Consider the following 57671-nt stretch of genomic DNA (forward strand, 5'->3'; position numbering starts at 1 on the left):
TCGGGTTGGTGGGCGGGCCAGCGATCCCGCGGTGAGCGTTCGGCCCTGGGCGTCGGTGACGACGAGGTGGTGGGCGGGTCCGGTGAGGGTGATGATCTCCCGGTGATGGAGGCGGTGGTGGTGGGGGCACACCAACGCGAGGTTGCTGACTACTCGTTAATATACCCTCCCTTGTGAGTTTAGCCGGGTTTAGCCGGACTGGAGGGGATTTCAACGGGGAAACCCGCTGACCTACGAAATCCGAGATCTGTCGGCAGCCAGCTGACCCAACAGAGGTGGGACCGCCCTAGGTACCGATGCGGCACAACGTCTCTGGCATGTTATGTCTTTCTCTGCTGTTGGGTGCTTCAGCAACGCAGTCGGTCGGGAGCTGCCAGGATCGGGGTGTTTTTCGCTGCCCAGCCCGCTGCGGTGGGGGACCCTGGCGCCATGGCGATGAACCGCTCTGCGACGTCGCGCAGCTTGCTGTTGGTGACCTGGGACACCTCGCGCAGCATCGCGAACGCGGCCTGCGCTCCGATCTGGTGGCGAGCCATCAGTATGCCCATGGCAATACCGATCTCGCGGTTGCTGCGTAGTGCGGCACCCCAGGATCGTTCGGTCGCTATCACGGCGACGGCGCGCTCGACCAGCAGCGCGGCGATCGTGGCGTCAGCAGAGGTGGGGTGGTGGGTATGCCAGGCGTGCACCACGATCCCAGCGTAATGCGGCTGCGCGCCCACCTCGGTGAGCCGAATCACCGTACGCGTCGAGAAATGTGGGGTCTGCGCCGATACGTCCGACTCGACGAGGGGGTAGCTGATCCGGTAGGCGTCCTTATGCTCCTCAACGACGTCGACGGTGCAGGTATCGCTGAAGGAACCGACGCTGAGCTCGGCCAAGCTGGCGAACACCACCGCCGGTTCAACCGAAGAGGTCAGGCCCGTCAGCCGCAGCGCAATGGCGCGGTCGGGCGATGCCGCGACCGAATCAGGCGCAGCCAAGAAGTCACGATTGGTGCGGGTGATGGTGCTCCCAGGTGAGGATTCACGGAATACGCCAGCTGATGAAGCGGTCGCTCACGGCGACAGGCAGTGAGTGCGGTGTCGCCGGTGCAGGCTGGCTATTTCCTAACCGCCTCCAACCTAACCAAGCTCAACGGAGCCGTCCAGCCGGGAGCACCGCGGCCGGATCAGCTGGTGGGGGTACTGCGGTGTCGGGTCATCGCGGAGCCGAGGTCGGCGAGCATGCTGCCACGAATGTCGGGATCTCCAGAGATCACGATGCCCGCGACCTCGGAGAGGTGCTGATGGTGGCCTCGGGCGTAGTCACGCAGCCGGGCGAACGCGGTGGCCATGCTCAGTCCATGGACCTCGGCGAGCACCCCCTTGGCCATGTCCAGCACACCACGGCTGTTCACCGCGGCCTGCAGTCGCGGCGTCACAGCGTTGCTGACGGTGGTGTCGTGCCGAAGGATCGCGATGGTGGCGACGTGGGCCAGCGCCTGCGCCAGGTTCAGGTCCTCGGGGTTCAGTGCCCCCGGGGCGGCGCCGAACAACCCCAACGTGCCCAACACCTCGTCGCGCAGCCGCAGGGGGATGGCGTGCACCGAGGCGAAGCCCGATTCGGTGGCCGCGGCCACGAACCGCGGCCACCTCGCCGACTCGGCCGCGAGGTCGGCGACACTGATGGCGCCGCCGCCGCGGTAGCAGTCCAGACACGGCCCCTCCTCGCGTTGCAGCTGGAAGATCTCCAGCTCGTGAGCTTCCTCGGAGGTCGCGGCGAAGAGGTGCAGCACACCGCGGGCGTCGGCGAGCAGCAGACCGGCCGCCGTGATGTCCAAGAGCCGCGCGCAGTCCTCGGTCAACCGGGTCACCAGGTCCAGCACGTCGTAGTCCTCGACGAGGCTGTCGGCGAAGCTGATGAAAGACGCGACGATGTCGCGTTCCCGGCTGTGCGGCATCACGATTCGTCGTTCCGATCGTCATCGAGGCGCAGCCGGCGCCCGATGATCTCCCAGGCGACCTCGCTGGCGGTCATGTCGTGGGCGAACGCGTAACCGCGTAGCCGCACCAACGCCTCGGGCGGACCCACCCCCAGTTGAGCGATCAGCATGCCCGTGGCCTGGTACACCTCCGTGCGAGATAGCGACGACAACGCGTCCCAGGCGGCACTGCCATCGTCGTCGACGGCGGCGTCCATGTCGCCGCTCATCACGTCCAGCAACGGCAGTGCCGCGAATTGGGCCGCGATCAGGCTGTTGGTCAATTCGGCGGCGTCCAAGTCGCCGGTGCCGGTCCGATACAGATCCAGCGCGCCGACCGGGATGCCCGACACCGACACCGGCAACGCGAACACTGCCCGCACCCCACGCCCCATCGCCGCCGCCGCGAACGCCGGCCACCGCGCCTGAGCGTCATCTAGATCACCGACCAGTACCGGCGCCTTGCTGCGGACTGCGTCCAGGCACGGGCCCTCCCCGAAGGTGAACTGCAACTCGTCGAGTTCGTGGCTCAACGGGCTGCTCGCGCCCAGCGAACCGCGCAGGGACTCGTCGTGAATCACCGATAGCGCAGCCCCGTCGACGGCCAGTAGGTCCACGCACGCCCCGCACAGCCGCGATGCGAGGTCACTGCCCCCGCGCCCGGCCAGGGCGGCGTTCAAGCCGTCCCGTACCCGCTGTGCACCGCTCATCGGCGAGCGCGCCCCACGAAGCGGGCGCGACGCCTGGTGACCGTCATCATCCATCCATCAAACCACTCTGATCGTGTCGGGCCTACGCATAGCGAGCTGTGCGTCCTGCCGGTCAGGTGTCGCCGTCGGTGCGGCGGGCGCGGGCGCGCCGCGTGGCCCCGTCCACGACGCCGCGGGCGATGTCGGCGAGCTTGGTGTGTTCCTTCTGGCTGATCGCGCGCAGTGCGGCGAATGCTTCGGCGTCGGTGCCGCCGCTGCGGCTGATGATGATGCCGATGGCCTGATCGATGACTGCCCGGCTGACCAGGGCGGTCTGCAGTTGCTCGATTTGGCGTTGCGCCGCGTTGAGCAGCTTGGCGTTGTGCACCGCGACGGAGGCGGCTTCGGCGAACGATTCACCGAGTTGCGCGGCGTGCTCGTCGAAGGCGTCCTTAGCGCTGGCGTACACGTTGATCGCCCCCACCACCCGATCGGGCAGCAGCAAGGGCAACGACAACGCGCTATGCACCCCGAGGCGTCCCGCCCGCGGGCCGAAACGGGGCCACAAGGTTTCCCCACCCAGATTTCCGGACCTGAACGTGCGCCGCTCTGCGGCGGCACTGACACACGGGCCCTCACCCAGACCGTATTGGATGTCGTCAATCTGGTGGACGAACGGCGCCGAGGCCACCACCGTGGCCGAGCGACCATCCTCGTGCATCGTCACCCCGGCTCCATCGGCGCCGGGGGTCGCCCGGACCGCGAACTTCGCCACCCGGATCAGAAGGTCGTTCAGCGGCAGGCTGCCCGCCACCAACAGTGACATCCCAGCGAGCCCGCCCGCCAGATCGTCCTCGTCGTCGGCGACGTCCCGTCCGGTCGACGCCGCGTCAATCGAAGAACCCGCGCGATCGCCCTCACCGGGACCGGACACCCGCATTTCGCCACCGTCCATCGTGGACATCACTCTATAGTCGTCACTGGCCTCACCGCCATGCCAGCCTTCGCCATCTGACGATTCCATGACGGCGCCGTCCGGAGGATGCCCGTGCATCTGCCCTCAGTGCAGCCAAGATGGCCACCTCAGCGGTGGCCGAGCCGGGTAGACGACCCCGGTCCGGGGGGCTACGTTGAGGACGGCTTGGACATAGCCAGCCCGCACCAGTGACACCGCCCCTCCGCCGCGGTCCGTGTCGCGGTGAGCACATCCGCTCGCAGCCGGGCTTACTTGGTCAGACCCCCGCCAGGGAGCACCATGACCACCATCACGACCCCCTACGGCCCGTCCGAGAGCCGCATGTTGGCCAACGCACCGGTCGACCGGATCGGCTGCCCACCCCACCCTCGGGCCTCGCCGCCGATGCCGCAGACGAGACCACCCACCGCCGCAGGGATCGGGTGCAGCGCAGCCACAGTCGCTGTGCACCCATCCCGATGGCGCGGTGCCGATTACGAACAGGTCTTGATCGTGCCGATCACCGGGAGCCTCGACGCCGCGACGGCGCCAGACTTCGCTTCGTGGTTGCGCCCGCTAGCCTCCCAAGGATACCGCCTCGTCCTGGACCTGTCGGGGCTGACGTTCCTCGGGTGCGCCGGACTGACATTGTTCGTCCAGCTCCACCAGGACGCCGCCGCCTCAACGGGATCACTGCAGTTGGTTGAAGTTCCCTCCCACCCGCTGCGGATACTGCAGCTGACCGGACTGCACACCGTCCTACGCGTTCATGCTGACTGCGCGCCGTTGCCGGCCAGGTCGCAAGTGATGTCCAGGAATCCAACAACCACAACCCCACCCGGGCCGGTACCACCGCCCGCCCGGCCGCTGATCGGCGTCGTTGAGCAGGAACGAACCTGGCGCACGGTACTGGACAGCGATCGCCAAATCGGAATGGCCCTAGGCATTCTCATGACACGGCACCACCTCGATGAGAATGCGGCGTTCGCGATGCTGCGCGAGCAGTCCTGGCGCACCAATACCAAACTGCGCGTTGTGGCGCACCGGCTGGTTGCGAACGCTGCCGGATCGGCCATTGCTCACGCCGGAGCTGCCGCGGTCGTGAACCCGCACGGATCAGAATGACTCCGACGCCGGGCTATCGACATCGATTAGTCGGACCCCCACCTTCGGTCGCGGACGTTCCTCGTTGATCGCCTCTTTACGGACGTAAGGTCATCGAGATGACGACCTCTGGACCGCCGCCGGGTGACACCTCCCCACCTCGGGAGCCGACGGCGGCGGGTGACCCAGCCGCACATCCGGAGCCAGAACCCGACGGCGATGGTGAGGAGCATCTCGGCGGCTACGGCTTCCCGGCCGGGGCGTGGCGGACGCTGGAGAAGCATCCGCCGCCGGGGTTGTCGAAGATCCGGTGGCGCAGCCCGCTGCGGGGGCCGTGGCTAACGTCGGTGTTCGGGTCGGTGCTGTTGGTGGTGTTGCCGGTCGTGATCCTGACCGGGTTGCTGTCCTACATCGCCTACGGTCCGAAGTTCGGCCAAGCCATCCCCGCCGAGGTGGGGTGGCTGAAGCTGCCGTCCTTCGATTGGCCGACCCGGCCGTCGTGGTTGTACCGGCTGAATCAGGGTCTGCACGTCGGTCTGGGGTTGATCATCATTCCGGTGGTGCTGGCCAAGCTGTGGTCGGTGATCCCGCGGCTGTTCATCTGGCCGCCGGCCCGCTCGATCGCCGCGGTGCTGGAACGGATCTCGCTGCTAATGCTGGTCGGCGGGATCCTGTTCGAGATCGTCACCGGTCTGCTGAACATCCAGTACGACTACATCTTCGGGTTCAGCTTCTACACCGCCCACTACTTCGGGGCGTGGGTGTTCATCGCCGGGTTCCTCGCCCACGTCTGCCTCAAACTGCCGAAGATGTGGCGCAGCCTGCGTTCTCGGTCGCTGCGCAGCGTCCTGGCGACCTCGCGGGCCGACACCCAACCCGAACCGATGGACGAGGACCGCCTCGTCGCCGCCGACCCCGATCCGCCCACCCTGAGCCGCCGCGGCGCGCTGGCCGTCGTCGGCGGCGGTTCGCTGCTGATCGCGGTCCTGACCGCCGGACAGACCCTCGGTGGGTTCACCCGGCCCGCCGCGCTGCTGCTGCCCCGCGGCCGCAGCTACGGCAACGGACCCACCGACTTTCAGATCAACCGCACCGCCGTCGCGGCCGGCATCGACCCGGCCACCACCGGTGATGGGTGGCGACTGCAACTGTCGGGTGGCCCGAACCCAGTGATGCTGGACCGGGCCGCGCTGGCCGCGATGCCGCAACACACCGCGGTGCTGCCGATCGCCTGCGTCGAGGGGTGGTCCACGGTGCAGACCTGGACCGGGGTCCGGCTCGCCGATCTGGCCGCCGCAGCCGGTCGCCCCCGACCCGGCTCGGCGATGGTGTCCTCGCTGGAGAAAGCCGGAGCATTCAATCACGCCGTCCTGCAAAGAAATCAGGTCACCGATCCCGATGCGTTACTGGCGTTGAAGGTCAACGGGGCGGACCTGTCAGTAGATCACGGCTACCCGGCCCGCGTCATCGTCCCAGCGCTGCCCGGTGTGCACAACACCAAATGGGTGGCCGCCATCGACTTCCGGGACACCTGACATGCCGACACCGGTTCAGCGGGCGCACCGGCTCTACGGCGCACGCCTGGGGCATCTCATCGTTGTGCTGGGGTCTTTGGCGCTCGCCGGTTATACCGTCGCGGTCCTCGGGGTGAGCCAGCTCGTCAACCCCATGGTGTGGTGGCAGTCCATCGCAGTGTGGTTCGCCGTGGCGGTGATCGGGCACGACCTGATCCTCTTCCCGCTGTACGCGCTCGCCGACCGGCTGTTGTCACGAACGCCGAGGCCCTCCGTCGAGCACTCTGAGGCAACTGGGTCCGTGCCCGGGCCCGTACCGCTGATCAACTATCTGCGGATGCCGACGCTGGCCGCGGGTCTGCTGCTGGTGATGTTCCTGCCCGGCATCATCGAGCAGGGCGGCCCGGCCTTCACCGCCGCCACCGGACTCACCCAAGCACCCTATTTGACCCGGTGGATTCTTCTCACCGCGGCCTTCTACCTGATCAGTGCCCTCTGCTACGGCGCGAAAACACTGTTGCGGCATCACGATTCGGCACCCGCTGCGCCGGTAGAATCGGCGCCCGCCGGGTGACGCCCCGTGGTTCGCCCACACGACTCGTCGATGTCCGCGTGCGTGCAGCGGGGCGGTTCTGGGTGGCCACCGGGTGCCCTCTCCTGGGTTAGACGGTCAGTACCGCGATGATCCGGGAGTGGATGTCGACGATCTCGGCGACGTTGAGTCCTGCGGTGTTGGCGATGACACGAAGTTCGCCGGGACCGACACGCGACCAGGGAAACCAGTGCCCCACTTGGTGTTCGGTCTCCCAGCGCAGCATTTCCCGACCTGGCAACGGTGAGCGGGAATCGATTTCGGCGATGACGCTACCGCCAGGGGCGAGCAGGTCTGCGACGCGCCTCAAGATCTTAACGGGGTCGCCGCCGATGCCGATGTTGCCGTCGGCGAGCAGGATGTGGTCCCAGCAGCCCTCCGCAGGCAACGGCCCGAAAACGTCTGCGCGCAGCGCGGTGCCGCCGCGGGCACGGGTCAAGTCCACCGCGGCCTGTGAGGTGTCCACCCCGAGTGCCGCGTGTCCGCGGCGCTGCAGAGCAGCGGTGAATCGTCCGGGGCCACACCCCACGTCCAGAGTGGGACGCTCGGAGCAGTGCGCGAGGATGTGATCGTCGGCGACCTGGTCTGCGGTGGTGGTGTTAGGTCCGGCGAACCACCGTGTCATGGGCAGGTCTCGGACCTGTCCGTGGTGATTGCGCGCCCAGCAGTCAGCCCCGCGTGCCGCTGCCCGATAGATCAGGTCCACCGTGGGGGCGCTGGCGGTGCCCTCGGCAGTGGCGACTACCGATGACGGCCAGGGCCGCAGGGAATGACTGGTGGGGCACCCGGCTCCGTCGCGCCGCGGGGCGGTCAGCTCGTCATCACCGCGGCGGTCCGTGCCACGCAGTGTCACGCGGAGTCGCATTTCCGCACAGCGCTCACCCCAGGAGAGGCGCAGCGACGAAGCTCAGCGTCACCTGGTCGGAGACGGACGGGGGTGGTGAGATCGGAGTGTGGACGATACGTCGCCGCGGGCAATACCGGGTCGTGGGCCGGGAGCACTCGTTCTCCTAGATGATCCGCAGTGTCGGACACAGATGTGCCGCAGGTGCCCGGCGCTTCGTCCCGGCGGCACCGACGTCGAGAGTCAGTACCACCGGGATCTGAAGCAAGACGGAGGGGTGGCGGACGGATGGGCGAGGGGGGCTGCGTCAGCCGCCGGTCTTGAGGTCGCCGTTGGCGCCGGCGGGGAAGAATCCGCCGGCGCTGGCACCCTTTTTCAGGTAGACGATGTCGAGGACCTCGCCGGGGGTGCGGCCGAACGCGATGCCGTTGCCGTCGGCGGGAATGAGGTTGGGGCCGCTGATGCCCTGGTCCTTGCCGCCGCCGAGGCTGCCGCGGGCGTTGGAGATCGCATCGGCGGAGGTTTGCAAACCCATGTTGTACAGGGAGGTGCGGATGATGCCGGCGTGGTAGGCCTCCACGGCGAGGATCCCGGCGGCCGCGTCGAGGAACGTCTTGCTCGAGATCAGGGGGGCGGCGCCTTTGTAGGCGGTGACGCCGACATCTTCGAAGACGAAGGCGCCGAGCAGAAAGTTCTGGTCGTTGGCGTAGACGTCGAACGTTTCCCCGGGCTGGATCAGCCCGGCGGCCTGGGCGGCGGCGGTGAAGCTGGCGTCGATGTCGATGGCTGGGCGGGCGACGGCCGCCGACCCGAGGGCACTGCGCAGGTACGCGACGTGTTCGCGTTCGTCGTCGGCGATCTCCTGGGCGTAGCCGCGGATGACGGGATCGGAGAACGGGACCGCGCGGCCACCGGAAACGGGGCCGGGTGTGCCGACACCGCCGACGAGGTTGTCGGGTAGGCCTTGGCCGTAGACCGCGCGCTGATAGAACTCGGCCTCGAGGTATTCGAGGTTGAGCGCAAAGTTCAGGATGGCGCCATCGGAGATGGCAGGTGCGGCGGAGGCGGTTCCGGCGCTGGTCATCGCCATCGCACCCGCGCCCAGGGTGCTCAGACCGGCGGCTCGCAGGAACCGGCGCCGCTCGAGAGGGTTTTCCGAACTGTGGTTGATCGCGTTCCTGATGAAGGCCTTCTCGAACATGGACTCGCCCTTTCACGGTGCGCAAGCCGCGGCCGCGGCGGGTCAATGGATTGTCAATACCCACGCGACCTTCACATAAACCTTCGACGTCCGCCTAGCAAACTCTAAATCCGTCACCGCGCAAAAACACATTGCCGAGCCCCGGTCGCCCGGCAGGCATCGCAGCACACAGTGCAGGGCTCCGGCAAGCAAGGCCAGTGCTCCGGGGCGACACCCTGCGCTGCCGTGCAGGGCAATCGCCCCGAATCGAGGCCTACCGCCTCCGGTGATGGTTTATAATGCGACACACGATCAGCCGCGCTCCCCGCCTCGCTTCGGGCGGCGCTGGGAGTCTTCGTGAACCACTCATGCCCCACGCCCGTTCAGTGTCCGCAAACGAGGTCTATCGCGCCGGAGCATCGGGATGGTCCAACAGCGGGCCATGACTAGCAATCGTTTGTCGTGAAGGGTTCGTCGTGCACGCTCGCTCGCTGGTATCGCGCTCTCGCCGGGGTGGCACTGCACCCCGGTGTGGGGTCGGGGGCCGCCCGATTTCTAGCCTGCGCGCAAACGGTTACGGGCTGATTCTGGACAGGGTGCTGCTCGTGGTGGCAGTCGGTGTCCGGGTGTGTGGCCGCCGATGCAACTGAGGTCACTGCGGCGGGTTGGCGCAGCGGCGCCGCAGGGGGTGTCCCTGCCAATGGTTCATCCACCGGCCCCTGCAGCGGGCGATGGTCCCGACACCGCTCTAGGGCCAGCTGCACGCCGCGACTGCGGGGTCAGCCGTGACGTGCGGTGGGCGTTGGCCGCTGCTGCGGTGGTGACGGCGGCGTTCGTAGTCGCCAGTCTCCGTCTTGGGTGGATGACACCGGTGGCCACCGACAGCGCCGGGGTGTTTCACGACTTCGGTGGTTCGGGGGCGCCGCTGTTCGCGTGGTGGCAGCCGCACATCGGGTGGGGAACCCCGATGGCGGTCACGGTGGGCGCCTGGGTGATCGTCGCTGGTCCACGTGTCGCCCGGTCGGTGTCGTGGCGGTTACTGCCCGCGTTGTCGTGGGCCGCGTCGGTGGCGTGGATCGTGTCGCTGGCGATGATCGACGGCTGGACCCGCGGCATCACCAGCCGGTTGACCTCGCGCGATGAGTATCTCTACGAGATCCCCCGCGTCAAAAGCCTGGGACCGTTCCTGTCGGAATTCACCCGTCACATCGTGGATGGCCAGGCCGAGTCGTGGACCACGCAGACCTCCGGGCATCCCCCGGGCGCCCTGCTGGTGTTCCTCGCGCTGGACCGTGTTGGGCTGGGCGGCCCGACGTGGGCCGCCGTGGTGTGCATCGTGGTCGGCGCCAGCGCGACGGCGGCCATCCTGGTGGCCCTGGCCGCGTTGACCAACCCTGAGACCGCCCGGCGGTGCGCCCCGTTTCTGGTGCTGACCCCTGCGGCGGTGTGGATCGGGGTGTCGGGCGACGGATTGTTCGCCGGGGTCGCCGCGTGGGAATTGGTCTGGGTGGCGCTGGCAGCCACCCGCACCGGCGTCAGCCGTCACGGTTACGCGCTGGCGGCCGGCGTCACCCTCGGTGCGTGCCTCTACCTCAGCTACGGACTGGTGCTCTTGGCGGTTCCGATGGTCGCGATCCTGATCACCACGCGCACGCTCCGCCCACTGCCTGGAGTTCTGATCGGAATCAGTGCGGTCGTCGCCGTGTTCACCGTGTCCGGGTTCTGGTGGCTCGACGGCTACGAGCTGGTGAAAGTCCGCTATTGGCAGGGCATCGCCCAAAGGCGACCGTTCGCCTACTGGGGGTGGGCGAACTGGGCGTCGCTGATTTGCGCTGTCGGGCTGGCGGTCCCGGCGTCGCTGAACCGGGTCCTGACGGCCGCGCGGCTGCGCGCCCGAGACCCGATCACCTGCCTCGTCGTCGGAATGCTCGCTGCACTGGTGCTCGCTGATCTGAGCCAGATGAGTAAAGCCGAGACCGAACGCATCTGGCTTCCGTTCGCGGTGTGGCTGACCGTCGCCGCCGCCACCCTGCCGCTACGGACTCAGCGGTGGTGGCTACTCGTCCAGGCGCTAGCCGCGTTGGCCATCAACAGCCTGCTGCTGACCAACTGGTAGGCCCGGGACGTGGTTGACGGCATTTCCATCAGAGCGGTGATCGTTTAGGCCGACGCGGAGGTCGATGTGCCGAGGACGACCAGACCCACGAACTGGCCCACCTGCGAAGCACAGTGCACTCGATAACAGTAAAGAAAGTTCTCACAGCGCGGGTGTGAGCACTGGCGTCGTGGTCGTCCTGGGTGGCTGATCTGGTGTAGGCCGTGGTGGCGGACGGGAGCGCCAGCGGACGGGAGCCGCCACGGCGTGTGCTGGTCGGGCTGGGGCAGGGTCTGCTCGGTAGTCTGGCGTTCATGGATGGCGTGCTGAAGGTGCGGGCTCGGCGGCTGGCTGAGGTGCGGCTCGCGTCGTTGGCGACTCGGTTGGCGCATGTCCGCGGCGTGGCGGGTGCGGCTGAGCGACTGGTGGAGCGGATCGGTCCTTTGGAGTCGGAGTCGGTGGTGGCGGCGGCGTGGCTGCACGATGTCGGCTATTCGCCGTCGGTGCGGTCGACGGGATGTCACGCGATCGACGGTGCCATGTTCGTGCGCGCGGAGGGTTTCCCGGCACTGGTGGTGTCGCTGGTGGCCTATCACACCGGGGCGGTGTTCGAAGCGCGTGAACGTGGGTTGTCCGCGGAGTTGGCTGACTTCGCGGTGCCGCCGGAGTTCTTGCTGGATGTGTTGACGTGTGCGGACATGACGACCGGACCGGACGGCGCGCCGGTGGCTGCTGATGATCGGCTCGGCGAGATCTTGTCGCGGTACGGCGAGGACGATCCGGTTCATCGGGCGATCACGTTGTCGGGGCCGTTGTTGTTGGCTGCGGTCGCTCGGGTTGACGCGCTGACCGGCTGAGAAGACGACGGTAGCGCCTGCTCTGCTAGCCGAGGTAGGGGGCGGCGCGGTGCTCAAGGTAGTGCTGGATGCGTAGCCGCATGGACGGGTGCATGGTCAGCGCGGGAATGTCGTCGGGACTGGTCCAGGCGATGTCCGTGCTTTCGGAGTCGATGAGAAGGGTGCCCCCGACCAGTCTGGTCGTGAAGCACAGCGAAAACTGTTGCCGGACTTCTCCGTCGGTGTAGGCCATCACGTGGTGTGGGTTGGTGTAGACGCCGATGAGGCCGGTGACTTCGACGTCGAGTCCGGTTTCCTCTTTCACTTCGCGTACGGCGCAGTCGACGATCGATTCGCCCAGGTCCATCCCGCCTCCGGGCAATGCCCACAGGTCGTTGTCGCGGCGTCTGATCAGCACGATCCGAGCCTGGTCGTCGATCACGACGGCGGTGGTCGACGGCACGACACTGTTGGCCGGTGGCGCGTCGGGATCGTTGTAGTGGTCAGTGCGGGCCATCTGTCGTCCTTCCACTAGCTGAGTTGGGGGTGTGTGTTCGGATGGGTTGTGCTGTGTCCCAGGCTCGTTGGAAGGCGAGCAGGTGGTCGTGCCACAACTCGGGTGCATCATCGGCTCGGATGACGAGGGCGGGATTGTCGCTGGCGGGGGCACCGTAGAGGTGCGGGTTGGCGATGAGGGTGCCGTCGGCGCGGAACATCGAGGTGTACAGCGGCGTGGTGTGGGTGCGGATCTCCAGTCCCGTCGTGCCTGACAGTGGTTGCAGGCGTGCCAATGTCATGCGGCAGCGCCCGGCCAGGTTGGAGCCGATCTCCTCTTCCTCGCCGCGTTGCGCGACGGCCTCGGAGTCGGGGTCACCGATGACGAACCGGATCGACACGCCGCGTTCGGTGGCCGCGGTGAGCAACTTGTGGAAGCGCGGTATCGCGTCGAAGAGGAACGTGCCGCCGTAGACCAGGATGTCGATCTGCTCGCGGGCGGCGCCGAAGAGTTCGGTCCACACGGTGACCGGAACATCAGCGCGACTGGCGTACACGCTGACCGCGACGGTGCCCGCGCTGGGCGGGGTCAGCATCGGGAACAGGTCGGGCCACAGCTCGGCTGGCTCACACTGCAGGGCCTCGGCGACGCGGCGCGCATTCTCCGGATACGGGACGGATGTGCCGGACAACCACCGTTCAACGGTCTTCGCGTCGACCCCCACGCTGTCGGCGAGCGCCTGCACGCTGATCCCGTGCTGGGTCATGCGCTGACGAAGAGCGCGGTGGGGCGATGGCGAACCCGAGTCCTTCCCGACCACCCGATTGCCCCCTTACTGCCTGTGACATCCCGCTCACCGTAGATGTCGATGCGCTGTCCGAAGTGTGGCACGCAGATGTCTGAAGATGCCACCAAGATGCGGTTCCGATGCCCTGGATGTCCGGCTGAAGTGGTCATTACGGCCCGATTAGCGGCCGGACACATCGAGCAAAGGGATTGCGACACATGAGGCTTCGGATCGACACCAACGGGGTGCAGTTCTTCTGCACCCGCGCCGCCGAGCAGCGGACCGTGCACGAAACCGGTGCACCACGCATCGACAAGGAGACCGGGGCGGTGCTCTTTCAGGTCCAGGTGATGGCCCTCGACAGTGCCGGCGGTGAGGTCCTGGCCGTCACCGTCGCCGGTGAACCGGCGGTGCGGGTAGGCGAACCCATCACCGTGGAGGGGCTGATCGCGATCCCGTGGTCCCAAGGCGACCGCTCCGGGGTGGCGTTCCGGTCCACCTCCATCCGGGCGGCCGGGGCGTCGGCCGCCGGACTCGGTGTCGGTTCACCCGCGAGTACCGGTAGCCCAGAGGGAACCGGCCGGCCGACCGCGCCGGGCACCAAACCGACCCCCTGACCCCCGTCGTTGGCGCCTGCCGCGAAGGCCACCGTTGTCGCGGCAGGCACCGACGAAACACCCATGCGTAAACCCCCGTTCACCACATCCTGGACGCGTTCCGCGCGGACGTCTTCGGAGAGGACGACACCACCGTGGCATCGAACCGCAAGAGCAGCAACGGAACCGAGCACGACGACTGGCTCGGCGACCTCCTCGTCGGCGCCGTCGGGCTCGCCGGGATCGGGCTGTGGCGGTTCGCGCTGCGATGGCCCGACCTGGCCGCCGTCATCGCCGTGACCGTGGTGACTGCCGCGCTCGCCGATCTGCGGTGGGCCTGCGTCGTCGGGGGTCTTGCCGCAGTGCTGGTGTGGGGGTGGCGGCTGGGCTGGCCGGACTCCTACCAGGACTGCGTCGGGCGGCCCGTCGCCGACTACCGCCGCGCCTATCTGGTGTACCGGCGGCGCTGGCGCACCATTTGCGAGCATCACGGCCTGAGCATCAGCCCGCGCGGGGACCGCGGCGCTGACCCGGTGCTGCCGACGCTGCGCGAGGTCCGCATCGGCGCGTGCGTCGACATCCTGGTGGTGCGGCTGCTGGTCGGGCAATCGGCCAAGACGTGGGAATCCACCGCTGACGGTTTGGCAGCAGCGTTCGGCGCCCACACCGTCGTCATCACCGCCGGACCAGTGGATGCGGGGCGGGGCCGCGACATCGTGGTGCGGGTACGCCACCACGACGCTCTGGTGGCACCGATCCCGTTGCCCCGACCCCGGCCCGACACCCGACCCACGTTGGCTCCGGTGGCGGTGGGGGTGACCGAGGACGCCACACCGTGGACGCTGCCCGTCACGGGACGTCACATCTTGATCGGCGGGGCGACCGGCGCCGGGAAGGGCAGCGTCATGTGGTCGCTGGTCGCGGGCTTGGGACCGGCGATCCGCTCCGGGTTCGTGGTGGTGCGGTGCATCGATCCCAAGGGCGGGATGGAATTCGGGGCGGCGGCACCGCTGTTTGAACGGTTCGCCCACGACCAGGACCACATCCTGTCGGTCCTGCGCGACACCGCCGCCACGATGCTGGCGCGGGCGAACCGGCTGCGCGGCACCACCCGCCAGCACCGGCCCAGCCGGGCCGAACCCCACATCGTGGTGCTCATCGACGAGCTGGCCACCCTCACCGCCTACGTCACCGACCGCAAACAACGCAACGAGGTCGACCAACTCCTAGGTCTACTGCTGTCCCAAGGACGTGCGGTCGGGGTGTGCGTGATCGCCGCCGTGCAAGACCCATCCAAAGACGTGATCAGTCTGCGCCAACTGTTCCCGATCCGGGTCGGCCTGCGGATGACCGAATCCACCCAAACCGCGATGATCCTGTCGAGTGCCGCGCACCATCAGGGCGCACGGTGCGAAGACATCCCCGATCACACCCCCGGGGTCGGCTACGTGCTCACCGAAGGCACCACCACCGTGGCGCGGGTCCGGGCTTACCTAGTGACCGACGCCGACATCAACTACCTGACAACACACTTCACGCCGTTGCCTCGCCCCCACGGCGACCCGGCCGGACAGAAGTAGCCGTGGCGATCACGGCGAGGACGCTCCCTTTCCTGGGCTCGACCAGTGGCGACATGGCCCTGAACTCTGACATGTTTCCGGGCGTTCCCTCGACCGTCGATCACGCCCATGTGCTCGCGCAAATGGTGCGCCGGGCAGCCTCACCCGGGTTCGAACGCTGGTGGCACCGCGCCAAGACGGCGGGATTCTGCGCCAACCCAGTCCAGCTGACCGGCAGCGACCACCACGGCGCGATCAGGGTGTGGACGCGATGCAACAACCGCCGCGCGGTGGTGTGCCCGTCGTGTTCCGATCTCTACGCCCGCGACACCTGGCAACTCGTGCACGCCGGCATCACCGGCGGCCACCACACGATCGCCGCCACCGTCGCCGACCACCCCCAGGTCTTCGTCACGTTGACCGCCCCCAGCTACGGTCCGGTACACACCGCCCCTCGGGGAGCCGGGCACCGGGGCGCACGCTGCCATGAGTACCCCCGCAGCGGTGAGACGCGCTGTCCACACGGTAGCCCGTTGTCCTGCAACCAAACACACGGTGCCGACGATCCGCTGGTTGGGCAACCGCTGTGCGAGCGCTGCTACGACTACACCGGCCACGTGCTCTTCAGCTGGCACCTGCCCGAACTGTGGCGCCGCTTCACCATCACCGTGCGCCGCGCGCTGCGCCGCAGCTTGCAGGACGCCGGAGTCACCCCCGATGCCGTGCGCATCAGCTTCGTCAAGGTCACCGAAATGCAGCGCCGCGCCATCCCACACCTGCACGCCGTGATCCGCCTCGACGGACCCACCGAACCCGGACAGTCGCCCCTGCCGCCCACCGCCGGCGTCGCGGCTCCCGAGCTGGCCGGCCTGGTGCTGGACGCCGCGCGCAATGTCACCCTGACCGTCGCCAACCCCGAGGCCGCGACCGACACCGGCGACCGGACGCTGCGATTCGGCACCCAGATCGACGCCCAACCGCTCACCACCGCCGGACCCGCGGACCACGACGACCTCACGCGCGGAGTCCGGTCGGGCCGCACGATAGCCGGATACCTAGCCAAATACGTCACGAAATCGGTCGCCGAATTCGGTGTCGCCGTCCGCCGAATCTCTCCGCTGGCCATCCCCACCCTCGAGGTCACGCCGCACGTGCGGGCCATCCTGAGCACCATCACCGTCCTCGCCGAGCACGGATTCCCCGACATGATCCGGTGGTTGCACACCCTGGGCTACCGCGGGCACATCACCACCAAGTCCCGCCAGTTCTCCACCACCATGGGCGCGCTGCGCGCCCACCGCGCCGCCTGGACGCACCAACAATCACTCAAACACTCTGTTGGAGAGCACTATTCGAAGCCCGGGGCCAGGCAATCCTCCGGTGACGTCGAGTGGACGTTCGAACCATCGGCAGGGCATCGAACCCTCGGCGACCTGGCCCTGCTCACCTCGGCCGCCCACCGTGCCATCGAAGGCCGCCACACCGCCCGGGATGCCCGGCGGGCCCACCACCCGCCTGAACCATCGGACGGCCTGCCGTGACCTCCGTCTACACCGAGGAAACCGCTGTCCCGCAGTGCGCCTCACCGCAGTCCGCGTCATCCGCTCGGCCCTACGGCCACGAGGAATTCCTCGCCTGGCTCACCGCGTCGTGTCAGAGCCAACACGTGCCGCTCACCATCAACGACCCTGCCGTCATCGCGCACGTCGTCGCACTTCTCGGGGCGCCCAGTCCCGAACGCCGTTCCTGCGGCAGTCCCGAAGGTTTCAGACGTGCCGCGGTGACGGCTACAGCCAGTTCTAGTCGGCGTCGGTGACGTGATCGGCGCCGGCGGCTGCCAGCAGGGCGTCGCGGGCTGGGTAGAGCAGGTCTTCGGCTGCCTTGAAATCCAGCGCGGCATCGGCGAGCAGAGCTCGGCCGGCGGGATGACCATGCGCCGCAAGTGTTTGTGCAGCGGTTCTCACGGCCTCGGCGTAGCCCATGAGCGCAACGGTGTAGCGGGCAGTCGCCATCGGAGTCGCGCCGCCGGGACTTTGGAGGTGGCTGGCCATCAGGCCCTGCCAGTCCTCGATCGTGGCGCGGTCGAAGTAGTACAGCGCGTTGAGTATCCAGCCTTGCCAGCGCGGCGGCCGGTGCGCCGAAGAGCGGAACGGAAGCGGAGGAGTCACCATGGCGTCAAGCGTAGGACCATGGACGGACACCTCAGCCGATTCCCGTTTGAACCCAACGGGCGGACGTGACCACCCGGGTCACACCACCGACGACGCACGCCGACAGACTCGGCACACAGCTACCCACCAAGCTCGATGTCTTTGGCGCCACGTAGGTCGATCGGGTGCGCTGACCTCATTCCTGGCATTCATCCGGGTAGTGGCCGCAGTGTGCGGTTCGGGGATGGCTGTCCAGGTTCGACCCCTGGGCGACCGCGTAGCGGCATGGCCTTGACAGCCATCGGCGAACCGTTCACCACGATGGGCCGGCACGGAAGGGACACCAGGGTGACTCACCACGCGTTTGTGCGTTTCGTCAAGTGATTTGGCCCCACCGTCGTCATGAATTTTGGCCCCACCTGGTCTAGCTGGCGCGCTTGGCTCGGGTGGAGGTCTTGCTGGTGCGTAGTCGGTAGGACTTGGTGCCGGTCTCGATGATGTGGGCGTTGAAGGTGACGCGGTCGACGATGGCGGCGACCAGTCGGGGGTCGGGAGACACTGTGCCCCATTCGCTGAAGGGCAGGTTGGTGGCGATCGCGACCGAGGCCCGTTCTTCGCGTTCGGTGATGATTTGAAACAGCAATTCCGCTCCGCGAGGGTCGATTTGGACGTATCCGAGCTCGTCGAGGCAGAGCAGGTCCAGGCGCCCGTAGCGGGCCACGACACGGGAGAGGACCCGCTCGTCGGCGGCTTCGACGAGCTCGTTGACCAGCTGCGCGGTGGTGACGTAGCGGACCCGGCGCCCCTGCTCGCACGCCGCCAACCCCAACCCGATCAGCAGGTGGGACTTGCCGGTCCCGGAGTCACCGAGCAGCACGACCGGTTCGCCGGCATCCATGTAGTGCCCGGCGGCCAACTGTCCGATGGTGGCGGGTGCGATGCCGGGGACGGCGTCGATGTTGAACTCCGCCAACCGTTTCAGCCTCGGGAATTTGGCGTCGTTGATTCGCCGGGTGCGGCGCCGCTCGGTGCGGTCGTCGACCTCGGCGGCCAGGACTTCGGCGAGGTAACGCAGATGGGTGTGGCGTTCCCGGTCGGCGATCTCGGCCAGGCGGACCGCTTCGGCGCGCACGGTGGGCAGGTGCAACTCGCGGGCCGCGGCGCCGATGGAGGCTTGGGCGGCGGCGTCGACGGTCGTCGTCTTGCTGGCCGTGGTGGTCATGAGTCGCTTCCGGTGAGCAGGTCGTCGTAATCGGTCAGCGAGGGTGGTGGCCGGTCGTAGCGGGCCAGACCGTCGATCGTGGCCACCGGTGCCAGCGGGGCACTGGTGTGGCGTCGGACGTCGATGAGGACCGTCTCGGGATCCAAACATCCCGAGGCGACGGCCCGGTCCATCGCGGCGATCAGCGCGGCGGCGGTCATGGTGCGGTGTGCCAGCAGGATGGCGATCAGGGCGCGGGTTCCCTTGGCGTCGCCGCGGGCGGATCGAGCTGCATCCCAATAGCTTTGATGCGATGCGGTGAACACCCCGCGGGCCTTGGCTTGGGCCAGTGCGGTCGCGCCGGGCAGCGCCCCGGGTTTGGTCTTGAGGACCTCGAGGTAGTGATCCAGGCACAGCACCTCGACGTAGCGTCCGACCGCTCGTTCGTGGTGGGCCACCAGTCGGGGTCCGTCGTAGACCTCGACGGTCCTCGCGGCCAACCGCACCGGGAGGCGTCGCCCGGCGTAGCGGGCGGGGACGGAGTAGAAGCATTGCCGCACAGACACTCTGGCCCGGTTGTCGACCCGGGCGTTCAGCAGTCGGGCGCAGTCGAACGGCTCCGCCGGTAGCTCCATCAGAGTGGTGGACTCCAGTGCGAACGCTCTCCCGATGGTGATCGGGCGACCGGTGATCACCCGATCGTCGTCGAGGAGGTCAGCAGCGCCGATGACCTCGTTGAGTTCTGCCAGCGAGGCGACCTTCGGAACGGGGACCAGGTGGCGCCGCCGGAAGCGGCCGATCTCACCCTCCACGCCGCCCTTCTCGTGGGCACCCTCGATGCCGGGGCGGCAGAAGAACGAGTCGAATCCGTAGTGGGAGCGCAGCGCGGTGAACCGTTGGGATTCGGTGCGGTCCCGGCCCTTGAGGACCCGGATGACGGCGGGTTTGAGGTTGTCGTACCGGATCCGGCCGGGCACACCGCCGAAGTATTCGAAGGCCAGCACGTGACCCTCCAGGAACGCTTCCTGGGCTTGGGTGCCGAACGCGACGTGAAACGCTTTGCCCGAGTGCGACAGTCGCATCACGAACATCCAGCACTTCACCACCAACCCGGCGATCGTGGCGTAGAACTCACCGAAGTCGACCTCGGCCTCAGCGCCGGCCAAATGTGTCTGCGGAATCGACACCTCCTGCTGGAGCAGCCCCAACTCCAGCCGGCGGCGTGCGACATGACGCGACACCGTCACCTCCGAGCACGTGGCCTGATGCTCAGCGACCAAACGCTGCCAGACCCGGCGAGCGGTGTGGCGTTGCTTGCGCGGAGCGTCCTCGTCGGCGATGAGCCAGCCGTCGATCAGCGTCGCCCACTCGTCGATCGCCGGCCGGGGACGTACCGGATAGACCTTCCGCGGCGGCGGGACCGCGTCATCGAGGGCTTGGCGGACCGTTCGTCGGTGCGTCTTGTGTCGATCGGCGAGCTCGCGAATCGACACCTCACCAACACGGTGGTCTCTCCTGATGTTCTCGAACAGTTCCACGCGTGACCGCATCCTGACCGACCTCCCTGACGACGGCCGGGGACGGCGGGCGACAGGAACGATCTGAACGAGGGTGGGGCCAACATTGGTGACGACACACCGCACCCCACCCGAGACGAATGCTCACCACCCCGATGGGGCCAGAATTCGTGAAGAACGATGGCCAAAGTGGGGCCAAGTCAGGTGACCACACTCACGTTTGCTGCGGACGGACAGTCGATGTGCTTCTCGGAGGCACGCTCAACGCCGAGGACGTGGACGGGCACGGCGACCCGCGGTTACATGCGCCAGCTGGGTTGGACGCGGTTGATGTCCAGGCTGCGCGATCCGGGGGTACCGGGGGCGATGACGGCGTGGTCGAGGATGGATTTGATGATGGCGTGCTGGCGGTCCAGACCGAGGTCGGGGTCATCCCATCGGTCGCGCAGCTGCGCGCCGGTGCCAGCCAGCTCGTACAGGCCGCCGGTGTCGGTGGCGGTGGCGATCTGGCGCCGCGTATCACCGATACGGGCGGTGATCGGGTCCCGCGCGGTGATCCACTCTCGGGCCGACACCGCACCCTCGGCATACAGGGACGCCAGCTCGTCGAGGCGGGCGGTGTCGGCGTCCAACCGGGCCGACAGGGCAGCGACATCGGCGTCAACGGTGGATCTGCCGGACAGTGCGTCGGCGAGCTGCGGGGAATCCAGCCGGGCCAGCACGGCGTCGGTCAGCAGGTCTTCGACGGGTTGGGCGACAACGGTCAACCGTCCGCAGCCACCGTGGTCAGGGCCTTTGAGGCAGACGTAACGGCGCACCCTGTTCGTTGGATTGGTATGCCGGGCTTGGGAGTACAGCCGATTGCCGCACCGCCCGCAGCGCAACATCCCCGACAGCAGGTAGGTGCGCGGTGCCCGCGTCTTGGTCACGGTGCGCGCCGCCATCCGGGCCAGCACCCGATCCCGTTGCGCCGGAGTGATGATCGCTGGCCACACCGCCGGGCCGATCACCTGCCCGTGATGCTCACGCAGCCCGGCGATCCGGCCCGAGCCGAGGATCTGGCGGACAGCGGTGGTCTGCCACGACGTGGCGATCGCCGGCGCAACCTTGGTGTCGTTGAGCCAGATCGTCAACCCGCGCAACGATTCCCCAGCAAGATAGCGCTCCACCATCTCCCGCACGACCGCGGCCTCATCCTGGCGCACGGTGATCTTGTCGTCGTCGTAGCCGAACGGCCGCGCCGAGCCATGCGGCAACCCTTTCTCGGCGTTCTGCAACAACTTCCGGCGGACCCGGGCGGATTTGCGGCCGGATTCCTTGGCGGCGAATGCGGCGAAGATGCGGGCCATGAACAACCCGTCGTCGTTGCCCAAATCGATGTCCGCGGTCACCGTCGCCACATCGCGCACCCCGGCGCGTTCGCACAGCGTGACGAAATCTTCCAATTCCACCGGGCGGCGGTGCAGCCGGTCCAGGTTGTAGACGATCACGCCGTCCCGATCGCCGGAGGCCAGATCGGCGAGCATCCGCTCATACTGGCGTCGCGGTTTCCCCGAATACGCGGACACGTCGTTGTCGACGTACTCCGCACCGACCGGCCAGCCGCGGTCCGCGGCGAGTTTGCGGCAGTCCTCCAGCTGCCGTGTCACCCCCAACGACTTACCGTCCACGTCGGCCGAAATTCGGGCGTAGATCGCCGCGGAGGTCACTCCGACCCGCTGAACAGCCGTTTCCCGTTTCGCCATGAGGGTAGTTTAGCAACACTTTAGCTTGGCCAGCTCGGTGAGCCCGCCGTCTTCCCAGTGCCGAAGGTGGTGGGCGTGCAGACCGCGGGTGGCCCCGCAGCCGGGGACCACGCAGCAGCGGTCACGGTGCTCCAACGCCCGACGCAGCCGGCGGCTGATCAGCCGGGTCTCCCGGCCCGCCCCGATCGGCTGGCCGTGGCGTTGGAACCAGACCTCGCAGGTGGCGTCACAGGTCAGGTAGCGGCGGTCGGCGTCAGACAGCAGCGGACCCAGATGCAGCGCCGCGATGCGCTGCTCGACGTCCAGATGGACCACCACGGTGGTGCGCTGCCCGTGCGGGCGCCGCGCCACGTCGGCGTCCCACCCCGCCTCGACCAGGCTCAGGAACCCGTCGATGGTGCTCGGCACCGGCGGGCACTGCCCACCGCCGCCGTCGGGGTGGTCGCGTTTCCACTGGGCGATCAGGGCGTCGGTGTGGGAGTTCACCGCCGCGTCGAACGTCGCCGCCTCGGCGTGGGGCAGGGTGATCCGAAACGTGGTGGATTCCTCGTCCTCGGTCTTGCTGAACGACCGCGGCGGTTCGGGGCGAGGCTCGGGCTCGGCATCCGGGTCGGGGTCGGGGTCGGGGTCGGGTTCGGGGCGGGGTTCCCACTTGACCGCGTTGCGGAGCTGGCTGACCGTGGCACTGGCCGCCAACTCCGCGTAGTGGGCATCCGAACCCGCGCCGGCACGCCCGGCGATGACACCGACCTGATCCAGCGACAGCCGGCCCTCTCTCATGTCGGCCGCGCAGCGGGGGAACTCCTCGAGCCGGTGCGCAACCGTGGCGATGGTCTCCGCGTTCGCCGGGGACACGCCGGTCTTCCACGCCACCAACGCCGGAATCGAGCGGCACCCGGTGGCACCCCACAACTCGTCACGGTCGATCTCGGCCACCACCTCCACGATCCGGCCATCGATCGCATTGCGCTGACCGGCCAACTCCGCCAACTCCTCGAACAACACCTCCAACCGCTCACAGGGAGCGAGAGAGGTTGCCGTCGAAGACATGACGTCATCATCACAGAGGGGTACGACAAGTCCCTGTCGCGAGGTCTACCGCAATGCCGAACGTTCCTTGAACCGGCCGCCGACCGCGCGCTAGCGTGTTCGTCGGAGCCACGCGGCGCGAAGTGGGCGGGAGGGGCGATTCGATGAAGGTGCACCACCTCAACTGCGGAACCATGGACTCTCCCGGTGCGCCGATCGTTTGCCACGTGCTCCTCGTGGAGACCGCGAACGGTCTCGTGCTCGTTGACTCCGGGTTCGGGCTGCTGGACTGCGCAGATCCAGGCCGGATCGGCCCGGCCCGGCGCCTGATTCGGCCGCGCTTCGACGCTGCGGAAACGGCCGCCCATCAGGTAACGGCGCTCGGCTTTCGCCGCGAGGACGTCCGCCACATCGTCACCACCCACTTCGACATCGACCACATCGGCGGCATCGCCGACTTTCCCGAGGCTCAGATTCACGTGACCGCGGCCGAAGTGTTCGGCGCAATGACGGCACCGACCCGGATGGAGAAGTTTCGCTTCCGGTCGGCGCAGTGGGCGCATGGCCCCAAGATCGTCGAGCACGACCCCAACGGCGAGAAGTGGCGCGGGTTCGCGGCCGCCAAGGAACTCGACGCGATCTCCCCCGGCATCGTGCTTGTCTCGCTGCCCGGCCATACCCGCGGACACGCCTGCGTCGCCGTCGACGCGGGCCACCGCTGGGTGCTGCACTGCGGTGACGCCTTCTATTACGAGGGCACCCTCGACGGCCGGTCGCCCGTGCCACTAGGCCTCAAGATGTCCGAACTGATGGTTGCCTTCGACCTGAAGGCCGTGCGCGACAACCACGCTCGCCTCGCCGAGCTGTACGCCCGTCGGGACCCCAATCTGTTGATCGTCTCGGCGCACGATCCGAAGCTGCTGGCCGACGCGATGGCCGCCAACGAGTAGACGACCATTCGTGGGTGCTCAGCTGCTTCCCCAGGTGTTCCACCACGTGACGGTCGCCGACGGCGGCCGGACGGCCGGCTTGAAGTTCGTGCCGATGGTGTACGCCACGGGGAGCAATGCTGCCTGCGTCACTGAATCGGGAATGCCGAGAATGTCTGCTACGGCTCGCTCTCTGGCCAGGTGCAGCGTCGTCCACACCGAACCGAGGCCCCGCGATCGCAGTGCCAGCTGGAAGCTCCACGCTGCCGGGATGATCGATGCCCACGCCGAGGCCGACACCACCAGTGGCGCATCGTCGAAACGACGGGTAAGGCAAGGAATTACGTGCACAGGAACTTCGGCCAGTATCGAGGTGAGCGCGTGCGCGCTCTCGTAGACGCGACGCGTCTGCGGATCGGAGGCGTTCGCTGCAGCGGTCGCCATGTAATCACCCGCGAGGCTGCGGTAGACCTCGGCGATCGCGGCCCGCTTGTCGGCATCCGTCACCACCATCCAGCGCCAGGTCTGCTCGTTACTCGCCGTCGGCGCCTGCAAGGCCAGGTCCAGACAGTCGAGAATGACCTGTCGACCCACGGGACGTTCGAGATCGAGCCTGCGACGCACCGCGCGGGTCGTCGAGAGCAGTTCGTCAATATCCATGTCTCACTCCATCATTCGATCCTGTCGCCAACCGACCCAAAAAACCGTTTCCACCGTCGACGCTGAACACGGTCCCTGAGACGCTATAGCTGCTAAAATGGCAAATCAAGATGGGCGCCTGCGGCGCAGCACCGCGTCGCTCTCCACGTTCGCTGCCGGAATCGAATGACTGCGATCGGAATTGGGCCCGAGGTTCGACGCAGGTTGTCAGCACGTCGCACGGCCGAGATCGTCGCCGAGGAACTCCGGCGGCAGATTCTCGACGGCGAACTCGCCGACGGTGATCTGTTGCCCCGACAAGACATCCTGGTCGACAGGTTCAAGGTCAGCCTGGTGTCCCTGAGGGAGGCATTGCGGATCCTCGAGACCGAAGGCCTGATATCCGTGCGCCGCGGCAATCGCGGCGGAGCGGTGGTGCACGCCCCGGCGAACTCCTCGGCCGCCTACATGCTTGGCCTCGTGTTGCAGAGCGACTCCGTGCGGTTGACCGATCTCGGTCGGGCGCTGCAGGAACTGGAACCGTCCTGTGCCGCGATGGCGGCCACGAGGCAGGACCGCGCGACCACGCTGGTGCCGGTCCTCGTCGCGCTCAACGACCTCGCCGAGCAGCATCTCGACGACGGGTCGCGCTTCACCGACATCGGGCGACAGTTCCACCACGAGATAGCCATGGGATGCGGCAACCACACGATGGCCGCGGTGATGGGCAGCCTCGAGGCGCTCTGGTCCAGCCATGAGCGGCAGTGGGCGGAAAAGACTGCGGCACAAGGCGAGTACCCGTCGCTGGGGGCGCGTCGGACCGTCCACGCCGCGCACGTGAAACTCACCGCAGCCATCGAGGCCGGGGACGTTGAGCGCGCACGTCGGCTCGCCGCGCGGCATGCTGCCGACACCCAGACCTATGTCGTCGCCGACGATCCCGACCAACGGGTTCACGCGCTGCCGGCTCAGGTGATGTCGCGGACTCGCCGTTCTTGACGCATCGACACCCGTGTTGCCTCTTCCCTCCGAAGGAGCCGTGATGACACCCGACCTCGCCGAGTCGGCACCCACGCCGTCGACCGTCGACGACGGCATCCCCTTCGGCGAACGGCTTCGCCAATTGGCTCTCGCCAAGCCGAATCTGATTGCGCTGACGATGGTCTCCGAGACCGGCGTCGACCGCAGCTTCACGCTCGAGGCGGTGGATCGGGGTGCGAATCAATGGGCCCGCATGCTCGCCGGGCGGGGAGCTCACCTCGGCGCGCTGGTCGGCATCGCCATCCCCAACTCCGTCGAGTTCATCCTCGCGGCACTGGGCTGTTGGAAGATCGGCGCGGTTCCCGTCCCGATGCGGTGGGACCTGCCCGACTGGGAGCGCACCCGACTCCTGCAGACTCTCGGCGCGGCGGTCGTCCTCGATGGCGACAACCGCGAGGAACTCGTCGCCGATGCCATGTCGCGCACCCATGCGCCGCTGCCCGAGGCGGTGTCCCCAATGCAGAACGGGATCTGCAGCAGTGGTTCCACGGGCCTGCCGAAGATCATCCTCAACACCCGGCCCGCGGAATGGACGGCGGCGCTCAGTGAGCCCTTCGCGGCGCATTGGGCGCCGGTGCCGCGGCCTCAGACCATCCTCGTGCCCGGTCCGATGTATCACACCAACGGGTTCAATCCGCTGCTATACCTGTTGGGCGGAGACCGACTGGTGGTGCTCGAGAAGTTCAGCGCAACAGCTGTTCTCGACGCAATCGAGTGCCATCGCGTGACGAACTTCACCGCCACGCCGACGATGCTCGCGCGGATCGCCGCCGTCCCCGGCGCATCGAACCGCGATCTGTCCAGTATCGAGTGGATCATGCAGGGGGCAGCCGCCATGCCCCCCGACGAGCTCCGTCGGTGGTTCGAGCTGCTGGGGCCAGAGAAGGTGGTCATGGCCTACGGCATGACCGAGAACCTCGGGTTGACCAGCTTGCGCGGTGACGAATGGTTGACGCACCCGGGCAGCGTGGGCCGTGGCTTCCGCGAAACCGAGATCCGCATCCTCGACGAACACGGGCAGCCGATGCCCGTGGGCGAGATCGGCGAAGTCTTCCTGCGTGCGCCGATGAACGACACCTACCGGTATCTCGGCGGGGCCGCGCCGGCCGCGCCGACACCCGACGGCTTCCGCTCGGCGGGTGACCTCGGCCGTCTCGACGAGGACGGCTACCTCTACATCGCGGATCGCCGCACTGACATGATCATCAGCGGCGGTGCGAATGTCTTTCCCGCGGAGGTGGAGAACGCCCTCATCGCCCACCCCGGCATCGTCGACGTCGTCGTGCTAGGTCTGCGTGACGCCGAATGGGGTCGTCGCGTCCATGCCGTCGTTCAGTTGGCAGACGACGCCGCGGCCGTCTCCGAGAGCGACGTCATCGCCTACGCCAAGAATCGACTCGCCCGCTACAAGGTGCCGAAGACCGTCGAGTTCGTCGACGAGATCCCACGCACCGCCGCCACCAAGGTGAGCCGTTCGGCCATGGTCGAGGCGCGGGGTGGTTGAGCCGCTTGTCAGGGGAGCTGTCCGCGAGAGCGTCGATGTTAGGGTTTTACCTTGACCATCCTGGGAATTGGCGTCGAAGCGCACCGTCGGCTGTCGTCGCGCCGGACCGCCGAGATCGTGGCAGACGAGCTGCGACAACAGATCGTCGACGGTCGGCTCGGCGATGGCGATCTCCTACCCGGGCAGAAGCAACTCGTCGAGCACTTCAACGTCAGCCTGGTCTCAGTCCGGGAGGCGTTGCGCATCCTCGAGACCGAGGGTCTGGTCTCGGTTCGGCGCGGCAACAGGGGCGGGGCCGTCGTGCACGCACCCGCGAAGTCCAGCGCCGCCTACATGCTGGGGTTGGTGCTGCAGAGCGATTCGGTCCCCATCGCAGACCTCTGCACCGCACTCAGAGAGCTCGAACCGTCCTGCGCGGCGCTCGCGGCCCTGCGACCGGACCGGGCGATCACCCTCGTGCCCGAACTGATCCGGAGCAACGATGCCATGGCCGACCACCTGAACGATCCCGAGAAATTCTCCGAGATCGGCGGCGAGTTTCATCACCTGCTGGCGCGCGGCTGCGGTAACCACACCATGGTCGTGGTGATGGGCAGCCTCGAAGCGCTGTGGGCGAGTCAGGAAGGTGAATGGTTCAACCAGGCCAGGGAGCAGAACGCCTTTCCGACGCCCGCCAAACGGCGCGCCACGTTGAACGCTCACCTCAAGGTGACGGAGGCGATCGCCGACGGTGACGTGGACCGTGCGCGCCGCCTGACCTACAAGCACGTCAACGACGCCCACACGCACGCCCTTCCGTCGTCGGATCAGCCCATTCGCGCGCACTCGCCGCAGACGATGTCACGGCGCTCCTGACCTCCGAACTACCAGCGAGCCTCGTTGCAACGCCCGTCGGTGGTCACCGACACTTCGAGACCAAATTAACTCCCGCGACTCGGCATCCAGCAGGAGGTCGCGTTCGCGCACTCGGGCGAGCGCCCGTCCCTCGGCGGTGTCGAGTACCACCAGACCCTGGGTCGGGCCGCCGTCGCGACCGTGGGCAACTGTGTAGGCGCACACAGTCCCCGGGCCTGACCACGCCGTCAGCAGTGGCTGCGGGGGCTGGGCGGCATCGACCTCGGCCTGCAGCGCGGGCAGGTCGGGCTCGAGGACGGGCGTATGCGGGCGACTGGACCAGACCGCGGCCACGTGCTTGGCCAGATGCATGCCGACCCCGGTCAGCAACGCGTTCCCGGGCTCTCGACCCATCCGGTCGAAGGTGCTCGCGATGGCGTGGGTGAGGTAGCCGCTTGCCGGACCACCCGCGAAGGGCAGTCCACCCGTGACGGTGTGCCCCCGCGGGTCGTCGAGTCCGAGCCCGAGCGCGTCGCACGCCAAGCGCACCGACGACGGAAAACAGGAGTACAAGTCGAACGCGTCGACGTCGGAGAGGCCGATGCCGGCCGACGCGAGCGCCTGCCTGCCGACGACGGCCATCGCCGCCGAGCGGGACATGTCCGAACGGGCGGCGATGCTCGCCGGATCCGCCGCGTATGCCCACCCCGTCAGGTACAGCCGACGCTCCTCGTCGATACCGAGGGCGTCGGCCTTCTCCGCCGTGGCCACCAGCAGCGCCGCCGACATGTCCACGTCCATCACGGCGACTTCGTGTTTGGTGTAGGGCCAGCCGACGTAGCGGTTGTCGGCCGTCGGCGTGGCGATCGTGTCGGCGTCGAGTGCGGTCGGACGCCACGCGTGCGGGTTGGCCGCAGCCACGTCGCTCATCGCCGCCATCACGCGCGCGGCCTCGGTGGCGTCGGCGTCCAGCGAGTGTCCGAGCCGCGCCCGGCGGGCGGTGTCCCACAGCGGGAACGTCTCCCACGCCTGCATCACCTCGTGTGCGAGCTCGGCTTCGTGCGGTGGTTCCCACGGGAACGGCGAGGACTTCCGGTGCCTCCACGACAGCCGTTCACCGCGCCGCTTGGCAGCGCGCACGGTGGCCAGCGCTTCGGCGCTACAGATGAGCGCGAGATCGAGGTCGCCGCGCTGCATCGCCAGCGACGTGCGGTTCACCAGGTCCTGGGGCGTCGTACCGCCGATTCCGGAGTAGAGCCGGTGCTTCGGCGAGGCACCGAGTTCGGCAGCCAGCCGCCCCGGCGGGTCGTCATAGGGCCAGCTCTGGCAGTAGACGACCTGGATCGAGTCAATTTGTGGCAGAACGTGACTCACGCCCGCCGCTGCTGCGGCCTCGCGGGCGCGCTGGGCCCAGCTGACGAGGGGCTCCGGCGCCGCGGCATCTCGTACCGTGCGTTGCGAGGCGCCGATCACGCAGAGGCCGCGGGGGTCGCGGCCCCCCGCGTCCACTAGCCGCGGCCCGTCGTGCAGGGCAGCCGCTTGATCCCGTGGAAGAACGACGAGCGCAACCGGTCGGGTCCCGCGGTCACGGCGAGACCGGGCACGGCGGGATAGAGCTCCTCGAGCAGTACTGACAATTCGAGTCTGGCCAGCTGGGCGCCGAGGCAGAAGTGCGTCCCGCCACCTCCGAACGCGGCGTGGCCCGCATCGGCGCGCGTGACGTCGAATTCGTCGGCCCGTTCGAAGACGTCCTCGTCCCGATTGGCGGACAGATAGTGGATCAGCACCCAGTCGCCGGCAGAGATCTGCTGCCCGCCGATCTCGACGTCGACCGTGGCGGTGCGGCGGAAGTGCATCACCGGCGTGGACCACCGCAGCAGCTCCTCCACCGCCGCCGGGATGGCCTTCGGTTCGCACGCCAGCAGGGCACGCTGCTCGGGATGCTGCGAGAGCGCCAGGATCCCATGGCTCAGGGTGTTGCGGGTGGTCTCGTTGCCCGCAATCGCCAGAAGCATGAAGAACTCGTTGAGCTGATCGCGGTTGAGCTTCTCACCGTCGACCTCGGCGGCGAGAAGTGCCGACAAGATGTCATCGGTCAAGCCGTACTTGCGCCGATGCTCGACCAACTCCCCACAATAGGAGAACATCTCGGCGGCGGCTTGTCCCAGCGCCTGCGGCGTCGGCGCGTAGTCGGGGTCTTCGATGCCAAGGCTCCCGATGGCGTTGCTCCATCGGAAGACGTCCATCCGATCCTCGGCGGGAACACCGAGGACGTCGGCGATCACCTGCAGTGACATCTCGGCGGAGATGTCGGGCACAGCGTCGAACTCTCCCTTGGCGATGACGTCGGCGACGATGTCGCGCGCCACCTTTCGCATGTGCGGCTCGAGGCGTTTGACGTTGCGCACGGTGAAGCCCTGGTTGATGAGCTTGCGCATGAGAACGTGCCGTGGCGGGTCGATGCCCGGCAGCATCGCCGACGTCGAGTTCATCTCGACCTCGACCAAGGTGTTGCCCGTGGCGCTGCTGAACGTCTCGGTGTCGCGGCTGACCCGGCGGACGTCGGCGTGGCGCGTCAGCAGCCAGGCCTTGGGCATTCCGGGAAGGGTCACGGGGTGCACCGGGGATTCCGCTCGCAGCCGGGCGAGTGCCGCGAACGGGGCACCGGCGACGTAGGTATCGGGATCGAGTACCGCAGCAGCGTCGAGATCCGCGGCGCCACCGCCGTGTTCGGTCACCAACGAGCCGAGGCCGGGGGGTTTGGGGATGCTCATCGGTCCGCCACGGATGCCTGGATTCCAGCGACGATGAGGGCGAGACCCGCCCGATACCGTGACGCCGCCTGCCGTTTGGTCGGTGCGGGGACTCTTGACGGCCGCGACTCCTCGAGGCTGACCGACCCCAGCAGATAGGTGTACGACACCGCGTGGGCCGCGTTCGCCTTCGCGGTGGTCAGCCCGGACTGTGCGATGAGCGAGCGACCGAGCCCGTCGAGACGGTGGGCCGACTCACCACCGCCGTTGGTCTGCAGCACCCCGGCGATACCCGAGACGCCGAGCAACACTTCCCTTGCTCCGCAATATAATTCGACTAACCGCTGAGCCCAGGGGCCGGGCGGGGGTTCGGGGATCTCCGCCAGTACGGACTCGGCGAGCAGATCGAGGGCCGCCTGTTTGCCCGGCACGTGGTAGTAGACCGACGGCACGGCGGCACCTAGCTCCGCCGCGAGTTCGCGCATCGTCACCCGCTGCACGCCGACCCGTCTCGCCAGCGTCTGCAACGAGGCGACCACCTGGTCGCGGTCCAATTCGCCGTACGCGCGACGCGATGGAGCGGTCATGCCGGCACTCCATAGATCGACTTCATCTCGACGTACTCATCGAACGCCTCCGGGCCGTACTCCCTGCCGATGCCGCTGGCCTTGAATCCTCCGAAGGGAACGCCGAATTCGGGGGCGAACGAGTTGATCCCGAACATGCCGGTGCGCACCCTACGGGCGATGCCGAAGCCCGCCTGGCGGTCCTTGGTCCACACTGAGCCGCCGAGGCCGTAGGGCGAGTCGTTGGCGATCCGGACGGCGTCGTCGATGCCGTCGTACGGGATGACGACGATGACGGGACCGAAGATCTCCTCGCGCGCGATCCGCATGGAATTGTCGACGTCACGGAACACCGTGGGCCGGACGTACTGGCCGTTCTCGAGACCCTCGATGGCGTCCGCTCCTCCGGCGGCGAGGGTGGCGCCCTCGGCGACACCCAGCTCGATGTAGCCGCGCACCCGCTCGCGTTGGCGGGCCGAGACCAGCGGCCCGATGTCGGTGCCGGCGTCGCGGGGATCACCCACGACGAAGGCGTTGGCGGCCTGGGCCAGAGCACCAGCCACCTCATCGTATCGGCTGCGGGGCGCAAGGATTCGGCTCTGGGCGACGCATGCCTGTCCGTTGTTCAGGAACGACGAGAACCCTAGACCAGCGACCGTGCGCTCGACGGAGGCGTCCTCGCAGACGATGGCCGCGGACTTGCCGCCCAGTTCGAGACTGCACCGGGCAAGGCGCTGCCCGCAGCTGGCGGCGATCGTCCTGCCAACCTCGGCGCTGCCGGTGAAGGCGATTCTGTCGACTCCGTCGTGCTCGACGAGGCGCCGTCCCGCAGCGGTGGCCCCGGGGATGACCGCGGCGACCCCCGGCGGCAGGTCGGCCTCGGCCAGCAGTCCGGCGAGCAGCATCGCGTCGAGCGGGGTCTCCGGCGCAGGCTTGACCACGACGGTGCAGCCGGCGATCAGCGCAGGCAGCAGCTTGGCGGCGATCGTGACCTGCGGGACGTTCCACGGCGTGATGATCCCAACCACCCCCGCCGGCTCGCGGACCAGCGCACTGCTCCCCCGGCGCTCCGTCCACGGGTAGGACTCGGCGAACTCGAGCGTCTGCTGCATCAACATCAGTGGGCCGATCCCGTGGGCGGCTTCGGCGAAGCTCGCGGGCGAACCCATCTCGGCGGTCACCAGGGCGGCCAGTTCCGCGGTGTGTCGGGCATACGCGTCGAGGAACGGCCGCAGGGCCGTGAGGCGTTCCTCGACCGTCAGGCGCGGCCACGGCCCATCGTCGAAGGCACGGCGAGCCGCCGCGACCGCGGCATCGACGTCGGCCGCAGTGCCGATGGGCGCGCTGCCGACCGCGGAGCCGTCATGCGGTGAGCGGACGTCGAACGCGTCACTGGTGGCGGGCACCATCCACCGGCCGTCGAGAAACAGGCGGTCGTAGATGTACATGAAACTGGCCTTCCAAAGATTCGAGCGGTGTTCCAATATATTCGAACACCGGTAGAATTCAACCACGGAAGCAAGGACAGCCATGAGCGAACGGGCCGCCATCCTGCGCGAGATCGGCAAGCCGCTCGAGATCGGCGACATCGAGCTCGCCGCCATCGCGCCCGACCAGGTTCGGGTGCGGATCGCCGCCAGCGGGGTCTGCCATTCCGACCTGTCCATGGCGACGGGAGCCTTGCCGGCCGGCGCGCCATGCGTGCTGGGGCACGAGGGCGCAGGGGTGATCGAAGCCGTCGGCGACGAGGTCCACCACGTCGAGCCCGGCGACCACGTCGTGATCGCCTGGACGGCGGCATGCCAGCGCTGCTGGTTCTGCGTCCGTAGCGAGTTCCACCTCTGCCGCAACGCGATCGCGGACACTTACTCGATGCCGTATGCGACCGACGGCGACGGTAAGTCACTGTTCACCTCGATGGGCGTGTCTAGCTTTGCGACCGCCACCAATTGCCTTGGTAGAGCGGTCATCCCGATCGATCACGATATCCCGCTCGACGTGGCCTCGTTGGTGGGGTGCGGTGTCGCCACGGGAGCCGGCGCGGCGTTCAACACTGCGCCCGTCGCACACGGCAGCTCGGTCGCCGTCATCGGTCTCGGCGGCGTCGGCTTGGCGACACTGATGGCGTGCGTCGTGCGCGGGGCGGCCGAGGTCATTGCGATCGATCCCGTCGCGGCCCGCCGCGAGGTCGCGGCGTCCTTCGGGGCGACCCACCTGATCGACCCCGCCGACGGTGACGTCGCGAGGCAGGTCAGAGCAGTCACGGGACGACGCGGTGCCGACACCGTCTTCGAAGCGGTCGGTCGAGGCGCAACGATCGAGACCGCGATCAAGGCCACCCGTCGCGGTGGCACCACGTGTGTGGTCGGGGCCGCGGCGCCCGGTGACGTCGTCACATTGTCGGCCTACGACCTCTTCATGAACGCCAAGACCCTGGTCGGCTGTCAGTACGGATCGGTGGTGCCCGCGCGCGACTTCCCGATGCTCCTAGACCTCTGGCGCAGCGGCCGCATGCCGCTCGACCGACTGGTCTCGCGAAGGGTCACCCTCGACGAGGTGAACGACGCCTTCGCCGATCTGTCCGAGGGCAGCGGGATCCGTACCGTGATCGTCAACGCGTGATCGAAGCCGTCAGCGCCCCGACCACTGCGGTGTCCGCTTCTCGGCGAACGCCCGCGGCCCCTCCTTGGCATCCTCCGTCGCAAACACCTCCTGCGCGATCCGGGACTCGTTGCGGTAGGCCTCCCGCATGTCGAGCTTCAACCCCTCCAGCACGCTGCGTTTGGTGGCCTGGATCGCCAGCGGAGCATTCTTGGTGATGCGCCCGGCGTACGCGAAGGCGGCGTCGAGCAGCTCGTCCTCCGGGACGACCGCGTTCAGGAGACCCATCTCGGCGGCGCGGTGGGCGTCGACGACATCCGCGCACAGCAGGAACTCCATCGCGTGGGCGAACGGGATCTGTCGGGGCAGGCGCACGGTGGTGCCACCGCCCGCGAACAGTCCGTGCGACGGCTCGAGCACCCCGAAGGTGGCGTGCTCACTGGCGATCCGGATGTCGACACCACCCAGCATCTCCATGCCGCCGGCGACGCACGGCCCGTTGATCGCCGCGATGATCGGCTTGTAGATCTTGCTGCCCCGCAGCACCGCGTCGGTGCCGTCGGACAGCGAGTAGCCGCCGACGGCCGTGGCGGTGCCGTCCTTGATCTGCTTCGAGAGTGCGGTGATCTCCGGGACGTAGGTCTTGAGGTCGGCACCCGCCATGTACGACCGGCCGACGCCGGTGAAGATCGCCACCCAGGCGTCATCGTCGGCCTCGAACCGCTTCCACGCCTGAGCCAGCTGGTGGAAGTGCTCGAGATCGCACGCATTCTTCGCCTCGGGGCGGTCGAGCGTGATCAGCACGACGTGCGCTGCGTCGGAACGCTTTCCGAGTTCGTAGTGGACGGGCACGTGACCTCCTGTGGTTTGGCGATCGGATCAGTCGTCAGCGGATGGGTAGGCGGCCATCCGGCCGTGGGCCGCGAAGCTTTCGCTCAAGGCATCCCGGTCGGCGCGCGTCATGAGCGCATATTCTCGGGAGCCGGCCGGTCGCCACCACACGGGGTCCTCGACCAGCCAGGCATCCCGGCGCAGCGGTCGCTTGTCCACTTTGCCGTTGCCCAGCACGGGGATCGCCCCGGTGACGCGAACGAATCGGGGCGCCCACTTGGTGCCGAGATCGGTTTGTGTCGTCAAGAACTCGGCGAACTCCGTCGGATCGAAGGTGTGCCCGTCGAGCAGTTCGACGACTGCCAGGACCTGGTCGCCCGCGACGGGATCGGGTACGCCGACCACCGCGACGGCTGCCGCGGGCCCGAAGCGGCCCACGATCCTCTCCACGGGTGAGGCCGCGAAGTTCTCCGAGTCCACCCGCAACCAGTCCCCCATCCGGCCGGCGAACCAGAACACGTCATCGGCATCCCGGTAAGCCAGGTCACCCGACCAGAACCACCCGTCACGCAACCGATCGGAGTCTGCCTCGGGGTTGTTCCAGTAACCCTCGAATGCTCCACCGGCGTTGCGGCGCACCAACTCCCCGATCGCCCCTTCGGCATTGCGCAGCTTCCCGGCGGGGTCGAGTTGGGCGCGCTCGCATTCCCTGCCCGCAGGGTCCACCACCGCGACGTCGGCATCCGGGGTCGCTCTTCCCAGGGAGCCCGGCTTGCGGGACGGCACTAGCACGATCCCGCCCTCGCTGGAGCCGTAGCCGCTGAGCACGGTCACCCCGAACCGCTCCTTGAACTCGGCCATGTCACGCGGTGACGCCTCGGGGGCCAGCACCACCTTCAGCCGGTGATCGCGGTCGACGGGCGTCGGCGGGGTCGCCAGCACGTAGCCCAGCGCCCTTCCGACGGTGTTCGTGAACGTCACCCCGTGGGACCGGACGTCGTCGAGCCATGCCTTTGCCGAGAAGCGATCGCGCAGAAGCAGTCTCGCCCCGCAGGCGAGCGCGGGGAAGAGCGCCGCGTTGAGCGCGTTGCCATGCGACAGCGGCATGGGACAGTAGAGCGTGTCGTCCGGCCCGAATCCGCGCATGGCGCCACCGGCCATCCGGCCCTGGCTGCACTTCGCCGCCTTGGGCGCCGACGTCGAGCCCGACGTCAGCAGCAGACACATCAGCGTCTCCGCAGGCGGGTCCTCATCGGGTAACACGGCGTCCCGGTACAGCACCCACGGTTGGTCCTCGACCCGCAACGGTCCGTCTACGAGGTCGGCGTAGGCGTCATCGGCGATCACGAATTGGCAAGCGGTGTGGTCGATGTCGCGGGCCAGTTCGGCGCCACGACGCGTCGCATTGAGTCCCACGACGCACGCTCCGGCCAGCGCGGCGCCGAACATCTGGAACGCGTACTCCGGCGTGTTGGGCAGGAGCACACCGACGTGCGGAGGTCGCGCGGGGTCGAGCACTTCGCTCAACCAGGAGGCGCGCACCGCGGCCTCCGCCACCACCTCCCGCCACGTCCAGGAGCGGTCGCCGTACGACAGGCCGACGTTGTCATCGTGCGCACGCGCCCGGACCAGCTCGGCGACCGTGTTGGCACGGTGTCGGGTCGCGGCTTCTCGCACGGGTCGAGTCTCCCCTTCCGGGCGCAGCCTGAGGGCTGAACCCGCCGATGGCTCTGGATTCGAGGGATCCGATGGTAGTAGTTTAATTTAGTGATAATAGCCAGATGGCTTTCGCGCTCAATTTGCGAGGGCAGGTAGCCGTGGTCGACACGACCAGTGCAGAGCTTCGGTATCCGTTCCAATTGGTCCGGGGTGAACCGGAATTCACCTTTCCCGCAGCGGAGGGCATCCATCCCCACTGCCAGTCCGATACCTGGTTCCTTGCGGGTGAACTGACCGGCACGACGTCCGGCCGGAGATTCGCCTTCCTGACGATCTTCAACCAGAACCGCCCCGGCGGAACCATCGTGGCCGACTTCCACACCATGGCCATGTTCAACCTCGATACCGGCGACTACGGGACGTTCACCGACTACGACATGCCGCCGAAGAACATGGCGGAGGGAACCGTCCACAAGATGACCGCGACCACGGGTCATCTCGACATGAGCTTCGACAGTCGTGCGGGCCAGTCCTCGTGGACCGCGCGGCGCGACGCCGACGGGCAGCTGGTCCCGTTCGGATACGACGTGAGGCTGGCCGGTATCGACCAGGCCGGCGCCACGATGGAACTCCGGCTGGAGGTGTCCGCGACGAGGGCGCCGGTGCCCGTGGGCGCCAACACCTACCGCGGCCGGTTCTCCTGCCTCGCCCAGCCTGAGACGTTCTCGTACTTCCAGACCGGCATGGTGATGAGCGGATCGTTGACGTGGGGCGGCCTGACCGAGGAGGTGTCGGGCAGCTCGGGACACATCGACAGGCAGTGGTTCCCCCTACCGGCCGGCGGCGGTGGCACCGGCGGTGATCCGCGCGCAATCTCCTACGAATGGCGCACGATTCACCTGGATAACGGTGCCGACGTGGTCTCCTGGCGACAGTTCGACCGGCGCGACCGCAACGCGAGGCGACCCTTCACCGGCGCCACCGTCGCGTACGCGGAGCCCGGCCGCGAACCGGAATGCGTCGAGGACATCGAGGTCCACACTCACAGCTACGTGCGCTGGCCGGAGTCGGTACGTCAGCTGATGCGCCCACCCGTCGCGGCCCGCTGGATGCCGGATAGCCATACGTTCGTGTCGCGGGCGCTGGACCTCGAACTGACCGGCGTGCCACTGGTCGCCGCACCCGCGCATGCGCTTCCCGTGGAGTACATGGAGGGGCCCTTCACCTTCGAGGGCACCATGCGCGGTGAACCGGTGCGCGGCTTCGGAATCTCGGAGCGTTCCATGGCGCTGTACCGCGACTGGGAGCTCGTCGACGTGCTGGCCGCGACAGTCGCGGACCACGCCGCCCACGATGTGGGTCCCCTGGTGGAGATTCTGCGGCCGATGGTCGTCGACGGCAGCCGGGTTGCCGCACTGGACTACCTCTTGGATACGGTGCGGCCGGCGATAGAGGCGCTGCCCACCGCCGACGAGACGCTCTCTCAGCTCCTCGACGATCTCGCGGCGGCGCTGTCCCTCAGCGAGTGAGCAGCATGCATCCCGCGATCGGTCCGCCACCCGCGGCCACCACCGCAGTGTCCGGGCGCCGTCGCAGTTGCCGTTCCCCCGCCTGACCGCGCAGCTGCAGACACGCCTCGTGCAAAACCCAGTAGCCATGCATACGGCCCGCCGAGAGTTGGCCGCCATAGGTGTTCAGTGGCAGTTCGCCGTCCAACGCGATGCGCGTCGCTCCTTCGACGAAGGGGCCGGCCTCGCCGTCACCGCAGATCCCGAGGGCTTCCAGCCACGCGAACGTGAGATACGTGAAGCCGTCGTACAGTTCGGCCACGTCGAGGTCCGTTGGAGTGAGATCCGTTCGCGACCACATCTGGACAGCCGCCTCGGTCGACGCCATCTTCGGGAAGTCGTCGCGATGGAACCAGCCGCCCGTGCCGTAGGCGCCGCCGACGGCCTCGACGGACACGGGATTCGGACAATCCACCGCGTAGTCGCGGTGCGATACGACCACGGCGATCGAACCGTCCACCGGCACGTCGCAGTCGTATAGACCCAGCGGTGACGAGATGGGCCGAGCGGCCAGGTAGTCCTCCATCGTGATCGGATCGCGATATGTTGCAAGCGGATTCAGTCCGGCGTTGCGCCTGCTGTTGATCGCCAACCAGCCGAGCTGCTCCTTGGTGGTCCCGTAGAGCTCCATATGTCTACGACAGTGCATGGCCACCCAGTTGGAGGCCGAATACGCGTGCGCGGCCAGAAGTTCGCCGATGTCGCCGTTGGCGCCCACCCGCCGCGGCTGCCCCGGCGACCGGGGCTCGGCGGGTGGCGATGTCAGCGCGTTGGGCTCCGGCGGCAGCTCGGCCGACGAATCGATCATCGAGCCGCCGAGCATCGCGACGGTGCGGTACACCAGGACGTGTCGCGACCGGCCCTCGGACACGGCGAGGAAGGCTGACATCAACGGGCTGTACAGGCCCGCGGTGTCGAAACCGGAACTGCGGTTCTCGGCGTCGAGATGCAAGGCTTCGATCACGTGCTGACGCGGGGTATCGCCAAGGGTGGCGATGCCGTCGATGTCGGCGGGCTGCAGGCCCGCGTCGGCAATTGCGGCGCGGGCGGCATCCAACGTCAGTTCGAGACCGGCAATTCCGGTGCGCCGGCCAATGTGGGAGATGCCGACGCCGCTGATGATCGCGTCCTTCTCGAAGTGCGACACGCTCGGCTCCATTCCGCGATCCCCGTCGCCGCAAAGATAGCGGACGGTAACGTGACCCCATGTCAGGTGAGGTGGCCGCACTGGGTGTCGTCGATGGTGAACTCCACGTCCCGTACTGCGTGTCGTGCGCGCGATGGGTTCTGCCTCCCGAATCGTCGTGTCCCCGCTGCGACCAAGCGCTGGGCACCCGGGCGGTATCCGGCGAGGGCACCGTGTTCACCCATACCGTCAACCACCACGCCTTCAACCCCGCGTTGCCGACGCCCTACGTCATCGCGATCGTCGAGCTGGCCGAGCAGGACGATCTTCGGCTGGCTGCCAATATCGTGGATTGTGAACCAGATTCGGTTGAAATCGGCATGGCCGTGGCAGTCCGCGTCGAACGCCAGCAGACGGTGTTCGCGCCACGGCGTTGAGGCGGCGCGAGCGCCCTACTTGGGTACCGGCCTGCTCAACAGCTCGACGGTGACGCCATCCGGGTCGACGACCGTCGCGGTGATGCCGCCCGGTGATGGCATGGTCCGCGGTGTGCCGCCGAGCCCCAGGTCGGCGAGTCGGGCCAGGACTTCGGCGACCTGGACGTGAAAGGACAACAGGAACAGACCGCGGTGCGGTGTCCCCGATCCCCTTTGTTGCCCTCGTATTTCGTCGTCGCCAAGGTCCAGTAACTCGAGGGCGCCGGCATCCGGACTGTCCAGCGAGCCGAGGAAGATCGCCCGCACGTGACTGGTCGGTCGTCCGAGCAGTGGCTCTAGGTCAGCGTCCATGGTGAAGTCCGTCAAGACCGTCAGGCCGATGCCGTCGCGGTAGAACCGAAGGGACTCGTCGATGTCCGCCGCGCACAGCCCCGTGTGGTCGACCATCGCCATGAGTCAAACCCCCACCCTACGAACGCTCACTTGGCTACTCCGATCTCGGTTTCCGGACCCGCCTGGGGATTAGTAGACCATGATGGGCGATCGTGAGAACCGCATTGATCACCGGTGGCAGCGGCGGTATCGGCATGGCCTGCGGTCGCCGGCTCGCCGAAGTCGGCTACGACGTCGTCTTGACCGCGCGGCGGGAGTCCCCGCTGCGGGCCGCCGCCGAGGCGATCGGTGCCCGCTTCGTCGTCGCGGACGCCGCCGATCCCGATTCCTTCCGAGAGGCCGTTGCGTTCGCCGGGCCCCTTCATCTGGTGGTGCATGCGGCGGGCGTCCTCGGGGGGACCTACGTCCGCAAGCAGACCTTCGAGCAGTGGCGCGAGATCATCACCGCCAATCTCGACTCCTGTTTCGTGGTGTCGTCCGCGGCGTTGACGAGAATGGCGGCCGGATCGCGGTTCGTCTTCATCTCGTCGTCTTCGGCACACGATCCGATGCCCGCGAGGACCGCCTACTCGGCCTCCAAGGCGGGTATGAACGCGTTCGCCCGGGCTTTGGCGCGCGAGGTGGATCGCGACGGAATCACTGTGCACACCGTCACGCCCGGCCCCGTGGAAACCGATATGCTGCAGGATGTTCCGTTCGAGATGCATGCGATCCGCGCCTCCGACGTCGCCGATGCCGTCGCCTGGATCGACACCCTCGATTCGTCGGTGGACCTGCCCGAGATCACGCTGAACGCCATCACCCGGGGGCCGACGGCCCGGGCGCCCATCGTGCCGATCGAGGTCGAGCGCAGGCGCGCCGTGGGCGAACCCTAACCCGTATCGAGCATTTCGGCGGCCGCGCGGTTGTGCTCGCGTTCGCGGGCGATGCGGCTGGCGCGGTCTTGGGCGCGGGTGCGCTTGCGCCGCGGCATGGTCAGTCCCGGCGCGTGATTGGCCGGTGGCGGGGTGGCGCCGGTGACCGGTGCGGTGGGTTGACAGAGTTCGGGGAATAGCAGCCGACTCCCCGGGGTGGTGACATGGGTCTGCCCATCGGGTGCGGTCCACTCGACTGTGCCGTCTGGGTATTGCCGGTCTCGCCAGCCGGGCCAGAACGTTTTCAGCAAGTGATGTTGACGGCAAAGCGCTTTCAGGTTGGCGGCTTGGGTCGGACCGTAGGGCCACGGAATCGTATGGTCCACATCGCAATTGGTGGACGGTTCGTGGCAGCCCGGGAACCGACACGTCAGATCGCGGCAGCGGACGAAGTCCGCCAACTTCTTCGACGGCCGATACCGCGGTTCGGGTGGGGCCTGGCCGGGATGGAAGATCCGGGAGATGGCGGCGTTGAGCATGACGCGTCGGAACACCGGCCCCGGCAGGAACCGACCGCGGGTGGTGACGGCGGGCCGGACCTAGCTCAGGAAGCCCGGTGTGCGCGGGATGAGGCCGTCGGTGAGTGGGCGGCCCTCGGGTGGGCGGATGAACACCGGCGGCACGAGCCCGTCGAGACCTGGGTGTTCCTCGGCAGGCGCGCTATCACCGGCGCTATCGAGATCGTCGGTCGTATCGGATGTGGGCGGCGTCTCGGGAAGGTCCGAGGTGCCGTTCTCAAGGTCGCTATCACCGGCGCTATCGAGATCGTCGGGGGCATCGGGGCGGGGCCCATCAGGAGGCGGCGGTGGGGGATCCTGGGCGGGGTCGCCGAGGCTGTCCTGGTGCGCGATGACGTAGACGACCACACCGCTGGCGGGTGGGTTCTGCGCGGCGGTGCAGTCCTCCCTACCGCACAGGCAGGGCAGGCGGTCCTGGTCGCGGCCCAAAGCGCCGATCGCATCGGAGCGGAGCTGATCCCGCGTCCGCGGATCATGCCGACACACCGTATCGGCCATCGCCTCCAACCGGCCGCCGAACGCTTCGGCATCCGGGACGAACAGCGTCGCGAACAACTGCGCCATCCCACTACCGTCGTCGACGTCGATGTCCACGCTGCGGCCCCGCGCGCGGGTCTGGACGCGGTGCAACGCCAACGGGTCGAACCGGGCGATGAAGTCATCGATGGTCCCCTCGGTCCGATCAAGCGACATCGGCTCCCAGGACACCACCGCATCCGCCAGTGCCTCGTCCAGTTGGGCGAGGGCGTCGGGGTCGGTCACCGCGGCCGAGCGGGTCACGATCAGCCGGACCTGCGCCAAGGTCAGCAACCCGGCGGCGAACACCGCGGCGACCTTCGGGAACCGTTCCTTCAACGCCACCGCCGTCAGCAACAGATTCGACACCGACCTACCGCTCATCCGCTGCGCCGCACCGACCTGGTCGCAGACGGCGTCCCAGTTGTCGTGGCACCACTGGTCGCGGTCCGCGGACCCGTCGAGTGCGTACGCGGCCTCCAGGACCGTGACCATGGCCGCCAACCGACGAGCGCATGCCGCGGACTCCACCCGCGCCCACGCACCCACCGCACCGGTGCCATACACACCAGCCGTCGCCGCCACCAACGAATCGAACATGCATTCGAATCTAGGGACCGGCTCCGACCGAAATCGTCGAAACTGCGAGCGAGAACCCCGCCTTGGGGATGAAACGCCAACTGTGGATAACCCACTGTCGGGAGACCAGATTCGTCGGTACTTCATGCTATTCAACGGGCACGACCTCGGCCAGCTGCTATCTTCGTAAAAATAGTGTTTCCGGAGCCCGTTCGGCCACCAGTGCTACCCAAGCCCCAAAGTCGTTGACCAGAAACATGATCCGCATCAGCAACAGCGCCAGACCACGTCCGCCAGGTGACACGCTGGTTGACACCAACGAGAGTTTTTGTAACATCAGCCTTGACGCCGGCGGAAGGGACGATCATGGCCTTCGATCCCGATGCCGTGCACGCCAAGTATCTCGCGGAGCGCGACCGGCGCCTCGTACCGGGGCGCGCGGCGATCCGCGATCTCACCCACGACGAGTACGTCTCCGGCTATCTCGCCGATCCCTTCACTCCGTACGCCCACCGCGAGGCCATCACCGACGACCCCGACGTCGTGATCGTCGGCGGTGGCATCGCGGGCATTCTGGCAGGGGCGCACCTCCGCAAGGCGGGGGTCGAGCGCATCCGCATCGTCGATGCGGCAGGTGGCATGGGAGGCACCTGGTACTGGAATCGCTACCCCGGTGTGATGTGCGATGTCGAGTCCTACCAATACCTTCCGATGCTGGAGGAACTCGGCTACATCCCGTCGCGCCGGTATGCCTTCGGCGAGGAGATCCGGCAACACCTTGACTCCGTCGCCGAGCGTTTCGACCTGGTAGGCGACGCCTTGTTCCATACCGGTGTCACCCACTCGACGTGGGACGACGGCGTGGGCCGATGGACGGTTCGCACCGATCGGGGTGACGAGTTGTCCTGCCGCTACTACGTCTTGGCGGTCGGGATACTCAACCTCTTGAAATTGCCGGCGATTCCGGGCATGGACACCTTCGGGGGTCGTGCCTTCCACACGGCGCGGTGGGACTACGGCTACACCGGCGGCGGTCCCGGTGAGCCGCTCACCGACCTCGGCGACAAGACCGTCGCGCTGGTCGGGACGGGGGCAAGCGGGTTGCAGTGCCTGCCACCGCTCGTCGCGGCCGCCAAACACGTGTACGTGTTTCAGCGCACGCCGTCGGCGATCGGCGTGCGGGAAAACCGTCCCACCGATCCGGCGTTCGCCGACGGGCTCGAGCCGGGCTGGCAGAAGAACCGGATGGACAACTTCCAGTCGATCATGCTGGGCCGACCCGTTGAGGCGGACCTGACCGACGACGGTTGGACGCATCACTACGCCGCGGTCCAGAATCCGCCGCGGATCAAGGGTGCAAGCGTCGAGGAATTCATGTGCGCCGCTGAGGAACTCGACTACGGGATCATGGAGGAGCACCGTCGCCGGGTCGACCAGCTGGTCGACGACCCCGCTGTCGCGGCCGTGCTCAAGCCCTACTACCGGTACCTCTGCAAGCGACCGTGTTTCCACGACGAGTACTTCGGCGCGTACAACTGCGACAACGTCAACCTGGTCGACTGCCCGGAGGGTATCGAGGGCATCACCGAGCGAGGCCCGGTAGCCGGCGGCCGGCAGTACGACGTCGACTGCATCGTCTACGGCACCGGCTTCGAGGCCGAGCTGACGCCACTGCAGCGCCGGGTCGGCCACGACATCGTCGGCCGCGGTGGCGTCTCGCTCGCCGAGAAGTGGGGAGACGGTGCCGCAAGCCTCTTCGGAATGATGAGCCGCGGCTTCCCGAACATGTTCGTGATGCCTGCACCCGGCCAGCAAGCCGTCGTCACCGTCAACTACACCCAGATCGCCGTCCTGGGCGCCGAATTCATCGCCGGGACAGTGCAACTGCTCGAGGAGCGGGGCGCGGTGTTCGACGTGGGCGCCCAGGCGGAGGCCGAGTGGATCCAGCGCATCGTCGAGACCTACGTCGATCCCAGCGCGGTGATGTCCGCCTGCACGCCGTCGCGCATCAACAACGAGGGCAACCCGGGCGGCATCAGGGCACGTGACACCAACTTCGGCCGGGGGTTCGGTGACTACTTCGCCTACCGTGAACTGCTCGAGAAGTGGCTCGCCGCTGGCGACCTCGCCGGACTGGACCTGGCGTGACCGAGCGTCAGCGGGTGGTCGTCGTCACCGGCGGGGGCGGCGGGATCGGTGCCGCCATTGCCGAATCGCTAGGTCGGGCAGGCGCTTTCGTCGTCACAGTGGATCCGCTGGTCTCCATCGACGGTTCCGAACGGCTCCCCCCGCCCGAAGAGACCACGGCGGGTCGCATCGTCGCGTCAGGCGGTACGGCGCGGGCGTCCGGAGTGTCCGTGACCGACGAATCCGGGATCCGCCGGCTGTTCCACGAGCTCGCCGAAGAGTTCGGCGGGCTCGACGCCGTCGTCAACGTCGCGGGCATCAGCCGTCCCACCGGCTTCGCCACGGGGAGCGCCGAAGATTGGCGCAGCGTGCTGTCGGTGCACCTCGACGGGTACCGCAACGTCCTCGGAGCTGCCCTCCCTCTGATGGCGGCGGCGGGACGCGGGCATGTCCTCGGTGTCACCTCCGGGTCTGGCTGGCGGCCGGCCGACGCCGGCGCCTACGGTTGCGCCAAACGTGCCGTCGCTGCGCTCACCTGGCAGCTGGGTCGGCACGCGCCGGAGGGGGTCGTGGTCAACGCCATCTCCCCGATCGCCGCCACCCGCATGGTCACTGCCGCGCTGGGTAATTCACGGCCAGCGAGCGGTGCCGCCACCGGCGGACTGTCCCTGGGCTCGATGCCCGCGCCCGAGCAACTCGGACCGCTGGGCGCTCACCTGGTGGACGGCACCTTCGCCGCGTGTCACGGCCGCGTGCTGTTCGCCGCCGGATCCGAGATCGCGGTGATCGACGAGCCACGCCTGATCGAGGTGGTGCGCAGCGAGGGCGTGCCGTCAGCCGCGTGTCTCGTCGAGGCGGCGACCACCATCGCCCTGGCTCCGGCCCAGACTCGCCAGGTCAGCGGGGGCGGTAGCAACGCGCGCTTCGGCGCGCTGTTCGAGGCGCCGTCGGCCGACGGCCTTCCCACCAGCCCCGTGCGATCGTGCGCGGTCGTGACCGACCGGCCCCTGGTGGCGACGGCACTGGCCGACGCGCTCGCTGCCTGGGGCGTGGCATCGCATGCGATCGACTCCCCCACGGCGCTGGCCTCCCTCGACGCTCTCGACGCCGTCGTGGTCGCCATGGCCGGCGCAGACGAGACCGAGGCGGCGACGTCAGCGTGGCAACGCATCCTCGACGAGCACGCCGACATCGCCGAGCAGATCCACGCCGACGCCCGATGGGCGAGAGCCGTCGCCGACCTCGCCGTGGACGAGCAACGTCCCATTCGCCTGGTGACCGTCACCGCGGCCACCACCGCAGGCGGCCGCACCCGGGCTCAGGCCGCCGCGCAACTCGCTCGAGCCGGCCGGGCCGCCACCGGCGACCTCGTGTGGGCGTTCGCGATCAGCGCGGAATCCGAGGACGTCCCGGCGCGATTCGCCGCGCACTTGGCCTGTAGCCCCGAGGCCGTCAGCCTGGCGGGCGCCGAATTGGCCTCGCAGACGAGCTGGTTCGGCCTGCGTAGCCACCCGCGCCCCATCGGCAGCATCAGCTTCGGCGGGCCCGCCGTGCCTGGCTGGTTCGACGACGTGCTTCGAGAGATCGTGGCACCGCGGTGACGACTCCCGCGGCAAGGCCGACCCGAATCGTCGATACCCACGTCCACCTGTGGGATCCGGCACGCACCGATTGGTACCCCTATCTCTCGACGGGGCAGGCGCAACTCGACATGGGTGACGTCACGGGGATGAGCCGCCGCTTCGACGCCGCGACCTACATGGCCGAGTCCACCGGCTGGAACGTCGAGAAGCTGGTCAACGTCGCTGCAGCCACCGGGGGGCACTCGATCGCCGAAACCCTCGAGCTCGATCGGCGAGCGAATACCGACGGTCATCCGGACGCGATCATCGGAGGGCTGCCGCCCACCGATTCGGTCGCCGATGCAGTGGCCGCCCTGGACGCCCAGCTGGCGGCATCGCGGTTCCGCGGCGTGCGCCCGATGGGAGCGGTCGAGGGATCCCTTCCGCAGCCGGAAGTGCTTCGCGCCCTTGCCGAAAGGGCCCTGCTGTTCGAGGTGATGTCACATCCCGATCAACTGGTGGACATCGCCGGGGCTCTGGAGGCGCACGGTGACCTGGTCGTGGTCATCGAGCACGTGGGCTGGCCCCGCAATGGTTCGGACGCCGAGCGCACCCTCTGGGCCGAGGGCATCGACGCGTTGGCGGGTCTCGGCGACAACGTCTTCTGCAAGCTCTCCGGTCTGGCGATGCCGCTCGCATCGATGGCGGTCGAGGCGCAGGCGCCCTGGCTCGAATACGCCATCGACGCCTTCGGCGTCGACCGCTGCATGTTCGGGAGCAACTTCCCCGTCGACGGGATGCACGGCACCCTCGACCAGCTGCTCACCACCTTCTCGACCATCACCGCGGGCCTCGACGCCGTCGCCCGTGACAAGGTCCTCGCCGCCAACGCGGAACGCGTCTACCGCTGCTAGCCGGGCCATGGCGAGGGATACTGTCGACATGGCTGATCTCAACGTGCTCGGTGGACCGCTCGATCCCTGTGGTACGGAGCCGATGACGGGGTTCCATCGGGACGGCTGCTGCTCGACTGGTGCCGAGGACGTCGGGCTTCACACGATCTGTGCGGTCGTCACTACCGAGTTCCTCGAGCACCAGCGCAGCATCGGGAACGACTTGTCGACGCCGATGCCGCAGTACCGGTTCCCTGGCCTGGTGCCCGGCGACCGCTGGTGCGTCACTGCCGTGAATTGGCTACGCGCACAACAGGATGGGTATGCCGCCCCGGTGGTGCTGGCCGCCAGCCACGAACGCACACTGGACGTCGTGGCCCTGGAGGTGCTGCGACAGCACGCCGTCGACGTGCCCGACGACCTGGGCAGCCTCTGAGACTGCCGTCATCAGGCTGAGGCCGTCGCGCCGAAGAAGTCCCGCTCGATCTCACCCACCGGAGTGCCGACGGGTGGATACGCCCGCACGTATTCCTCTACCCGCGCAACGGATTTCGCCGATTCACCGGCCATCGTAAACAGCCGCAGCATCACCGCGGCATCGGATTGGCTGGCATGCGCCGCCAGTGCCGCCAGCTTTTGAGCCCAGAACGCCCCCACGTCGATGACTGTGGTGACCTCGGAGTCGTCGACGCCGAGTTCGTCGGGTGGCACCCAGGCGTCGGCACCGAAGGCGCCTCGCACGTCGGACTGCACCGCCCGCAGCCGGCTGAACGACATCGCGATGTAGTAGAGCCGTGGAACGTGGCCGCCCCGTGCGTCATTCGCGATGGCACCGTGCGCCGCGGCGACGAGTTCGTGTGTGCGGATGTGGTCCGGATGTCCGGACAGCCCGTTGGGCGGGTAGGTCACCAGCACGTCCGGCTCATAGCGGCGGATGAGCTCGACCACGCGCGTCATCATTGGCCCTGACGGGCGCACGCTGAAGGCGTCCGCCGCGACCCGTTCATCGTCGGCGGGCAGCCCCGAATCCGGGTAGCCGAGCTCCACGACCTCACCTACCCCCAGCGCGGTGGCAGCCGCGGCCAGCTCCCCCGAGCGGTGCGCCGCCACCCGACGCGGATCGTGTCCGTCGTCGCCGGGTTTCGCCCCGGTGTCACCGGCGTCGCCCCTGGCGCCGTCGGTACAGGTCACCAGGACGGTGTGGCACCCCGCGGCCGCGTAGCGCGCCAGGGTGCCACCGGTCTGACTGGACTCGTCGTCGGGGTGGGCGTGCACGATCATCAGCACCGGTACGCGCTCGGTCATTGGCATCACCATGCGCCGATCTCTTCGGATGCGCCAGACGGAACCGGACACTGGAGGCATGACCTGCACGGATGCGCCGATGCGTGGTGACCGACGAGGCTGAACGCCGATCATTGACGGGCCCGGCAGGAATGACCCGGATGAAGCGCGACGTTGTCGTGGTGACCGTGAACGAAAGTGAGACCGTCCGTGCCCGGTAGCTCCGATCGACTTCATCTCGCCATCGCGCTGGACGGGACGGGGTGGCACCCCGCGTCGTGGCGTGAACCCGAGGCGCGCCCCGCCGACCTGTTGACGGCCGGCTACTGGACCGACCTGGTCGTCGAAGCCGAGCGGGGCCTGGTGGACTTCGTGACCATCGAAGACGGTCTGACACTGCAGTCCGAACACCCCTTCCACCCCGACGATCGCACCGACCGGGTCCGAGGCCGACTCGATGCCACGCTCATCGCGTCGCGGGTGGCCCCCCGAACCCGTCACGTCGGCCTGATCCCGACGGTCATCGCCACCCACACCGAGCCCTTCCACGTGTCGAAGGCCATCGCGACCCTCGACTACGTCAGCTCGGCCCGGGCCGGCGTCCGCGTGCAGGTGACCGCGCGTGAGGACGCTGCCCGCAACTTTGGCAGGCGCAACATGTCCGACCCGTCGGACGCCGACGACCTCATGGGCGAAGCGGCCGACTACGTCGAGGTCGTCCGCCGGTTGTGGGACAGCTGGGAGGACGGCGCAGAGATCCGCGACATCACCACCGGGCGATTCGTCGATCGGAAGAAATTGCACTACATCGACTTCGAAGGGTCGCGGTTCTCGGTCAAGGGCCCGTCCATCACACCGCGGCCCCCGCAGGGACAACCGGTCGTCGCCGCGCTCGGCCATGCCCAGCCGGTATACGAACTCATCGCCGATGCCGCCGACGTCGGCTTCGTCACCCCTCATGACCCCGCCGAGGTGACGACGCTCGTCCAGGCCATCGCCGCGCACCGTCGAGACCCGGCACCGGTCCGGGTGTTCGCCGATCTGGTGGTGTTCCTCGACGACACTGCCGAGGCCGCGACCCGACGCCGCGAACGTCTCGATCACGTCGCGGGACGTGAATACCGCAGCGACGCAGAGATCTTCGCCGGTACCCCGACGGAACTCGCCGACCTGTTGCAGCAATGGCACGAGGCGGGAGCCGACGGTTTCCGCCTGCGCCCCGCGACGCTGCCGCACGACCTTCGCCAGGTCACCAACGCGCTCGTTCCTGAACTACAGTCCCGCGGCCTGTTCCGGACCGCCTACCCGGGGAGCACCCTGCGCGAGACGCTGGACCTGCCCCGACCCGCCAACCGCTACTCGACCGCCCAGGACCACGCATGACCAAGGCACTCAAGCAGATTCACCTCGCCGCCCACTTCCCCGGCGTCAACAACACCACGGTGTGGAGTGACCCGGAATCCGGCAGTCACATCGACTTCAGTTCGTTCGTCCACTTCGCCCAGACCGCGGAGCGCGGAAAGTTCGACTTCATGTTCCTCGCCGAGGGACTGCGCCTACGCGAGCAGGGTGGCGAGATCTACGACCTCGACGTCGTCGGTCGCCCCGACACCTTCACGGTGCTGGCTGCGCTCGCCGCGGTGACGGATCGTCTCGGTCTCACCGGCACGATCAACTCGACGTTCAACGAACCCTATGAGGTCGCCCGGCAGTTCGCGTCACTCGACCACCTATCCGACGGCCGTGCGGCGTGGAACGTGGTGACGTCGTGGGATGCCTTCACCGGCGAGAACTTCCGCCGCGGCGGATTCCTGGCCGAAGATCAGCGGTACGGGCGCGCCGAGAGCTTCCTCGAGGCCGCGAACACCCTCTTCGACGCGTGGCGGGGAGACGAGGTCGTCGCGGACAAGGACAGCGGCGTCTTCCTCTCCGATCCGACTGCCGGCGCGTTCACCTACTCGAGCGCGCACTTCGACATCGCCGGGCGGTTCAACGTACCGCGAAGCCCGCAGGGCAGACCGGTCATCTTCCAGGCCGGCGACTCCGGCCGCGGACGCGAATTCGCCGCTGTCGCAGCCGATGCCATCTTCTCCCGGCACGGCACGCTGGAGGACGGACAGGCCTTCTACGCCGACGTGAAGGACCGGCTGCCGAAGTACGGCCGCAAGCGCGATCAACTCCTCATCCTGCCCGCCGCGACGTTCGTCCTCGGCGACACGGATACCGAAGCGGCCGAGATCGCTCACGACGTACGCCTTGCACAGGTCTCCCCGCAGACGGCGATCAGGTTCCTCGAGCAGCTGTGGAACCGCGACCTGTCCGACCATGATCCCGACGGGCCGTTGCCGACTATCGATCCGATCGTCGGGGAGAACACCATCGCCCGCGGCCGGGCGAGCGTGCGGATGCACCGCGATCCGGTCGCCACCGCGAACGCCTGGCGCGCGCGGGCGGAGGCCGAGAACCTGACGTCCCGTGAGCTCATCGTCGAAGTCACCGGGCGGCAGAACTTCGTCGGGTCGGCGGACACGGTCGCCGACACGATCAACCGTCTGGTCCAGGCCGACGCCAGTGACGGATTCATCCTCGTCCCCCATGTCACGCCGGGCGGGCTGGACGCCTTCGTCGACCAGGTCGTGCCGTTGCTTCAGGAACGGGGGGTGTTCCGGGCCGACTACGAGGGCACCACCCTGCGCGACCACCTCGGTCTGCGGCACCCGGTGACGGCGGGGGGCGCCGTCGCGGAGGTGTGAGTTCACGCCCAGCGGAGGGCATCCGACTGCGTTCACGCGCCGACATGGCGCCCCAGACGCCGTGCGTCTCTCCTCCGATCGGTCGTGTCACCCCCTCACCGTCGCCGGTAAGTCGGTCGTTGACCAGACATCGACTCGGCGTGAATGGAGGTCGCCGCCCCGGGGGCGGGTCTACGATCGACGTTTGCCGATTCCGACAGCAGCAAGGACATCGCGGTGCAGACCAAACTGGAGTCCACGACGTCGCCGCCCGGGGCCGGCCACACCCCGCCGTTCCGAGCCGCCCTCGTCCTGGGTGCCCTCGGCGTCGTGTTCGGTGACATCGGCACCAGCCCGATCTATACCCTTCAGACGCTGTTCAGCCCGACCGACCCGCACCCGGTACCGATCAGCACCAACAACGTGTACGGCGTTGTGTCCCTGATCTTCTGGTCGGTGATGATCATCGTCACGCTGACCTACATCACGCTGGTGATGCGCGCCGACAACGACGGTGAGGGCGGCATCATGGCGCTCATCACGATGCTCAAACACGGCTCGGCGACCCGCGGTCGGCGCACCGCCGCAATCCTGGCCGGGTTGGGTCTGTTCGGCGCCTCGCTGTTCTTCGGCGACAGCATGATCACCCCCGCCATCTCGGTGCTGTCGTCGATCGAGGGCGTCAAGGTCATCACTGCGGACCTCGAGGAGTGGATCGTCCCGATCACCGCGGTGATCATCGTGGCGCTGTTCACGGTGCAGCGCCACGGCACGGCCAAGGTCGGCCGGTTCTTCGGTCCGGTGATGGCCGTATGGTTCCTCGCGATCGGGGCATGCGGCATCAAGGGCATCATCGGTCACCCGGAGATCCTCAAGGCGTTGTCGCCCACCTATGCGCTGTCATTCATGGTCGGCCACTTCCACATTGCCTTCTTCGCGCTGGCCGCCGTGGTCCTCGCCGTCACCGGTGCCGAGGCGCTCTACGCCGACATGGGACATTTCGGTCGACGGCCGATCACCCTGGCGTGGTTGTTCGCCGTTCTGCCCGCGTGCGTCCTGAACTACTTCGGGCAGGGCGCCCTGCTTCTCGGTGACGAAAGTTCGGTCAGCGCGCCGTTCTTCCTGCTCATCCCAAGTTGGGCCCGACTCCCCATGGTGCTTCTCGCCACCGCGGCGACCATCATTGCGTCGCAAGCGGTGATCACCGGCGCGTTCTCCGTCGCTGCGCAGGCTGCCAAGCTCGGACTCCTGCCGCGGTTGCGCATCGTCCACACCTCGGCATCGGCGTACGGACAGGTGTACGTTCCGGCGATCAACTGGATGCTGATGGTGTCCGTGCTGATCCTGGTGTTCGCCTTCGAGAGTTCGGACAAGCTCGCCTATGCCTACGGCATGGCGGTCATCGGCACCATCACGATCGTCACGTTGCTGTTCTTCTACCTCGCCAGGACGCGATGGCGGACGCCGCTGTGGATGGTGTTGACCGGCGGTGGGGCTCTGCTGTTCGTCGACCTGCTCTTCCTGTCGGCCAACCTGACGAAGCTGGTCCACGGTGCGTGGCTGCCGCTGTTGATCGCCGTCTCGGCGTGGACGGTCATGATGACGTGGGAGCGCGGCCGCATGTTGGTCACCAACGCCCGCGGAAAACTGGAGGGGCCGCTGCGCGAGTTCGTCGACGGGCTCGACCGATACGAGCCGCCACTGACCCGAGTGCCAGGCACCGCGGTGTTCCTCAACCGCGGCAAGGAGACTGCACCGCTGGCGATGCGCGCCAACGTCGAACACAGTCACGTCCGCCACGAGCACGTGGTGATCATCACCATCGAGACGGAGCCCGTGCCGCGCGTACCGCCGGACGAGCGGCTGGAGGTCGATGCGCTCGGCTACTCCCATGACGGAATCATTCACGTGACAGCACGATTCGGCTACATGGAGCCCTCGGACGTTCCCGCCGCGCTGCGCATGCTCGACCCGGAACAAACGGAGGGGACGATCGACGTCGACCAGGCCTCCTACTTCCTCTCGAAGTTGGAACTCGCCGCGGGACCGGAGCCGACCATGCCACCGTGGCGCAAGCGCCTGTTCATCGCCACCTCCTACCTAGCGTCGGACGCCACGGACTTCTTCCACCTGCCCCACGACCGGACGGTGGTCATGGGTTCGCGGATCGAATTCTGATAAACGCCCGTGCCACGGCGATGGCCACGGTATGTAGATAGGCATGGGTGCGGGGGCGTATGTGGGGCGAATCGGTGGACTGGCAGTAGCACTCGGCATCGGCGCGGCGGTATTCACCGGCCAAGCCGTCGCATCGGCCGAACCCGACGGCTCTACCACGTCGAGCGGCGCGACCGCCGGGCCTGCCTCGACCTCGACGTCGAGCGGGCCGTCGACCGAATCCTCAGGCACTGACGCGAAGACGACGCCGGAACCCGATACCTCGACGGACGAGCCGGCGCCGTCGCGGAACGATGATGATCGAGCCGATCACGAGCGGCCGTCCGGCAGCCTGGTGAAAGGCCATCGGCGGTCGGGGCAGACGTCGCGGGAGCCGTCGGTGCGGGCCATGACGGTGGTCACGGATCGGGAGAAGGACCAAGACCAGGTCACCCGCTCCTCGACCGCGCCCGCCGCCGAAGCGTCGACGGAAGCCGCTGCGACCCCGACGGCCCCCACGACCCCGACGCCCCCGGCACAGGAGAGCCGGAACCTCGCCGACGTCACGACGACTGCCGTCACGAGTGTCATTGCCCCACAGCCGAGTTCGGTGACCGGCGATACGCCGATCGCGCCCGCGGAATCGCCGTTGGCGTGGACGCTGCTGGCGGCGACCCGTCGCGAGCCCTTCGGCAGCTCGCCGGCCCCCAGTGCCGCGGTCACTCCGGTGGGCAACTCGCTGGTCCAACCCGTCAGCCCGGTGCCCGTCGTGGCGATCACCCAAACGGCACCGCTCGAGATATTGCAACGATTGCCGGTGATCGGACCACTGCTGCTGACGCCGATCGTCGCGATCATCCACCAGATCCCCTTGATCGGCGACGTCCTCCACCCGTATCTCGGCTACCCGGTGCAGTGGGGTCTGGCGCCCGGGACACCGGTGCCGCGCGACGTCAAGGTGGTGTCGTTCGATGGCGCGCAGATCTACGTCCACTTCTTCCCCGCAGCCGGGCTCGTATCGGGCGTCCGGGCCCCCACGGTTCTCGACGGGCCCGGGCTGGCCCTGCCCGGGTCGACGAACTACCTCTCCGAGAAGGACGAGTTCCTGCCGAACGACGTGATCGGCATCGGCGCGCTGCGCAATGCCGGGTACAACGTCGTCACCTGGGATCCCCGCGGGGAGTGGAGTTCTGGTGGCCAGTTGGAGATCGACTCGCCGGACTTCGAAGCCAGGGACGTCTCGGCGATCATCAGCTGGTTGGCCACCCTGCCCGAGGTTCAGCTCGACCATCCCGAGGACCCGGCCGCGCTCGACCCGCGACTGGGGATGGTCGGCGCCTCATATGGCGGCGGCATCCAGTTGGTCACCGCGGCCATCGACCACCGCATCGACGCCATCGTGCCGACCATCGCCTGGAACAGCCTCAACAGCTCGCTGTACAAGAACGAGTCGTTCAAGTCGAGCTGGGGCACCTTGCTCGTGGCCGCGTTGGCCGGCACCTTCGCCCGGCCGAATCCCGCGCTGTACCCCGCTGCCATCTTTGGCGCGCTGACCGGCCTGGTGACCCCCGAGAATCAGACCCTGCTCGACGACCGCGGCCCGGGCGATCTGGTTGGGCAGATCACCGCGCCCACGCTGCTGATCCAGGGCACCGTCGACACGCTGTTCACGCTGGCTGAGGCCGACGCGAACGCAAAGGCGTTGCTGGCCAACCACGTCGACACCAAGGTGGTGTGGTTCTGCGGCGGGCACGGCACGTGTGTCAGCAGCGTCAACGACGGCGTGCTGGTGCAACAGAGCACGCTGACCTGGCTGGCCCACTACGTCAAACAGGACGCCTCGGTGAGCACCGGTCCCGCGTTCGAATGGGTCGACCAGCATGGCACCCAGCTGTCGTCGGATGGCTACCCCGTGACGCCGGGCAGCCCGTTGGTGGCGACGTCCACGGCGGGCGGCGTCTTGCCGCTCGTCCCGTTCATCGGTGGTTCGGGTCCACAGCTCGGCGTGTTCCTCACGGGGCCGCTCGGCGCGCTGCTGGGACTCCCGTCGGGCGCCGCCGCATTCAACGCGTACAACCTCACCATCCCGGCCCCGACCGCGACGACGTACGTCGTCGGCGCCCCCGAGTTGACGTTCACCTACACGGGTCTCGGCACCAGCCGGCACGTGTACGCCCAACTCGTCGACGACAGCACCGGGCTGGTACTCGGCAATCTCGTCACGCCGGTTCCGGTGACGTTGGACGGACAGTCGCACGTCGTGACCGTGAAGCTCGAGCAGGTCGCTCAGACGCTCGCGCCCGGCCAGACGGTGACCTTACAGCTGGTCGCCTCGGCAGTGCCGTACGAGACCATCAATTCCCTTGGTGCGCTGCAGGTCTCGATTATCACGCTGACATTGCCGACCGCAGACCCGAACTCCGTGACAGTGCGAAGTCAGGCTTGACGCGACACCGATTCGGCCTCGTCGGCATCAGGCGCCGGCTGGGGTCGCAGGACGGCCGGCCGCAGCCGTTCCGGGAGCGCGCGCAGGATGGCGGCCACCGCCAGGACGGCGGCCATCGCGCCCCCGCCGACCAGCGCAACGGGCGCACCGGTGAAGGTGCTGTCCAGGAGCATGTAGGCGCCGAAGAGTAGGAACAGCGCGGCCGCGGAGATCTGGATCGTCCGCTCGGGCAGGTGCTTTCCGGCCACCGCACCAACGATGATGGCGAGCGCGTCGGCGGCCACCATGCCGAGCGTGGAACCGATCCAGACGCCGACCCAGTCGTTGTCGGCAGCGAGGGTGACGGTCGCGAGCATGGTCTTGTCGCCGAGTTCGGCCAGTACGAACGCCGACATGACCACGAAGAACGCCGGTGCTGCTGCCTTCTGGGCACGGCTGGATTCCTCGTCGGTGAGCCTGTCACCCCGGAGCGTCCACAAGCCGAACACGACGAACATGACGCCCGCGATGACGCCGAGCAGGTGAGTCGGCAGGGCGGCGCCGAGATAGTGGCCGATCGCCACCGAAAGGACGTGCACGATGGTGGTGGCGGCGGTGATGGCGCCGAGAACCACCCACCAGCGGTAGCGCAGCGCGAACATCATCGCCATCAGCTGGGACTTGTCGCCCATCTCCGCAATGAAGATGACGACGAAGCTCAGCAGCAGAGCGGAAAGCACCATGACTCCTTGGTCATTGGCCGCCGTGGAAGGAGGTCTTCCTTCGGCCGGCAACCCAAACGGTCGCAACGAGCCGAAGGTCTCGCCCACCGGTGCGGACCGGTTCGAGTGACCGGGACGCGCGTGATACTGCCAACGCGACCAGCATGTCGATCACCCGATTGGGGGCTACTCCCCTTCGTTGCCACGACCATACCTGGTCGGGTCGGGCCGGCGCAATGCTTCGTCACCGAAAGATCAACGCCGACAGTAAGTTTGGGAACCATGGACGGGAGAGTTCGGGTACCCGGATCCCCTCGGACGGACCCCATGATCGGCGCGGACCGGTGGGACGAAGTCTGCCATCGCGAAGCCTCGGACGCCGTGCCCCGTGGGACTCCTGCGGCTGATGCGGTACCTGAGGTAGACCGACGCCGACACGCCGTCCGCGCCACCCCTGCACGCGGCCCGCTGTCCCCGCGGTGCCCTATCTTGGACCGTCGACACGTCACGCGGAGCCAACGGGAGGGAATCAGGTGGACGACCCAACGACCATGTCGGCTGCCGAGCTCCTCGAGCTCAACCGCGACATCCAGGGTTCGCCCACCCTTCGATTGCTCGCCACGCTCAACCTGGGTGTCTACGCCACGCTGATGGAGCGGCATCTCAGCGAGGGGGTCATCGCCGAGGCCGAACTCGTGGTGCGCCTCGAACGCGACCTGGACGAACTGGGCCGCCCCGGCGGCGAGCAGTCCGGCCTGACCCTCATCAAGTCCTGGGCCAGCCAGGGCTGGCTGCACCGGGTGGCCGACCAGCGCACGGGTGTCGAACGCAACCTCTGCTACCTGACGCAGGAGGCGCGGCGGGCCCTGGACCTCCTGCGCGGCATGCGCCGTCAGGACACCATCGCCACCGGCGGCTCCATCAACGGCATCGCGTCGCGGCTCAAGCAGGTCGCGCTGCGCGTGGGCCACGATCCCGACCGCATTCGGGCCGGCCTCCATGCCGAGATCGCCGCGCTGCACGCCGAGTTGGATCGTCTCGACGGTGATGCCGAGGCCACGTCGGACCGGCCCGACGTCGACCTGAGTGACTCCTACGACGAGGCCCGCGCCATCGCGCTGCAGATGGAGCGGTTGATCACCGACATAGGCCAGTACGGCACGATGATCGAACAGGCCACCGCCGCGCTCGGGGAACCGATCGACACCAACGTCGAGTACCGGGACCGCCAGCGCCAGATGTACGCCGATTACCAGGCCGCCTGGGATTCCCAGGGCCGCGACTCGCACCGGGCCTTCCTGCGCATGATCAACGATCCCGACCAGCGCGCCGAATTCGAGGCCGACGTCGCCGCGGTCGCCGAGGCCCTGCCCGCGCTGGACCCGGCGCTGCGCCGGGTGATGGCCGGTTTCTTCGAACTCGTTGGTCATCAGATCGACGAGGTGGAACGCATCCAGCAGCGCTGCGCCCAGAGGGTCAAGCGGTTCACCGCGTTCGGCACGCTGGAGC

The 57671-nt window shown here is 67.9% G+C and carries 50 protein-coding genes and 2 pseudogenes (2 of these 52 only partly in view); 25 read left to right on the top strand and 27 right to left on the bottom strand.

The genetic code is table 11. The features are described from left to right. The 5 genes and pseudogenes from QUE68_RS16705 to QUE68_RS16725 form a co-directional block, all read right to left on the bottom strand. A pseudogene (locus QUE68_RS16705) lies at nt 1-150 on the bottom strand (hypothetical protein); its annotated part reaches 111 nt to the left of the window's first position; the annotation flags it as partial. A gap of 197 nt (nt 151-347) precedes the next feature. Continuing rightward, nucleotides 348-983, bottom strand: coding sequence for an ANTAR domain-containing protein (locus QUE68_RS16710; protein WP_284229821.1), 636 nt, complete (start codon nt 981-983; stop codon nt 348-350). Between the two features lie 188 nt (nt 984-1171). Continuing rightward, on the bottom strand, nt 1172-1942 hold the full coding sequence (locus tag QUE68_RS16715) for a GAF and ANTAR domain-containing protein (protein ID WP_286275849.1): 771 nt from the start codon (nt 1940-1942) through the stop codon (nt 1172-1174). Then, on the bottom strand, nt 1942-2727 hold the full coding sequence (locus QUE68_RS16720; protein ID WP_286274153.1) for a GAF and ANTAR domain-containing protein: 786 nt from the start codon (nt 2725-2727) through the stop codon (nt 1942-1944). Before QUE68_RS16720 ends, QUE68_RS16715 begins: the two co-directional genes overlap by 1 nt. Before the next feature lie 58 nt (nt 2728-2785). Continuing rightward, nucleotides 2786-3616 (bottom strand): GAF and ANTAR domain-containing protein, encoded by an 831-nt coding sequence (locus QUE68_RS16725; RefSeq protein ID WP_284229828.1) that lies wholly within the window; start codon nt 3614-3616, stop codon nt 2786-2788. A gap of 291 nt (nt 3617-3907) precedes the next feature. On the opposite strand from QUE68_RS16725, the gene QUE68_RS16730 reads away from it, so the two are divergent. The 3 genes from QUE68_RS16730 (at nt 3908) to QUE68_RS16740 (ending at nt 6799) form a co-directional block, all read left to right on the top strand. Continuing rightward, on the top strand, nt 3908-4732 hold the full coding sequence (locus tag QUE68_RS16730; protein WP_286274154.1) for an anti-sigma factor antagonist: 825 nt from the start codon (nt 3908-3910) through the stop codon (nt 4730-4732). A 98-nt stretch (nt 4733-4830) separates the two neighbouring features. After that, complete coding sequence (locus QUE68_RS16735; RefSeq protein ID WP_286274155.1) at nt 4831-6246, top strand: molybdopterin-dependent oxidoreductase; 1416 nt, start codon at nt 4831-4833, stop codon at nt 6244-6246. Between the two features lies 1 nt (nt 6247). After that, on the top strand, nt 6248-6799 hold the full coding sequence (locus QUE68_RS16740; protein ID WP_286274156.1) for a hypothetical protein: 552 nt from the start codon (nt 6248-6250) through the stop codon (nt 6797-6799). Nucleotides 6800-6887: 88 nt separating this feature from the next. On the opposite strand, the gene QUE68_RS16745 is transcribed toward QUE68_RS16740, so the two are convergent. After that, nucleotides 6888-7670 (bottom strand): class I SAM-dependent DNA methyltransferase, encoded by a 783-nt coding sequence (locus tag QUE68_RS16745; protein WP_286274157.1) that lies wholly within the window; start codon nt 7668-7670, stop codon nt 6888-6890. 298 nt (nt 7671-7968) lie between these two features. Continuing rightward, the gene (locus QUE68_RS16750) at nt 7969-8862 is read right to left on the bottom strand and encodes a ferritin-like domain-containing protein (protein WP_284229836.1); all 894 of its coding nucleotides are present in this window, start codon (nt 8860-8862) and stop codon (nt 7969-7971) included. Nucleotides 8863-9703: 841 nt separating this feature from the next. On the opposite strand from QUE68_RS16750, the gene QUE68_RS16755 reads away from it, so the two are divergent. Beyond that, the gene (locus QUE68_RS16755; protein WP_286275850.1) at nt 9704-10957 is read left to right on the top strand and encodes a hypothetical protein; all 1254 of its coding nucleotides are present in this window, start codon (nt 9704-9706) and stop codon (nt 10955-10957) included. 293 nt (nt 10958-11250) lie between these two features. Beyond that, the gene (locus tag QUE68_RS16760) at nt 11251-11793 is read left to right on the top strand and encodes an HD domain-containing protein (protein ID WP_284231431.1); all 543 of its coding nucleotides are present in this window, start codon (nt 11251-11253) and stop codon (nt 11791-11793) included. Nucleotides 11794-11818: 25 nt separating this feature from the next. On the opposite strand, the gene QUE68_RS16765 is transcribed toward QUE68_RS16760, so the two are convergent. Further along, nucleotides 11819-12289, bottom strand: a complete 471-nt coding sequence (locus QUE68_RS16765) for an NUDIX hydrolase (RefSeq protein WP_284229840.1) — start codon at nt 12287-12289, stop codon at nt 11819-11821. Continuing rightward, nucleotides 12276-13034: a helix-turn-helix domain-containing protein gene (locus QUE68_RS16770; RefSeq protein ID WP_286274158.1), complete on the bottom strand. Its 759-nt coding sequence runs from the start codon at nt 13032-13034 to the stop codon at nt 12276-12278. The genes QUE68_RS16765 and QUE68_RS16770 overlap by 14 nt, the downstream gene beginning before the upstream one ends. A 239-nt stretch (nt 13035-13273) precedes the next feature. Between QUE68_RS16770 and QUE68_RS16775 the strand changes: the two genes are divergently transcribed. The 3 genes from QUE68_RS16775 (at nt 13274) to QUE68_RS16785 (ending at nt 16751) form a co-directional block, all read left to right on the top strand. Continuing rightward, the gene (locus QUE68_RS16775; RefSeq protein ID WP_284229843.1) at nt 13274-13672 is read left to right on the top strand and encodes a hypothetical protein; all 399 of its coding nucleotides are present in this window, start codon (nt 13274-13276) and stop codon (nt 13670-13672) included. A 134-nt stretch (nt 13673-13806) separates the two neighbouring features. Continuing rightward, on the top strand, nt 13807-15231 hold the full coding sequence (locus QUE68_RS16780) for a type IV secretory system conjugative DNA transfer family protein (protein WP_286274159.1): 1425 nt from the start codon (nt 13807-13809) through the stop codon (nt 15229-15231). Between the two features lie 53 nt (nt 15232-15284). Beyond that, nucleotides 15285-16751: a replication initiator gene (locus QUE68_RS16785; protein WP_284229846.1), complete on the top strand. Its 1467-nt coding sequence runs from the start codon at nt 15285-15287 to the stop codon at nt 16749-16751. A 258-nt stretch (nt 16752-17009) separates the two neighbouring features. Here the strand turns inward: QUE68_RS16785 and QUE68_RS16790 are convergent, their stop codons facing one another. The 5 genes and pseudogenes from QUE68_RS16790 to QUE68_RS16810 all read right to left on the bottom strand — a co-directional run. Next, nucleotides 17010-17381, bottom strand: a complete 372-nt coding sequence (locus tag QUE68_RS16790) for a hypothetical protein (RefSeq protein WP_284229847.1) — start codon at nt 17379-17381, stop codon at nt 17010-17012. Nucleotides 17382-17784: 403 nt separating this feature from the next. After that, on the bottom strand, nt 17785-18582 hold the full coding sequence (istB, locus tag QUE68_RS16795; RefSeq protein ID WP_286274160.1) for an IS21-like element helper ATPase IstB: 798 nt from the start codon (nt 18580-18582) through the stop codon (nt 17785-17787). Continuing rightward, nucleotides 18579-20111: an IS21 family transposase gene (istA, locus tag QUE68_RS16800; RefSeq protein WP_286274161.1), complete on the bottom strand. Its 1533-nt coding sequence runs from the start codon at nt 20109-20111 to the stop codon at nt 18579-18581. The genes istB and istA overlap by 4 nt, the downstream gene beginning before the upstream one ends. Nucleotides 20112-20377: 266 nt before the next feature. Next, nucleotides 20378-21823 carry a recombinase family protein gene (locus QUE68_RS16805; RefSeq protein WP_286274162.1) on the bottom strand — a complete coding sequence of 482 codons (1446 nt, stop codon included), beginning with the start codon at nt 21821-21823 and terminating at the stop codon, nt 20378-20380. A 21-nt stretch (nt 21824-21844) separates the two neighbouring features. Further along, a pseudogene (locus tag QUE68_RS16810) lies at nt 21845-22873 on the bottom strand (HNH endonuclease signature motif containing protein); the annotation flags it as partial. A gap of 143 nt (nt 22874-23016) precedes the next feature. On the opposite strand from QUE68_RS16810, the gene QUE68_RS16815 reads away from it, so the two are divergent. Continuing rightward, the gene (locus QUE68_RS16815; protein WP_284227221.1) at nt 23017-23802 is read left to right on the top strand and encodes an MBL fold metallo-hydrolase; all 786 of its coding nucleotides are present in this window, start codon (nt 23017-23019) and stop codon (nt 23800-23802) included. 18 nt (nt 23803-23820) lie between these two features. On the opposite strand, the gene QUE68_RS16820 is transcribed toward QUE68_RS16815, so the two are convergent. After that, nucleotides 23821-24441, bottom strand: coding sequence for a nitroreductase family protein (locus tag QUE68_RS16820; protein WP_284227222.1), 621 nt, complete (start codon nt 24439-24441; stop codon nt 23821-23823). A 165-nt stretch (nt 24442-24606) separates the two neighbouring features. On the opposite strand from QUE68_RS16820, the gene QUE68_RS16825 reads away from it, so the two are divergent. The 3 genes from QUE68_RS16825 to QUE68_RS16835 are packed head-to-tail and all read left to right on the top strand — an operon-like array spanning nt 24607 to nt 27820. Continuing rightward, nucleotides 24607-25419: a FadR/GntR family transcriptional regulator gene (locus tag QUE68_RS16825; protein ID WP_284227223.1), complete on the top strand. Its 813-nt coding sequence runs from the start codon at nt 24607-24609 to the stop codon at nt 25417-25419. Between the two features lie 43 nt (nt 25420-25462). Further along, on the top strand, nt 25463-26965 hold the full coding sequence (locus tag QUE68_RS16830) for a class I adenylate-forming enzyme family protein (RefSeq protein WP_284227224.1): 1503 nt from the start codon (nt 25463-25465) through the stop codon (nt 26963-26965). A 51-nt stretch (nt 26966-27016) separates the two neighbouring features. Beyond that, nucleotides 27017-27820, top strand: coding sequence for a FadR/GntR family transcriptional regulator (locus tag QUE68_RS16835; protein ID WP_284227225.1), 804 nt, complete (start codon nt 27017-27019; stop codon nt 27818-27820). Here the strand turns inward: QUE68_RS16835 and QUE68_RS16840 are convergent. Genes QUE68_RS16840 through QUE68_RS16855 form a run of 4 tightly spaced genes read right to left on the bottom strand, consistent with a single transcriptional unit; the run spans nt 27806 to nt 32566 of the window. Beyond that, a complete protein-coding gene (locus QUE68_RS16840; protein WP_286274163.1) occupies nt 27806-29308 on the bottom strand; it encodes an acetyl-CoA synthetase in 1503 nt (500 codons plus the stop codon). The two genes, QUE68_RS16835 and QUE68_RS16840, sit on opposite strands and share 15 nt — an antisense overlap. Then, a complete protein-coding gene (locus QUE68_RS16845; RefSeq protein WP_284227228.1) occupies nt 29308-30573 on the bottom strand; it encodes a cytochrome P450 in 1266 nt (421 codons plus the stop codon). The genes QUE68_RS16840 and QUE68_RS16845 overlap by 1 nt, the downstream gene beginning before the upstream one ends. Beyond that, entirely contained in the window at nt 30570-31139 is a 570-nt protein-coding gene (locus tag QUE68_RS16850; RefSeq protein WP_284227229.1) for a TetR family transcriptional regulator, read from the bottom strand. The genes QUE68_RS16845 and QUE68_RS16850 overlap by 4 nt, the downstream gene beginning before the upstream one ends. Further along, nucleotides 31136-32566 carry an aldehyde dehydrogenase gene (locus QUE68_RS16855; protein ID WP_284227230.1) on the bottom strand — a complete coding sequence of 477 codons (1431 nt, stop codon included), beginning with the start codon at nt 32564-32566 and terminating at the stop codon, nt 31136-31138. The genes QUE68_RS16850 and QUE68_RS16855 overlap by 4 nt, the downstream gene beginning before the upstream one ends. Nucleotides 32567-32648: 82 nt before the next feature. On the opposite strand from QUE68_RS16855, the gene QUE68_RS16860 reads away from it, so the two are divergent. Then, complete coding sequence (locus QUE68_RS16860) at nt 32649-33740, top strand: Zn-dependent alcohol dehydrogenase (protein WP_286274164.1); 1092 nt, start codon at nt 32649-32651, stop codon at nt 33738-33740. Nucleotides 33741-33749: 9 nt separating this feature from the next. Here QUE68_RS16860 and QUE68_RS16865 read toward each other — a convergent pair whose 3' ends face one another. Both QUE68_RS16865 and QUE68_RS16870 read right to left on the bottom strand, forming a co-directional pair. Beyond that, nucleotides 33750-34571, bottom strand: a complete 822-nt coding sequence (locus tag QUE68_RS16865) for an enoyl-CoA hydratase-related protein (RefSeq protein ID WP_284235771.1) — start codon at nt 34569-34571, stop codon at nt 33750-33752. Nucleotides 34572-34598: 27 nt separating this feature from the next. Continuing rightward, nucleotides 34599-36227: an AMP-binding protein gene (locus QUE68_RS16870; RefSeq protein WP_284227234.1), complete on the bottom strand. Its 1629-nt coding sequence runs from the start codon at nt 36225-36227 to the stop codon at nt 34599-34601. A 104-nt stretch (nt 36228-36331) separates the two neighbouring features. On the opposite strand from QUE68_RS16870, the gene QUE68_RS16875 reads away from it, so the two are divergent. After that, on the top strand, nt 36332-37738 hold the full coding sequence (locus tag QUE68_RS16875; protein WP_286274165.1) for a secreted hydrolase: 1407 nt from the start codon (nt 36332-36334) through the stop codon (nt 37736-37738). Here the strand turns inward: QUE68_RS16875 and QUE68_RS16880 are convergent. Next, entirely contained in the window at nt 37728-38924 is a 1197-nt protein-coding gene (locus QUE68_RS16880; RefSeq protein WP_284227237.1) for a thiolase family protein, read from the bottom strand. The two genes, QUE68_RS16875 and QUE68_RS16880, sit on opposite strands and share 11 nt — an antisense overlap. Nucleotides 38925-38983: 59 nt before the next feature. Between QUE68_RS16880 and QUE68_RS16885 the strand changes: the two genes are divergently transcribed. Beyond that, a complete protein-coding gene (locus tag QUE68_RS16885) occupies nt 38984-39340 on the top strand; it encodes a Zn-ribbon domain-containing OB-fold protein (protein ID WP_286274166.1) in 357 nt (118 codons plus the stop codon). Between the two features lie 15 nt (nt 39341-39355). Here QUE68_RS16885 and QUE68_RS16890 read toward each other — a convergent pair whose 3' ends face one another. Then, a complete protein-coding gene (locus QUE68_RS16890; protein WP_284235767.1) occupies nt 39356-39793 on the bottom strand; it encodes a VOC family protein in 438 nt (145 codons plus the stop codon). 92 nt (nt 39794-39885) lie between these two features. Here QUE68_RS16890 and QUE68_RS16895 point away from each other — a divergent pair, with 92 nt between their 5' ends. Further along, the gene (locus tag QUE68_RS16895; protein WP_284235766.1) at nt 39886-40608 is read left to right on the top strand and encodes an SDR family NAD(P)-dependent oxidoreductase; all 723 of its coding nucleotides are present in this window, start codon (nt 39886-39888) and stop codon (nt 40606-40608) included. Here QUE68_RS16895 and QUE68_RS16900 read toward each other — a convergent pair. Both QUE68_RS16900 and QUE68_RS16905 read right to left on the bottom strand, forming a co-directional pair. Then, the gene (locus QUE68_RS16900; RefSeq protein WP_286274167.1) at nt 40605-40898 is read right to left on the bottom strand and encodes a hypothetical protein; all 294 of its coding nucleotides are present in this window, start codon (nt 40896-40898) and stop codon (nt 40605-40607) included. The genes QUE68_RS16895 and QUE68_RS16900 overlap by 4 nt on opposite strands. Nucleotides 40899-41186: 288 nt before the next feature. Further along, entirely contained in the window at nt 41187-42281 is a 1095-nt protein-coding gene (locus tag QUE68_RS16905) for a DUF222 domain-containing protein (protein WP_286274168.1), read from the bottom strand. A 345-nt stretch (nt 42282-42626) separates the two neighbouring features. On the opposite strand from QUE68_RS16905, the gene QUE68_RS16910 reads away from it, so the two are divergent. Genes QUE68_RS16910 through QUE68_RS16925 form a run of 4 tightly spaced genes read left to right on the top strand, consistent with a single transcriptional unit; the run spans nt 42627 to nt 47278 of the window. Next, entirely contained in the window at nt 42627-44408 is a 1782-nt protein-coding gene (locus tag QUE68_RS16910; protein ID WP_284235756.1) for a flavin-containing monooxygenase, read from the top strand. Then, nucleotides 44405-45988: an SDR family NAD(P)-dependent oxidoreductase gene (locus QUE68_RS16915; protein WP_284235754.1), complete on the top strand. Its 1584-nt coding sequence runs from the start codon at nt 44405-44407 to the stop codon at nt 45986-45988. The genes QUE68_RS16910 and QUE68_RS16915 overlap by 4 nt, the downstream gene beginning before the upstream one ends. Further along, nucleotides 45985-46863 carry an amidohydrolase family protein gene (locus tag QUE68_RS16920; RefSeq protein WP_286274169.1) on the top strand — a complete coding sequence of 293 codons (879 nt, stop codon included), beginning with the start codon at nt 45985-45987 and terminating at the stop codon, nt 46861-46863. The genes QUE68_RS16915 and QUE68_RS16920 overlap by 4 nt, the downstream gene beginning before the upstream one ends. A 28-nt stretch (nt 46864-46891) precedes the next feature. After that, nucleotides 46892-47278 carry a DUF2237 family protein gene (locus QUE68_RS16925; RefSeq protein WP_284227245.1) on the top strand — a complete coding sequence of 129 codons (387 nt, stop codon included), beginning with the start codon at nt 46892-46894 and terminating at the stop codon, nt 47276-47278. A gap of 11 nt (nt 47279-47289) precedes the next feature. Here the strand turns inward: QUE68_RS16925 and QUE68_RS16930 are convergent, their stop codons facing one another. Then, the gene (locus tag QUE68_RS16930; protein WP_284235752.1) at nt 47290-48147 is read right to left on the bottom strand and encodes a PIG-L deacetylase family protein; all 858 of its coding nucleotides are present in this window, start codon (nt 48145-48147) and stop codon (nt 47290-47292) included. A gap of 189 nt (nt 48148-48336) precedes the next feature. Here QUE68_RS16930 and QUE68_RS16935 point away from each other — a divergent pair, with 189 nt between their 5' ends. From QUE68_RS16935 to QUE68_RS16950, 4 genes are all read left to right on the top strand, one after another. Continuing rightward, nucleotides 48337-49509, top strand: coding sequence for an LLM class flavin-dependent oxidoreductase (locus QUE68_RS16935; protein WP_284235751.1), 1173 nt, complete (start codon nt 48337-48339; stop codon nt 49507-49509). After that, entirely contained in the window at nt 49506-50879 is a 1374-nt protein-coding gene (locus QUE68_RS16940; RefSeq protein ID WP_284235750.1) for an NtaA/DmoA family FMN-dependent monooxygenase, read from the top strand. Before QUE68_RS16935 ends, QUE68_RS16940 begins: the two co-directional genes overlap by 4 nt. A 144-nt stretch (nt 50880-51023) precedes the next feature. After that, nucleotides 51024-53036 carry a potassium transporter Kup gene (locus tag QUE68_RS16945; protein WP_284235749.1) on the top strand — a complete coding sequence of 671 codons (2013 nt, stop codon included), beginning with the start codon at nt 51024-51026 and terminating at the stop codon, nt 53034-53036. Nucleotides 53037-53079: 43 nt separating this feature from the next. After that, complete coding sequence (locus tag QUE68_RS16950; RefSeq protein WP_286274170.1) at nt 53080-55461, top strand: S15 peptidase family protein; 2382 nt, start codon at nt 53080-53082, stop codon at nt 55459-55461. Here the strand turns inward: QUE68_RS16950 and QUE68_RS16955 are convergent. Further along, complete coding sequence (locus tag QUE68_RS16955) at nt 55452-56180, bottom strand: TMEM165/GDT1 family protein (protein ID WP_286275854.1); 729 nt, start codon at nt 56178-56180, stop codon at nt 55452-55454. The two genes, QUE68_RS16950 and QUE68_RS16955, sit on opposite strands and share 10 nt — an antisense overlap. Before the next feature lie 533 nt (nt 56181-56713). On the opposite strand from QUE68_RS16955, the gene QUE68_RS16960 reads away from it, so the two are divergent. Then, nucleotides 56714-57671, top strand: partial view of a DUF3375 domain-containing protein gene (locus QUE68_RS16960; protein WP_454786528.1) — the 5' portion only. 500 nt of this gene lie beyond the right edge of the window; 958 of the gene's 1458 nt are visible here — the first part of the coding sequence; it begins with the start codon at nt 56714-56716; its stop codon lies beyond the right edge, outside the window.

The organism is Mycolicibacterium sp. TUM20985 (genome assembly GCF_030295745.1).
GTDB lineage: Bacteria > Actinomycetota > Actinomycetes > Mycobacteriales > Mycobacteriaceae > Mycobacterium.

Excerpts from the sequence above, each read along its gene's own strand:
- QUE68_RS16715 (WP_286275849.1), bottom strand. The coding sequence starts at position 1,942 with ATGCCGCACAGCCGGGAACGCGACATCGTCGCGTCTTTCATCAGCTTC.
- QUE68_RS16720 (WP_286274153.1), bottom strand. The coding sequence starts at position 2,727 with ATGGATGATGACGGTCACCAGGCGTCGCGCCCGCTTCGTGGGGCGCGC.
- QUE68_RS16725 (WP_284229828.1), bottom strand. The coding sequence starts at position 3,616 with ATGTCCACGATGGACGGTGGCGAAATGCGGGTGTCCGGTCCCGGTGAG.
- QUE68_RS16730 (WP_286274154.1), top strand. The coding sequence starts at position 3,908 with ATGACCACCATCACGACCCCCTACGGCCCGTCCGAGAGCCGCATGTTG.
- QUE68_RS16735 (WP_286274155.1), top strand. The coding sequence starts at position 4,831 with ATGACGACCTCTGGACCGCCGCCGGGTGACACCTCCCCACCTCGGGAG.
- QUE68_RS16740 (WP_286274156.1), top strand. The coding sequence starts at position 6,248 with ATGCCGACACCGGTTCAGCGGGCGCACCGGCTCTACGGCGCACGCCTG.
- QUE68_RS16750 (WP_284229836.1), bottom strand. The coding sequence starts at position 8,862 with ATGTTCGAGAAGGCCTTCATCAGGAACGCGATCAACCACAGTTCGGAA.
- QUE68_RS16755 (WP_286275850.1), top strand. The coding sequence starts at position 9,704 with ATGACACCGGTGGCCACCGACAGCGCCGGGGTGTTTCACGACTTCGGT.
- QUE68_RS16760 (WP_284231431.1), top strand. The coding sequence starts at position 11,251 with ATGGATGGCGTGCTGAAGGTGCGGGCTCGGCGGCTGGCTGAGGTGCGG.
- QUE68_RS16765 (WP_284229840.1), bottom strand. The coding sequence starts at position 12,289 with ATGGCCCGCACTGACCACTACAACGATCCCGACGCGCCACCGGCCAAC.
- QUE68_RS16770 (WP_286274158.1), bottom strand. The coding sequence starts at position 13,034 with ATGACCCAGCACGGGATCAGCGTGCAGGCGCTCGCCGACAGCGTGGGG.
- QUE68_RS16775 (WP_284229843.1), top strand. The coding sequence starts at position 13,274 with ATGAGGCTTCGGATCGACACCAACGGGGTGCAGTTCTTCTGCACCCGC.
- QUE68_RS16785 (WP_284229846.1), top strand. The coding sequence starts at position 15,285 with ATGGCCCTGAACTCTGACATGTTTCCGGGCGTTCCCTCGACCGTCGAT.
- QUE68_RS16790 (WP_284229847.1), bottom strand. The coding sequence starts at position 17,381 with ATGGTGACTCCTCCGCTTCCGTTCCGCTCTTCGGCGCACCGGCCGCCG.
- istB (WP_286274160.1), bottom strand. The coding sequence starts at position 18,582 with ATGACCACCACGGCCAGCAAGACGACGACCGTCGACGCCGCCGCCCAA.
- istA (WP_286274161.1), bottom strand. The coding sequence starts at position 20,111 with ATGCGGTCACGCGTGGAACTGTTCGAGAACATCAGGAGAGACCACCGT.
- QUE68_RS16805 (WP_286274162.1), bottom strand. The coding sequence starts at position 21,823 with ATGGCGAAACGGGAAACGGCTGTTCAGCGGGTCGGAGTGACCTCCGCG.
- QUE68_RS16815 (WP_284227221.1), top strand. The coding sequence starts at position 23,017 with ATGAAGGTGCACCACCTCAACTGCGGAACCATGGACTCTCCCGGTGCG.
- QUE68_RS16820 (WP_284227222.1), bottom strand. The coding sequence starts at position 24,441 with ATGGATATTGACGAACTGCTCTCGACGACCCGCGCGGTGCGTCGCAGG.
- QUE68_RS16825 (WP_284227223.1), top strand. The coding sequence starts at position 24,607 with ATGACTGCGATCGGAATTGGGCCCGAGGTTCGACGCAGGTTGTCAGCA.
- QUE68_RS16830 (WP_284227224.1), top strand. The coding sequence starts at position 25,463 with ATGACACCCGACCTCGCCGAGTCGGCACCCACGCCGTCGACCGTCGAC.
- QUE68_RS16845 (WP_284227228.1), bottom strand. The coding sequence starts at position 30,573 with ATGAGCATCCCCAAACCCCCCGGCCTCGGCTCGTTGGTGACCGAACAC.
- QUE68_RS16850 (WP_284227229.1), bottom strand. The coding sequence starts at position 31,139 with ATGACCGCTCCATCGCGTCGCGCGTACGGCGAATTGGACCGCGACCAG.
- QUE68_RS16855 (WP_284227230.1), bottom strand. The coding sequence starts at position 32,566 with ATGTACATCTACGACCGCCTGTTTCTCGACGGCCGGTGGATGGTGCCC.
- QUE68_RS16860 (WP_286274164.1), top strand. The coding sequence starts at position 32,649 with ATGAGCGAACGGGCCGCCATCCTGCGCGAGATCGGCAAGCCGCTCGAG.
- QUE68_RS16875 (WP_286274165.1), top strand. The coding sequence starts at position 36,332 with ATGGCTTTCGCGCTCAATTTGCGAGGGCAGGTAGCCGTGGTCGACACG.
- QUE68_RS16885 (WP_286274166.1), top strand. The coding sequence starts at position 38,984 with ATGTCAGGTGAGGTGGCCGCACTGGGTGTCGTCGATGGTGAACTCCAC.
- QUE68_RS16890 (WP_284235767.1), bottom strand. The coding sequence starts at position 39,793 with ATGGCGATGGTCGACCACACGGGGCTGTGCGCGGCGGACATCGACGAG.
- QUE68_RS16905 (WP_286274168.1), bottom strand. The coding sequence starts at position 42,281 with ATGTTCGATTCGTTGGTGGCGGCGACGGCTGGTGTGTATGGCACCGGT.
- QUE68_RS16910 (WP_284235756.1), top strand. The coding sequence starts at position 42,627 with ATGGCCTTCGATCCCGATGCCGTGCACGCCAAGTATCTCGCGGAGCGC.
- QUE68_RS16925 (WP_284227245.1), top strand. The coding sequence starts at position 46,892 with ATGGCTGATCTCAACGTGCTCGGTGGACCGCTCGATCCCTGTGGTACG.
- QUE68_RS16930 (WP_284235752.1), bottom strand. The coding sequence starts at position 48,147 with ATGACCGAGCGCGTACCGGTGCTGATGATCGTGCACGCCCACCCCGAC.
- QUE68_RS16940 (WP_284235750.1), top strand. The coding sequence starts at position 49,506 with ATGACCAAGGCACTCAAGCAGATTCACCTCGCCGCCCACTTCCCCGGC.
- QUE68_RS16945 (WP_284235749.1), top strand. The coding sequence starts at position 51,024 with ATGGAGGTCGCCGCCCCGGGGGCGGGTCTACGATCGACGTTTGCCGAT.
- QUE68_RS16950 (WP_286274170.1), top strand. The coding sequence starts at position 53,080 with ATGGGTGCGGGGGCGTATGTGGGGCGAATCGGTGGACTGGCAGTAGCA.